At 70.5% G+C, this 42,375-nt stretch carries 39 protein-coding genes and 1 pseudogene (1 of these 40 running past the window's edge); 13 read left to right on the top strand and 27 right to left on the bottom strand.

The window, feature by feature from the left end; genetic code table 11:
* Positions 1 to 134 precede the first annotated feature (134 nt).
* From ACZ6TI_RS45960 to ACZ6TI_RS45945, 4 genes are read right to left on the bottom strand one after another with little or no spacing between them, the layout of a single operon-like run.
* Positions 135 to 1,130 (bottom strand): substrate-binding domain-containing protein, encoded by a 996-nt coding sequence (locus ACZ6TI_RS45960; RefSeq protein ID WP_465351626.1) that lies wholly within the window; start codon positions 1,128 to 1,130, stop codon positions 135 to 137.
* A gap of 27 nt (positions 1,131 to 1,157) precedes the next feature.
* Complete coding sequence (locus tag ACZ6TI_RS45955; RefSeq protein ID WP_465351625.1) at positions 1,158 to 2,231, bottom strand: ABC transporter permease; 1,074 nt, start codon at positions 2,229 to 2,231, stop codon at positions 1,158 to 1,160.
* A complete protein-coding gene (locus tag ACZ6TI_RS45950; RefSeq protein WP_465351624.1) occupies positions 2,231 to 3,751 on the bottom strand; it encodes a sugar ABC transporter ATP-binding protein in 1,521 nt (506 codons plus the stop codon). The genes ACZ6TI_RS45955 and ACZ6TI_RS45950 overlap by 1 nt, the downstream gene beginning before the upstream one ends.
* Positions 3,748 to 4,410 (bottom strand): DUF2291 family protein, encoded by a 663-nt coding sequence (locus ACZ6TI_RS45945; RefSeq protein ID WP_465351623.1) that lies wholly within the window; start codon positions 4,408 to 4,410, stop codon positions 3,748 to 3,750. Before ACZ6TI_RS45945 ends, ACZ6TI_RS45950 begins: the two co-directional genes overlap by 4 nt.
* A gap of 175 nt (positions 4,411 to 4,585) precedes the next feature.
* Between ACZ6TI_RS45945 and ACZ6TI_RS45940 the strand changes: the two genes are divergently transcribed.
* Together ACZ6TI_RS45940 and ACZ6TI_RS45935 are read left to right on the top strand one after the other, a co-directional pair.
* Positions 4,586 to 5,569, top strand: a complete 984-nt coding sequence (locus ACZ6TI_RS45940) for a sugar-binding transcriptional regulator (RefSeq protein WP_465351622.1) — start codon at positions 4,586 to 4,588, stop codon at positions 5,567 to 5,569.
* Positions 5,570 to 5,575: 6 nt separating this feature from the next.
* On the top strand, positions 5,576 to 6,790 hold the full coding sequence (locus ACZ6TI_RS45935; protein ID WP_465351621.1) for an MFS transporter: 1,215 nt from the start codon (positions 5,576 to 5,578) through the stop codon (positions 6,788 to 6,790).
* A gap of 62 nt (positions 6,791 to 6,852) precedes the next feature.
* Here the strand turns inward: ACZ6TI_RS45935 and ACZ6TI_RS45930 are convergent, their stop codons facing one another.
* Entirely contained in the window at positions 6,853 to 7,776 is a 924-nt protein-coding gene (locus tag ACZ6TI_RS45930; RefSeq protein ID WP_465351620.1) for a diacylglycerol/lipid kinase family protein, read from the bottom strand.
* A 169-nt stretch (positions 7,777 to 7,945) separates the two neighbouring features.
* Between ACZ6TI_RS45930 and ACZ6TI_RS45925 the strand changes: the two genes are divergently transcribed.
* Positions 7,946 to 9,190: an MFS transporter gene (locus ACZ6TI_RS45925; protein WP_465351619.1), complete on the top strand. Its 1,245-nt coding sequence runs from the start codon at positions 7,946 to 7,948 to the stop codon at positions 9,188 to 9,190.
* Here ACZ6TI_RS45925 and ACZ6TI_RS45920 read toward each other — a convergent pair.
* The 4 genes from ACZ6TI_RS45920 to ACZ6TI_RS45905 all read right to left on the bottom strand — a co-directional run bounded on the left by ACZ6TI_RS45920 (position 9,167) and on the right by ACZ6TI_RS45905 (position 14,058).
* Positions 9,167 to 10,024 (bottom strand): carbohydrate ABC transporter permease, encoded by an 858-nt coding sequence (locus tag ACZ6TI_RS45920; protein WP_465351618.1) that lies wholly within the window; start codon positions 10,022 to 10,024, stop codon positions 9,167 to 9,169. The genes ACZ6TI_RS45925 and ACZ6TI_RS45920 overlap by 24 nt on opposite strands.
* 2 nt (positions 10,025 to 10,026) lie before the next feature.
* Entirely contained in the window at positions 10,027 to 11,034 is a 1,008-nt protein-coding gene (locus tag ACZ6TI_RS45915) for a carbohydrate ABC transporter permease (protein WP_465351617.1), read from the bottom strand.
* Between the two features lie 12 nt (positions 11,035 to 11,046).
* Entirely contained in the window at positions 11,047 to 12,336 is a 1,290-nt protein-coding gene (locus ACZ6TI_RS45910) for an ABC transporter substrate-binding protein (RefSeq protein WP_465351616.1), read from the bottom strand.
* Between the two features lie 294 nt (positions 12,337 to 12,630).
* Entirely contained in the window at positions 12,631 to 14,058 is a 1,428-nt protein-coding gene (locus tag ACZ6TI_RS45905) for an endo-1,4-beta-xylanase (RefSeq protein WP_465351615.1), read from the bottom strand.
* Positions 14,059 to 14,922: 864 nt separating this feature from the next.
* Between ACZ6TI_RS45905 and ACZ6TI_RS45900 the strand changes: the two genes are divergently transcribed.
* From ACZ6TI_RS45900 to ACZ6TI_RS45890, 3 genes are read left to right on the top strand one after another with little or no spacing between them, the layout of a single operon-like run.
* Positions 14,923 to 16,077, top strand: a complete 1,155-nt coding sequence (locus ACZ6TI_RS45900) for a mandelate racemase/muconate lactonizing enzyme family protein (RefSeq protein ID WP_465351614.1) — start codon at positions 14,923 to 14,925, stop codon at positions 16,075 to 16,077.
* Positions 16,074 to 16,901, top strand: coding sequence for an amidohydrolase family protein (locus tag ACZ6TI_RS45895; protein WP_465351613.1), 828 nt, complete (start codon positions 16,074 to 16,076; stop codon positions 16,899 to 16,901). Before ACZ6TI_RS45900 ends, ACZ6TI_RS45895 begins: the two co-directional genes overlap by 4 nt.
* Positions 16,898 to 17,899, top strand: coding sequence for an aldo/keto reductase (locus ACZ6TI_RS45890; RefSeq protein WP_465351612.1), 1,002 nt, complete (start codon positions 16,898 to 16,900; stop codon positions 17,897 to 17,899). The genes ACZ6TI_RS45895 and ACZ6TI_RS45890 overlap by 4 nt, the downstream gene beginning before the upstream one ends.
* Here ACZ6TI_RS45890 and ACZ6TI_RS45885 read toward each other — a convergent pair.
* Entirely contained in the window at positions 17,896 to 18,648 is a 753-nt protein-coding gene (locus ACZ6TI_RS45885; RefSeq protein ID WP_465351611.1) for a FadR/GntR family transcriptional regulator, read from the bottom strand. The genes ACZ6TI_RS45890 and ACZ6TI_RS45885 overlap by 4 nt on opposite strands.
* 278 nt (positions 18,649 to 18,926) lie before the next feature.
* Between ACZ6TI_RS45885 and ACZ6TI_RS45880 the strand changes: the two genes are divergently transcribed.
* The 3 genes from ACZ6TI_RS45880 to ACZ6TI_RS45870 are packed head-to-tail and all read left to right on the top strand — an operon-like array spanning position 18,927 to position 22,538.
* Entirely contained in the window at positions 18,927 to 19,991 is a 1,065-nt protein-coding gene (locus tag ACZ6TI_RS45880) for a sugar ABC transporter substrate-binding protein (protein WP_465351610.1), read from the top strand.
* Positions 19,988 to 21,511, top strand: coding sequence for a sugar ABC transporter ATP-binding protein (locus ACZ6TI_RS45875; RefSeq protein ID WP_465351609.1), 1,524 nt, complete (start codon positions 19,988 to 19,990; stop codon positions 21,509 to 21,511). Before ACZ6TI_RS45880 ends, ACZ6TI_RS45875 begins: the two co-directional genes overlap by 4 nt.
* Positions 21,504 to 22,538, top strand: a complete 1,035-nt coding sequence (locus tag ACZ6TI_RS45870) for an ABC transporter permease (protein WP_465351608.1) — start codon at positions 21,504 to 21,506, stop codon at positions 22,536 to 22,538. The genes ACZ6TI_RS45875 and ACZ6TI_RS45870 overlap by 8 nt, the downstream gene beginning before the upstream one ends.
* A 13-nt stretch (positions 22,539 to 22,551) precedes the next feature.
* Here ACZ6TI_RS45870 and ACZ6TI_RS45865 read toward each other — a convergent pair whose 3' ends face one another.
* The gene (locus ACZ6TI_RS45865) at positions 22,552 to 23,241 is read right to left on the bottom strand and encodes a FadR/GntR family transcriptional regulator (RefSeq protein ID WP_465351607.1); all 690 of its coding nucleotides are present in this window, start codon (positions 23,239 to 23,241) and stop codon (positions 22,552 to 22,554) included.
* Between the two features lie 105 nt (positions 23,242 to 23,346).
* Here ACZ6TI_RS45865 and ACZ6TI_RS45860 point away from each other — a divergent pair.
* Positions 23,347 to 23,541, top strand: a pseudogene (locus tag ACZ6TI_RS45860) (helix-turn-helix domain-containing protein); the annotation flags it as partial.
* Between the two features lie 88 nt (positions 23,542 to 23,629).
* Complete coding sequence (locus tag ACZ6TI_RS45855; RefSeq protein WP_465351627.1) at positions 23,630 to 24,127, top strand: FCD domain-containing protein; 498 nt, start codon at positions 23,630 to 23,632, stop codon at positions 24,125 to 24,127.
* 63 nt (positions 24,128 to 24,190) lie between these two features.
* Here the strand turns inward: ACZ6TI_RS45855 and ACZ6TI_RS45850 are convergent, their stop codons facing one another.
* From ACZ6TI_RS45850 to pcaH, 11 genes are all read right to left on the bottom strand, one after another.
* The gene (locus ACZ6TI_RS45850; RefSeq protein ID WP_465351606.1) at positions 24,191 to 25,894 is read right to left on the bottom strand and encodes a ThuA domain-containing protein; all 1,704 of its coding nucleotides are present in this window, start codon (positions 25,892 to 25,894) and stop codon (positions 24,191 to 24,193) included.
* Between the two features lie 30 nt (positions 25,895 to 25,924).
* A complete protein-coding gene (locus ACZ6TI_RS45845) occupies positions 25,925 to 28,759 on the bottom strand; it encodes a PQQ-dependent sugar dehydrogenase (RefSeq protein ID WP_465351605.1) in 2,835 nt (944 codons plus the stop codon).
* Between the two features lie 234 nt (positions 28,760 to 28,993).
* The gene (locus ACZ6TI_RS45840) at positions 28,994 to 29,572 is read right to left on the bottom strand and encodes a TIGR03086 family metal-binding protein (RefSeq protein WP_465351604.1); all 579 of its coding nucleotides are present in this window, start codon (positions 29,570 to 29,572) and stop codon (positions 28,994 to 28,996) included.
* A complete protein-coding gene (locus tag ACZ6TI_RS45835) occupies positions 29,559 to 30,041 on the bottom strand; it encodes an SRPBCC domain-containing protein (protein ID WP_465351603.1) in 483 nt (160 codons plus the stop codon). The genes ACZ6TI_RS45840 and ACZ6TI_RS45835 overlap by 14 nt, the downstream gene beginning before the upstream one ends.
* A complete protein-coding gene (locus tag ACZ6TI_RS45830; protein ID WP_465351602.1) occupies positions 29,974 to 30,369 on the bottom strand; it encodes an ArsR/SmtB family transcription factor in 396 nt (131 codons plus the stop codon). Before ACZ6TI_RS45830 ends, ACZ6TI_RS45835 begins: the two co-directional genes overlap by 68 nt.
* Before the next feature lie 36 nt (positions 30,370 to 30,405).
* Complete coding sequence (locus ACZ6TI_RS45825) at positions 30,406 to 31,059, bottom strand: 3-oxoacid CoA-transferase subunit B (protein ID WP_465351601.1); 654 nt, start codon at positions 31,057 to 31,059, stop codon at positions 30,406 to 30,408.
* A complete protein-coding gene (locus tag ACZ6TI_RS45820; RefSeq protein WP_465351600.1) occupies positions 31,056 to 31,715 on the bottom strand; it encodes a 3-oxoacid CoA-transferase subunit A in 660 nt (219 codons plus the stop codon). Before ACZ6TI_RS45820 ends, ACZ6TI_RS45825 begins: the two co-directional genes overlap by 4 nt.
* A gap of 2 nt (positions 31,716 to 31,717) precedes the next feature.
* Positions 31,718 to 32,833 carry a bifunctional 3-oxoadipate enol-lactonase/4-carboxymuconolactone decarboxylase PcaDC gene (gene pcaDC, locus ACZ6TI_RS45815; protein ID WP_465351599.1) on the bottom strand — a complete coding sequence of 372 codons (1,116 nt, stop codon included), beginning with the start codon at positions 32,831 to 32,833 and terminating at the stop codon, positions 31,718 to 31,720.
* Positions 32,830 to 33,972: a lyase family protein gene (locus ACZ6TI_RS45810; protein WP_465351598.1), complete on the bottom strand. Its 1,143-nt coding sequence runs from the start codon at positions 33,970 to 33,972 to the stop codon at positions 32,830 to 32,832. The genes pcaDC and ACZ6TI_RS45810 overlap by 4 nt, the downstream gene beginning before the upstream one ends.
* Positions 33,965 to 34,513, bottom strand: coding sequence for a protocatechuate 3,4-dioxygenase subunit alpha (pcaG, locus tag ACZ6TI_RS45805; RefSeq protein WP_465351597.1), 549 nt, complete (start codon positions 34,511 to 34,513; stop codon positions 33,965 to 33,967). The genes ACZ6TI_RS45810 and pcaG overlap by 8 nt, the downstream gene beginning before the upstream one ends.
* The gene (pcaH, locus tag ACZ6TI_RS45800) at positions 34,510 to 35,256 is read right to left on the bottom strand and encodes a protocatechuate 3,4-dioxygenase subunit beta (protein ID WP_465351596.1); all 747 of its coding nucleotides are present in this window, start codon (positions 35,254 to 35,256) and stop codon (positions 34,510 to 34,512) included. Before pcaH ends, pcaG begins: the two co-directional genes overlap by 4 nt.
* Positions 35,257 to 35,324: 68 nt before the next feature.
* Between pcaH and ACZ6TI_RS45795 the strand changes: the two genes are divergently transcribed.
* Positions 35,325 to 36,074 (top strand): IclR family transcriptional regulator, encoded by a 750-nt coding sequence (locus ACZ6TI_RS45795; RefSeq protein ID WP_465351595.1) that lies wholly within the window; start codon positions 35,325 to 35,327, stop codon positions 36,072 to 36,074.
* Positions 36,075 to 36,135: 61 nt separating this feature from the next.
* Positions 36,136 to 37,287 carry a 4-hydroxybenzoate 3-monooxygenase gene (locus ACZ6TI_RS45790; protein WP_465351594.1) on the top strand — a complete coding sequence of 384 codons (1,152 nt, stop codon included), beginning with the start codon at positions 36,136 to 36,138 and terminating at the stop codon, positions 37,285 to 37,287.
* Here ACZ6TI_RS45790 and ACZ6TI_RS45785 read toward each other — a convergent pair.
* The 5 genes in view from ACZ6TI_RS45785 to ACZ6TI_RS45765 are tightly spaced (at most 58 nt apart) and all read right to left on the bottom strand, a layout consistent with a single transcriptional unit that may run on beyond the window.
* Positions 37,198 to 38,511: a sensor histidine kinase gene (locus ACZ6TI_RS45785; protein WP_465351593.1), complete on the bottom strand. Its 1,314-nt coding sequence runs from the start codon at positions 38,509 to 38,511 to the stop codon at positions 37,198 to 37,200. The genes ACZ6TI_RS45790 and ACZ6TI_RS45785 overlap by 90 nt on opposite strands.
* Positions 38,508 to 39,179 carry a response regulator transcription factor gene (locus ACZ6TI_RS45780; protein WP_465351592.1) on the bottom strand — a complete coding sequence of 224 codons (672 nt, stop codon included), beginning with the start codon at positions 39,177 to 39,179 and terminating at the stop codon, positions 38,508 to 38,510. Before ACZ6TI_RS45780 ends, ACZ6TI_RS45785 begins: the two co-directional genes overlap by 4 nt.
* Positions 39,180 to 39,237: 58 nt before the next feature.
* Entirely contained in the window at positions 39,238 to 40,500 is a 1,263-nt protein-coding gene (locus ACZ6TI_RS45775; protein WP_465351591.1) for a cation:proton antiporter, read from the bottom strand.
* Positions 40,497 to 41,795 carry a cytochrome P450 gene (locus ACZ6TI_RS45770; RefSeq protein WP_465351590.1) on the bottom strand — a complete coding sequence of 433 codons (1,299 nt, stop codon included), beginning with the start codon at positions 41,793 to 41,795 and terminating at the stop codon, positions 40,497 to 40,499. Before ACZ6TI_RS45770 ends, ACZ6TI_RS45775 begins: the two co-directional genes overlap by 4 nt.
* Before the next feature lie 29 nt (positions 41,796 to 41,824).
* Positions 41,825 to 42,375: the 3' portion of an alpha-hydroxy acid oxidase gene (locus tag ACZ6TI_RS45765; RefSeq protein WP_465351589.1), read on the bottom strand. 469 nt of this gene lie beyond the right edge of the window; the window shows 551 of its 1,020 coding nt (coding positions 470–1,020); the start codon falls outside the window, past its right edge; it ends in the stop codon at positions 41,825 to 41,827.

Raw genomic sequence — 42,375 nt, 5'->3', positions numbered from 1 at the left:
GGGTCTGGGTGGGCGTCCTTGGTGAGCTCGGGGGGAACTTGCGGCGAGGGTGGGGGGGGGGGGGGGTTGGGGACGAGGGGGGGTTTCTTTTGGGGGGGGGGGGGGGGGCGCCCCCCCGCCCCCCCCACCGGGGATCAGGAGCCGCTGACGGCGAAGTTGGTGACCGTCTTGGCGTTGTCGGCGTTCACCAGCACGCAGTCCACCGACTGCTTCTCCGGCTGGCTGGTCTTGCCGCCCGCCTTGATGTACGCGTCCGCCTGGTCGACCGCCATCTGCGAGATCTGGCTGGCCGGCTGCAGCACGGTGGCCTTGATGCCGTCCTTGAGGATCGAGCTGACCACGTCCGGGCTGCCGTCGAAGCCGGTGACGATGATGTCCTTGTTCTTCGACGCCTGCACCGCGGCATAGGCGCCCAGGGCCATCGTGTCGTTGCCGGCGATGATGCCCTTGATGTTCGGGTGCGCCTGCAGGATCGTCTGGGTCTTCTGCAGCGCCTCGGCCTGGTCCCAGTTGGCGCTCTGCTGCGCGACCATCTTCATGTCCGGGTACTGGTCCAGGATCCCGTGGTAGCCCTGCGAGCGGACGCCCGCGTTGGTGTCGGTGGCCTTGCCGGTGAGCTCGGCGTACTCGCCCTTGTTGCCCATCAGCTTGGCGAACTCCTGGCCGCCGAGGCCGGCGCCCTGCGAGTTGTTCGAGACGATCTGGGCCACCGCCACCCCGGTCTTGTTGATCTCACGGTCGATCAGGAAGGTCGGGATGCTCGCGTCCTTGGCGCGCTGGATGGCCGCCTCGGAGGAGTCGGCGCCGGCGTTGTCCAGGATGATCGCCGCGGCCTTGCGGGAGATCGCGGTGTCGATCTCCTGGCTCTGCTTGGTCGGGTCGTCGTCGTGGCTGAGCACCAGCGTCTCGTAGCCCAGCTTCTTCGCCTGCGCGTCCGCGGCCTCCTGCTCGGCCTTGAAGAACACGTTGTCCGGCGACGGGGTGATGATCACGATGAGCTTGCTCGCGGCGGGCGCCGCGGACTCTCCACCACCGGAGGCTGCGGTGTCGTCCCCGCCACCGCAGGCGGCGGTCAGGGCAAGCAGTGCCGCAGTGCCTACCGGCAGCACGAACCTACGGAAAACCTTCATGGGTATGCCTTTCTCGGACGGGGTTCGTTACGCAGTTCGTTTGTTGAGGCCGGTCTGCAGGCGTTGCTGGGCCTGCTCGGTGATGACCGCGAAGATGATCACGGCGCCCTTGACCACCGACTGCCAGAAGGTGGAGACGCCGACGAGGACCAGGCCGTCGCTGAGAAAGCCGATGACGAAGGCGCCCATGACGGTGCCGATGATGGTGCCGCGGCCGCCGCTGAGCGCGGTGCCGCCGAGGACCGCCGCGGCGATCGCGTTGAGCTCGTAGGTGGTGGCCGTGTCCGGGTAGGCGGCGCCGAGCTCGGAGGTGAGCAGCAGGCCGGCCAGGGCGGCGCAGCAGCCGGAGATCACGTACACGGCGATCTTGACCCGGTTGACCCGGATGCCGGAGAGCACCGCCGCGCGCTCGTTGCCGCCGACCGCGAAGACCCGGCGGCCGAACGGGGTGCGGGTGGTCACGATGATCGCCGCGGCCGCGACCACCACCATGATCCAGACCGCCACCGGGATGCCCAGGATGCTGTCCACGCCGATGAATCCGAAGCCCTCGTTGCCGCGCGCCGGCGTGCCGGACAGGTCCGGGAAAGTGCCGCCGTTGCTGAGCAGCTGGGCCGCGCCGCGGGCGACATAGAGCATGCCCAGCGTGGCGATGAACGGCGCCACCTTGAAGCGGGTGATCAGCACGCCGTTGAGCCCGCCGACCACCGCTCCGACCAGGATGCCGATCACGATCACCACGGCCACCGAGAAGAAGATCTGGCCGGCGCCCACGTCCAGCCCGCTGAACAGCAGGCCGCCGGCGATCATGCTGGCCAGGCCGGCGATCGAGCCGACGGACAGGTCGATGCCGCCGGTCAGGATGACGAAGGTGACCCCGATGGCGAGGATCGCGTTGATCGCCACGTGCTTGGTCATCAGGATCAGGTTGCTCTGCGTCAGATACTCCGACGAGATCGCGCTGAAGAAGATCACCAGGATCACGAGCACGATCAGCGTGCGGCCGCGGAGCAGCAGCAGCGCGGCCTTGGCGCTTCTTGAAGGTGGCGCGGAAGGCGGCGCTTCGGCCTGAGCCTGCTTCGCGACGTCGGTGCCGGTCATCAGGAGGCCTCCAGGACGTGGTCGGAAGCGGAGGCGCTGACGAGGGCCTCCTCGGTGACGGTCGCCGCGGTGAACTCGGCGGTGATGCGGCCCCGGGCCATCACCAGCACCCGGTCAGCCATGGCGATCACCTCGGCCAGCTCGGACGAGATGAACAGCACGCCGTAGCCCTGCGCGGCCAGGTCGGCCATCAGGGCGGCGATCTGCGCCTTGGCGCCGACGTCGATGCCGCGGGTCGGCTCGTCCAGCAGCAGCACGACCGGCTCGGTGAGTAGCGCCCGGGCCAGCACCACCTTCTGCTGGTTGCCGCCGCTCAGCGAGGTGACCGCGGCGGCCAGACCGGGGATCTTGATGGCCAGCTCGGCGACCTTGTCCTTGGCGGTCTGCTGCTCGCGGCCGCCGCGCAGCAGCCCGCCGCGGGTGAACCTGTCGATCGTGGCGATCAGGATGTTGTCCCGCACCGACATGGTCTGGACCAGGCCGTCGCGCTGCCGGTCCTCGGGCACCAGGGCCAGCCCAGCCTGCATCCTTTTTTGGACCGTGGCATTTTTCGCTACCTTGCCTCGGATCGCGACCTCCCCGGCGTCCGCCTTCCGGGCGCCCATCAGGCACTCGACCAGCTCGGTGCGGCCGGCGCCCATCAGGCCGTAGATGCCGACCACCTCGCCGGCCCGGACGGTGAGCGAGACGTCGTCGACCAACGGCCGGGTGGGCCCGAGCGCGGTCAGGTTGGTGACCTCGAGCAGCACGTCGCCGGTGGGGGAGGTGTTGCGGACGTACAGCGAGTCGGGGTCGCGGCCGACCATCTGCCGCACGATCCACGCGGTGTCGGTCCTGCTCATCTGTTCGTGCGCGACCAGCGCGCCGTCCCGGAACACCGTGACGAAGTCGCCGATCCGGCGGAACTCGTCCAGCTTGTGCGAGATGTAGATGACCGTGACGTCCTGGGCGCGCAGGTCACCCATCACCTCGAAGAGCACGTCCACCTCGTGGTTGGACAGCGCCGAGGTGGGCTCGTCCATGATCAGCACACGGACGTCCTCGAGCAGCACCCGGCCGATCTCGACCAGCTGCTGCTGACCGATCGGCAGGTCGCCGACCAGGACGTCCGGGTTGAGGTCCTGGCCCAGCCGGCCGAGCACCTCGCGGGTGCGGCGGCGCTGCTCGGCGTCGTTGACGAAGCGGCCGGCTTTTCGTAATTCGCGGCCGGCGAACATGTTCTGGGCGATCGTCATGTTCGGGAACAGGCTCAGTTCCTGGTGGATGATCCCGATGCCGAGGGCCTGCGCGTCCCGGGGCGTGCCCAGCTGCACCGGCTCGCCGTCCAGCAGGATCTCGCCGCTGGTCGGCGTCTCCGAGCCGGACAGGATCTTCATCAGCGTGGACTTGCCGGCGCCGTTCTCGCCGACCAGCACGTTGACCTTGCCGCGGTAGGCGGTGAAGGTGACGTCCTTGAGCGCGCGCACGCCGTCGTAGGACTTGCTCACGCCCCGGGCGATGAGCACTTGATCGTTGTTCATCCCGCGGCCTGCAGTTCGGTGGGGATCACGAAGATCGAGCCCGGGGCCAGGGCGGAGAAGGCGCCGTAGAAGGTGATCTTCTTGCCGACCAGGTTCTGGACGTCGGCCTTGGCGATCACGTCGGTCTTCACCCGGGCGTTGATCTGGGTGGCCGCGTTCGCGTAGTCGATCTGGTTGGTGAAGTCGCCGAACGAGATGAAGCCGACCCCGTCGCGCAGGGCCGTTCCGGGGATGACCGGGCCGGTGGCGATCGAGACGGTGACCGCCTTGCCGCCCGCGTCGGCCGGAACCTGCACGGTCAGCGGTCCGGTCGGCGCGTCGGTGTCGATCTTGGTGACCGTGCCCTCGCCCCTGACCATGAACGCGTACGGGCTGCCGGTGCCGGACCGCTTGCCGTACCGCTCGCCGGCCGCGTCCGGGTCCTCGGCGATGGCCGCGGCCACGGTGGTCACGTCCGTCGCCTGGTCATGCACGGTCGGCACGATCTTGGACGCCCAGATGCCCTCCACGTACGTCGTCGGGTCGAAAGCGGCGGCTCCGCCCTGGGGCGTGCCGGCCTTCTCGTACACGTAGATCCCCGGGACCTTGCTGCAGCCGGCAAGCACCGCGAGGAGCAGCAGGCCGAGCAGCAGTGCCGGAGGGCGACGCCGAAGAATCATGTGAATATCCATTCACTTGCGACTGGACATGCTCATACTGTGAACTCGTGATGTCGCCGTTGTCAACGGTCCGCGACGGATCGGGTCCGTACCGGCTGTTTGGCGGATCCCGGTCCACCGTCCGGGTGGCGGCGCGGCATGGTTACGCTTCGGCGACGGAACAGGGGAGGCGCAGGTGAGCCCAGGGGTCGACCCGCACATCGGGGTGCCGTCGGAGCACATCCGGCTGCTCACGAAGGTCGCGCGGATGTACCACGAGCGCGGCATGCGGCAGCCGCAGATCGCCGCGCACCTGCACATCTCCCAGCCACGCGTCTCCCGGCTCCTCAAGCAGGCGGTGGCGACCGGCATCGTGCGTACCGCGGTGGTCACCCCGCGCGGCGTGCACGCCGAGCTGGAGGAGGCGGTCGAGCAGAAGTACGGCCTGAGCGAGGTCGTGGTGGCCGACACCGACGGGCTGACCGACGAGCTCGCGGTGACCCAGGCGATCTCCGCCGCGGCGGCCGTCTATCTGGAGACCACGCTCTCCCGGGACGACCGGATCGGCATCTCCTCGTGGAGCGCCACCCTGCTGTCCACCGTGGACGCCATGCATCCGGCGCCCAGCCTGGCCGCCGAGCGGGTGGTGCAGATCCTGGGTGGAGTCGGCACCAGCGCCGCGCAGAGCCTGGCCACCCGGCTCACCGGCGGGCTGGCCCGGAACACCCGCGCGGAGGCGGTCTATCTGGTCGCGCCCGGCCTGGTGGCGCGGCCCGAGATGCGCGACGCGCTGGTCCAGGAGCCGTCCATCGCCGAGGTGATCAAGGCCTGGGACGACCTGACCGTGGCGCTGGTCGGCGTGGGCAGCCTGGAGCCGTCCACCCTGCTGCGGCAGAGCGGCAACGCGATCGCCGACTCCGAGGAGCACCGGCTGCGCGACCAGGGCGCGATCGGCGACGTGTGCATGCGCTTCTTCGACGAGACCGGCCGGCACATCCCGTCCGATCTGGACGACCGGGTGCTGGGTATCGGGGTGGACACACTGAAACGGGTGTCTCGGCGGGTCGGCGTGGCCGGTGGCGAGCGCAAGTGGAACGCCATCCGGGCGGCGCTGCTGGGCGGCTGGCTGAGCGTGCTGATCACCGACCAGGCCACCGCGGACCACCTGCTGCGCGCCTGAGCCACGTTGTCCTATCGAGAGGTTCTGCGGGACCGGCGCCTGGCCACGCTGATCGGCGGCGACGCCGTCTCCAAGATCGGCGACGGGATGGGTTTCGTCGCGCTGCCGCTGCTCGCCCTGCAGCTGCGCGGCGGACTGGAACCGGCGGTCGCGATCTCGGCGGCGACCGCGGCGCCGTTCGTGCTCTCCATCGCGGTAACGCTGTTCTTCGGGGTGAGCCGGCGCCGCTACCACCCGCGGGCCGTGGTCGCCGCGGACGGCGTGACCCGGGCGATCGCGTTCGGCGGGGTGGCCGTGCTCGCCGCCCTCGGCCGGCTGTCACTGCTGTCCTTGATCGTGGTGCTCTTCGCCGGCTCGGCGCTGCGGCTGCTGTCGGCCGGCGGGCGGCGCCTGCTGGCCACCGGCATGGGCGGCGCGGACCTGCGGCTCTCGGTGAACGGCCTGCTCGGCGTCTCGGACAGCCTCGCCCTCTATGTCGCCGGCCCGGCCGTCGGCGGCCTGGTGTCGGCGGCGTTCGGACCGGAGGTCGCGCTCGGGGTGGCCGGCTGCTGCTACGCGACGCTGGTGCTCGCCGCGGCCGCCGCGCGCACCTCCGCGGCGCCGCCCGCGGAGGAGACCAGGTCGGGCTGGCGCATCCTGCGACACCACCCGCTGGCGCTTCGCCTGCTCGTCGTGGTCTTCCTGTTCGACCTGCTCTACGGCCCGGTGGAGGTGGCGCTGCCACTGCTCGTCACCGACGATCTCGACGGCGACGCGCGCGCCCTGGGCATCCTCTGGACCTGTCTGGGCGTGGGCGCGCTGATCGGCGCGCTGCTGACCAACCAGCTGCGCCGGCTGCGCCCGCAGACCGCCACGGTCGCCGTCATCGCCGGCTGGGCGGCGGCGCTGGCCGTGCTCGCGGTCGCGCCGACCATCCCGATCGCGGCCGCCGCCCTCTTCGCCGGCGGCGCCATCTACGGGCCGTTCGTCGCGATCGCCTTCACCTTTCTGCAGGCCAACCTGGCGGAACACGAGCAGCAGCCGGTGGTCACGCTCTACTCCGCGGGCATCACCATCGCCGCGCCGGTCGGCCTCGGCGTGGCCGGCCCGCTGATCGTCGCCCTCGACGCCCGCGGCGGCCTGCTGGCCTCGGCGCTGCTCACCGCCGCCCTGGCCCCGGCCGTGCGCTGGTGGATCCGCCCGGCCGGTCCCAGCGGTTCGGTGTCCCCGGCGGCGCCGTGATCCGCCTGGCCGGTCTCAGCGGTCGGGGGTGTCCGGCGGCGCCGTGATCCGCCCGGCCGGTCTCAACGGTCGGGAGTTCCCGGCGGCGCCATGATCCGCAGCGCGTTCGGGTCGAGGCCGATTCGCAGCGGGGTCTCGCCGCGCAGCTCGCCGTCCACCTCGACGCGCACCGGGCGGTCGGTCTCCAGGGTCAGTTCGCCGACCGCGAGGAACGGGTCCTGCCGCAGCGTCCGGCGATGCCCGGTGGCCGCATTTCGCGCCGTCTCGCGCAGCAGCTCATGCCGGGCCGCGCCGCCCACCGCATAGGCCACCAACAGCCGGTCGTCGGCGTCCGCGTCCGCGGTGATCGGGCGACCGGCGTGGAATCCGCCGTTCGCCACATAGAGCTGGTGGGTCTCGAAGACGTGCTCGCGCCCGCCGGCGCGGACCACGGCCCGGATCGGCCGGTGCCGGGTGAGCAGGGCCAAGGCCGTCATCGGGTACGCGAGCCGCCCGGAAACCCGCTTCAACAGATGCGGCGACCGCAGCATCACATCGGCGGACAGCCCGACCCCGACGTGGTTCGTGAACGGCACGTCGCCGGCCAGCCCCAGGTCGACGTCGACCACCGTGCCCCCGGTCAGCGTCGCCACCGCGTCGTCCAGCCCGAGCGGCACCCGGGCGGTCCGGGCGAAGTTGTTGGTGGTGCCCAGCGGCAACACCCCCAGCGCCAGGTCCAGGTGGGCGAGCATCCGCCCGGCGGTGCTGATCGTGCCGTCGCCGCCGCCGGCGATCAGCAGGTCGGGGCCGGCGTCGATGGCCGCGGTCAGCGCCGTCTCGAGGTCACCCTCGACCGACTTGTCGGCGATCAGCTCGACCCCGGCCGCGAGCAGGCGCGCCCGCACGTCCGCATAGAGCCGGCGGCCCCGCCGCGACCGGGTGTTGACGACGAGGGCGGCCCGCCGGTCCCGCCGGATCGCCTCGCTGAGCTCCTGCTTCGTGCGCACCGGCGAAGGCTACCGGCCCCGCTCGCCATGGCCGCACACAGTGGTAGTCGAGCCGTCCATCCGAGGCGCGGATGCACGGCTGGGCTACCACTTGCTTCGCTCTCACCCGGCTTCCACTGGGTGGAATGTAGCGATGTCGGATGCGGTCCGGGGTTCTTAACGTGACGTGATGGCTGTGACAACCGATCGGCGCGCCGGGCTGATGGCCGTGCTGCTGTGCTGGACCGCGGTGCTGCTGGACGGCTATGACCTGGTGGTGCTGGGCACCGTGATCCCGGTGCTGCTGCGCGACCACGTCTGGGACATCACGCCGGCCGGGGCGACCGCGATCGCCACCGCCGGACTCGTCGGCATGACGATCGGCGCGATGGTGATCGGCACGCTGACCGACTATCTGGGGCGCCGCCGCGTACTCATCGTGTCGGTCCTGTTGTTCTCGATCTTCATGATCGCGTGCGCGTTCGCGACGTCGATCGGGATGCTCGGCACCTTCCGGTTCTTCGCGGGCCTGGGCCTGGGCGGCTGCCTGCCGACCGCGATCACGCTGGCCACCGAGTTCGCCCGACGCGGCAAGGCGGCCGGCGCGACGACGCTGGTGATGACCGGCTACCACGTCGGCGCGATCCTGACCGCGGTGCTCGGCCTGCTGGTGATGGGCCGCGGCGGCCACGGGTGGGGCTGGATGTTCGCGATCGGCGGCGTGCCCGGCCTGATCGTCGCCCCGCTGATGTGGCGCTACCTGCCCGAGTCGGCGTCCTTCCGCCGCACCGCGGGCAATCCGGTCCGGTCCCTCTTCGCGGGTGGCATGCTCCGCCCGACGATCGCCTTCTGGTGCACGTCCTTCTTCGGCCTGATTCTCGTGTACGGCCTGAACACCTGGCTGCCGAACCTGATGATCACCGCCGGGTATCCGTTGGAGCAGGGTCTCGGCCTGCTCCTGACCCTGAACCTGGGCGCGATCGCGGGCCTGCTGACGGCCGGCCGCATCGCCAACGGCGCCGGCATCCGGCCGACGACGCTGTCGTGGTTCGCCCTCGCGGCGGTGTTCCTGGCCCTGCTGAGCATCAAGATGCCGGTGCTGCCGCTCTATGCCGCGGTGTTCGTGACCGGGGCGTTCGTGTTCAGCGCGCAGGCTCTGGTCTATGCGTACGTCGGGTTGATGTATGACGCGCCGAACCGGGCCACCGGGTTGGGCTGGACGGCCGGGGTGGGGCGGATCGGCGCGATCGTCGGGCCGATCATCATCGGGGCGCTGCTGTCGGCGGACAGCGGATATCCCTGGGGGTTCTACGTGTTTGCGCTGGTGGCGGCGTTGGGGGCGGCGGCCGTGGGGTTCGTGGGGCGCCCGCGGACGCTCACCGAGACGGAGTCCCGAGCGGAGTCTGGTGGCTCAGCCTTTGACCGCGCCGGTTAGCCCGCCGACGATGCGGCGTTCGAACAGGCTGAAGAACACCAGCGCCGGGATCATCGACAGCGAGGTGAACGCGAGCACCTTCGCGGTGTCGACCGAGTACTGCGACGAGAAGGCCTGCACCCCGAGCGGCAGCGTGAAGCTGTCCTGGTCGTTGAGGATGAACAGCGGCAGCAGATAGCTGTTCCAGCTGCCGATGAACGCGAGGATCCCGACGGTGACCAGTCCCGGCACCGACAGCGGAAGCACCATCCGCCGGAAGAAGCCGAGACGGCTGCAGCCGTCGATGGCCGCGGCCTCCTCGATGTCCTTCGGGATCGCCTGGAGGAACGGAACCAGGATGATGATCGTCGTCGGCAGCGCGAAGGCGATCTGCGGAAGGATGACGCCGGGCAGGGTGTTCACCAGCCCGAGAGACTTGTCCAGGATGTACAGCGGAGTGATGGCGACCGTCGCCGGGAACATGAGGCCGGAGGCGAACAGGGCGTACATCGCTCCGCGCCCCCGGAATCGGTAGCGGGCCAGCACGTAGCTGGCCATCACGCCCAGCGCGACGACCCCGATGGTGGTGGCGAGGGCCACGATCGTCGAGTTGCCGGCCTGACGCCAGAAGACTCCGCCGGTCAGGATGTCGGTGTAGTTGCCGATCTCCCACGGGTGCGGAAGCCCCGCCGGGTCGACGGTGATCTGCGAGTTGGTCCGGAAGCCGCCGATGATGATGTAGATCACCGGTCCGAGCATGATGCCGATCAGCAACAGTGCCGCGAGGTAGACGATCGGGTTGCCCCAGCCGTTCCCCGTCCTCGGCTCGAGCCGGGAATCCACGGTCGTGGCCATTCCTACCGTCCTCCGGTGAGCGCGCCCTCGGTGTCCCGGCGCAGCACGAAACGTTGGTACAGAAGAGCGATCACCAGGGAGATGACGAAGAGCACGACGGCCACCGCGCTGCCGTAGCCGTAGTTGCCGGCGTTGCGGCCCTCGGTGACCATGTACGTCGCCATGGTGGAGGTGCCGGCCGTCGACGAGACGTACTGGCCCCAGATGATGTAGACCAGGTCGAACAGCTGCAGGGCACCGATGATCGACAGAAATCCCCAGATCCGGATGGTCGGCATGAGCAGTGGCAGGGTGATCCGCCGTTGGGTCTGCCAGAACGACGCGCCGTCCACCGCCGCCGCCTCGGACAGCTCCTCCGGGATGTTCTGCATCCCGGCCAGGAACAGGATCACCGCGAACCCGACATACTTCCAGGTCAGGATGATTCCCAGGGTCCAGATGGCGAGGTCCGGGTTGGACAGCCAGTCCTGCTCGAGAGAGCCGAGACCGATCGACGTCAGGACGTCGTTGACGGCGCCGTTGGTCTGGAGCAGGAGGCTCCAGGCCGTCCCCACGATGACCTCGGCGATCACGTAGGGGACGAAGATGAGGATCCGGATGAGCGACTGCCCGCGCATCTTCTGGTTGAGCAGCAGCGCGAAGCCGACCGCGATCGGCCCTTGGAGAACGAGCGACAGCACGACGATCAGGGCGTTGTGCCACAGCGCGGCGCGGAACGGGCCGTCCTGCAGGATGGTAACGTAGTTGTCGAGGCCGACGAAGTCGGTGGGGACCCCGAAACCCTTCCACCGGTAGAAGCCCACGTAGGCGGCCAGCGCCACCGGCACGATCACGAAGGCCACGAACGTCACGATCGCCGGACCGGACAGCGCCGCGATCTCCAGCCGCTGGGCCCAGCCGATTCCGCGCCGGCGGGCACGCAGCGGAGGCGACGTCGGCGCGCCGCCTCCGCTGTGTCCGGGCGCCTCCTCAGTGACCGTTGCCGTCTCGCCACCGAAGTCGCTGCTCATCGTCGGGCTACCTCAGCCCTTCTTGGCAGCGTCGTTCACGCCCTTGATGATCCCGGCGACGTCACCCTTGCCGGCGAGCATGTTGACCACGCCGATGTTCAGCGCGTTGCCCACGTTCTGGCCGTACACCGTGTCGAGCCACTGTGAGACGTACGGCGCCTTGTTGTAGGCGTCGAGCACCGCCTGGAGGTACGGCTCGGTGATCGCCTTCTGCGCCTCCCGGTTGACCGGCAGCGAGTTGAAGGCCTTGTAGTAGGCCTCCTGCACATCCTTGGTGACCAGGTAGTTGAGGAATGCCGGGCACTCCTTCGCCGCGTCGGCCGAGCACGAGTAGCCGTCCGCGCCGCCCATGATCGCGGCTGGGTCACCCTGGCCGCCCGGAACCGCCGGGAACGGGAAGAAGCCGAGGTCGGGCAGCGGCTTCTTGTCCTTCGTCAGGCCGGCGATCACACCGGGATCCCAGGCACCCATGAGTTCCATGCTCGCCTGGTGATTGGCGATCAGGCCGGCCGAGCTTCCGGCGCCCTGCTGCGCCGAAGTGGTCAGGAAGCCGTCGTTGAACGGCTTCGTGTCGGCGAACGCCTTGAGGTCGTTGCCGGCCTTGGTCCAGCACGGGTCGGTGAAGGTCTTGCTCTTGGCCGTGGCGTCGAGCGTGGCCCGGCTGCAGGCCCGCAGCGCGAACCAGTAGTACCAGTGCGCGGCCGGCCAGGCATCCTTGCCGCCGAGGCCGATCGGCGTGCCCTTCGCCTTGAGCTTGGTCACCGCCGCGTTGAGGTCGTCCAGGGTGGCCGGCGCCGCCTCGACTCCGGCCGCCTTGAAGAGGTCCTGGCTGTACCAGAGACCGCCGGGCAGGATCGATGTCGGAATGGCATACGTCTTGCCGTCGAGTGACCCGGCCCCGAGGACGGCGTCGCCCACCGCCGCCTTGGTCTCGGCGCTGACGGCGTCGGTGATGTCCTTGAGCTGGCCCGCCTCGACCATCGCGGCCATCTTGCCGCCGCCGCGCTGGAGGAAGATGTCGGGGGCGGAGCCGGAGTTCAGCGCGGTCTGCAGCTTGCCGTCCAGATCCTCGTTCTGGACCGTCTGAATCTTGATCGTCACCGTCGGGTTCGCGGTGTGGTAATCAGCGGCGACCTTGTCCCAGAACGCCTTGCCCGGGCCGGTCGTGGCGTTCTCCCACAGCTGCATCGTGACGTTGCCGCCGGAGTCGGAGCCGTCGTCGTCGCCGCCCCCGCAGGCGGCCGCGCTCACGGCGCTGAACGCGACCACGGCAACGACGGCGAGTTTCCTCTTGAGTGCCACTCAGCGCACCTCCGTACCGAAAGTTCCGGTGGATTTTCACATGTTACGACCACGCTAAGAAGAGGCGCATCGGCATGTCAAGATGTCGGTCCGGACGAAGTGGACACCGCGCGTAACGATTGTGTGCCAAGGAAACCCCGCTGAATGCAGGTTCGCGGACGCGCCTGAAGATCCGCCGCGGCTGTCGACTGTGAAGCACCGGAAGTTACGGCGAATCCATCCCGCTGCGGGCGCATGGCGACGACCACGGTGTGACGGGGATGGCGCCGTCACACCGTGGTCATCGGATCGGGATCAGCTGAGGCTGAACCGCTGGTTGGCCTGTCCGTGGCAGTCGTAGAGCTGAACCTGTTGGCCGTTGCCGGTGCCCCAGACGTCGAGGCAGCGCCTGGACTGGACACCGGTGATGGTGCCGTTGCTGTTGACGTTCCACTGCTGGTTGCTCTGCCCGTTGCAGCTGTAGATCTGCACGGCCGAGCCGTTGCCGGATCCGGCGGCGTCCAGGCAGGCGCTGCCGTACACGGTCAGTTGCCTGCTCGAGGAGAGAGTCCATTGCTGGTTGGACTGACTGTGGCAGTCGTAGAGCTGGACCCGGGTGCCGTTGGTCCGGGACGCGTTCGGCACGTCGACGCACCGGCCCGACTGGGCGCCGACGATCCTGTTGCCGGTGCCCTGCGACGGTGGCACGGAGGTGCTGTCGCTCGGGTCCGGAGCGGGGCCGACGGAGTTGAGCACGTTGAGCACCGAGTCGTACGCGGGCTTCTTGGCGCCGCTGTTGTTGAACAGCAGCGGGCTCTCGCCGGAGCGCCAGGAGTCGCTGTCGCGTACGCCCCACACGGTGATGCCGATGCAGCGGGGCACGTTGACGCAGGCCTGTGTCAAACCGGCATATTGGCTGGTCGAGGCGTTCGTGACGTCGACCTCGGTCAGGGCCACGTCCACCCCGAGGGCGGCGAAGCTGGACAGCGTCGTCTGGAAGTTGCCGGGCAGCGAGCTGCCACCGGTGAAGTGGGTCTGCAGGCCCACGCAGTCGATCGGCACACCCCGCGACTTGAAGTCCCGGATCATGTTGTAGACGCCCTGCGTCTTGCCGTAGGACCAGTTCTCGATGTTGTAGTCGTTGTAGCAGAGCTTGACCGACGGGTCGGCGCTGCGGGCGGTCCGGAAGGCCACCTCGATCCAGTCGTTGCCGGTGCCCTGCAGGTTGGAGGAACGGCGGCTGCCGTCCTCGTTGAAGGCCTCGTTCACGACGTCCCAGGCGGCGAGCTTGCCCTGGTAGTGACCCATCACGCCGTTGATGTGATTGATCATCGCCGAGCGCAGGGTGCTGCCGCTGAGACCCTGCATCCAGCCCGGCTGCTGCGCGTGCCAGGCGAGCGTGTGGCCGCGAACCCGCAACCCGCGCTGGGTGGCCCAGTTGTAGATCTGGTCGCCGGCGCTGAAGTTGAACTGACCCCGATTCGGCTCCGTCGCGTCCGGCTTCATCTCGTTCTCGGCCGTGATCATGTTGAACTCACGCCCGGCGATGGTCGTGTACGTCGAGTCACCGAGCCGGCTGCCGGCGATGGCCGTGCCGAAATATCGGCCCGACTGCGCGGCCGCCGCGCCGAGCGTGCTCGCTGCGGCGTCCGCGCTCGGCGTCACCATGACCACACTTGTCGCGACGACGGCGGCGATGGCTCCGCCGATCAGCAGTCCGGATCGCAACGATCTGGCTTTCACGATCGCTTCCCTTCTCGGTCCGATCCCGGCCACCGGGCACTGCACGCCGGCGGGGGGCCCAGCCGCCGGCGTGCAGTGGGGGATCGGTGGATCCGCCGCGAACCATAGAACGATGCATTTCGATGTGCCGTCATGCTGACATGCGCAGCAACACGGAAACAATAGCTTCCGGAAAACTTCCGGAAGCCATGCGGGAAGTCCGAACGATCAGAATTCGCATTATCTGTTTGTGGCCAGGGATTCTGTTACCTCGACGGCTCTGCCATGGTCGCAAGACGAGGGGCTCGGATGGGTTTCGGCGATGCTTAGCCTCCGAAACTTGCGGAGATTGATGACGCACTCAGCGCTCGTGGCACACCTGCTGACGGGCCATGCCGGGGAAAGATTGCCGCCCTGGCGGGCGGCTCCAGCACGGTGATCGCCAACCAGTACCTGTCGAGCTTGCGTCGCTCGGGAGGATCGTGACGACCGAGAACCCCGGCGTCGCCGATGCCGGCACAGGCCCGCCGCTCTGCGAGACGTCAATCTGCTCGCTGAACTACCGCAATAGGCGACCGCGATCTGCAGCTCGCCCGGACCGGGCGGCTGGGCCTCCAGGACCGACGTCGTGTCCAGCCGGCCGTGGCCGAGGTGAAACCGCACCCCTCATCCGGGGCTCTCTTCTCTCGGCCTTCTCTCGGCGCGCACGCACCTTGCAAACATCATACGTATGCTCTTATATTTCCTGGCGATGATTTCCCCGTCAACTCAGCTGATCCGGGACCTGCTCGCCGCGGCGCGGATTTAGCCCAGCGTTTCCTGGTCGCCGGCATGACGGCGGCGGCACGAAGGAGTGAGTCGGATACCTGCCGCCAAGGAGAAACAGTGAAAGTCACCGGATACCGCAGCCTCACGACCGAGCAGGACTGGGGGCGGCAGATCGGCGACGTCAACGGAGTGATGTCCGGCCCTCGCACCGACGTGCACGTGCTGATCCTCGAGACCGACGCGGGCATCGAGGGGGTGGGCGTCGGCCCGCACAGCGACGTCGAACGGGTCTTCGACGCGGTCGAGGGTCAGGATCCGAGGGGTGTGTCGGCGCTCTACGACCGCATGCTGGCCCAGATTTTCAAGACCGGGCACGCGGGGTCGGCGTTCGGCGCGATCGGAGCGATCGACACGGCCTTGTGGGACATCAAGGCCAAAGCCCGGGAAGAACCCCTCTGGCGTACGCTCGGCGCGCTCGACCGGTTCGTGCCGGGATACGCGTCCGGCCTCGACATCGCGCTCGACGACGACGCCCTTTCCCGGCTGTACGAGGAGTTCGCCGGTCACGGGTTCAGCTCCGGCAAGCTCAAAGGTGGCCGCGACCTCGACCACGACCTTCGCCGGCTGGGTATCCTGCGCGACGTGCTGGGTCGCAACTCGACGAGTCCCGCGCTCATGTTCGACGCCAACGAGGCCTGGAACCGCTCGCAGGCCGTCCGCTATGTGGCGGCCCTCGAGCGCTCGTTCGATCTCGCCTGGATCGAGGAGCCGGTGCGCCGCTGGGACGCGGCCGGGCTCGCCGCGGTCCGCCGGGGCGTCCGCGCCGGCGTCGCCACCGGCGAGAACCTCACCGGCCTCGAACAGTATCGGCCTCTGCTGGACGCCGACGCGGTCGACATCGTGCAGGTGGGCAACGTCTGGGGGATCACCCATTTCCTCCGGGTGGCCGCCGTCGCGCACGGCCGTGACCTTCCGGTGAGCCCCGTCGCTTACCACGCCAACCCGTTGGCGCACGCGGCGGCGGCCGTGCCGAATCATCTCGCGTTCGAGGTTCAGGGCCTCACCGCGCCGATCGGCCTGCTGGTGGACCAGGAGTACGACGACGGCGGCATCATCCTCGGGAACGAACCGGGGATCGGCGTCCGGGTCGACGAGGACCGCATCGCGGCCGCCCGCACCGCCGATGCGCTCGCGGTGGACGTCGGCCCGCACGTTCGTCCCGGCCGCGCCGGGCTGCGCCTGGTCCCCGACTCGCCGCGTGACCTGCCGTGACGCCGGCCCTGGACTGCCACGTCCACCACTGGGACCGGTCCATCGATCCGCAACCGTGGATCGACCCGGCGACGATGCCGGCCATCGACCGCGATTTCCACCCCGCCGAGCTGGAACGCATGCTGGACTCGACCGCCGCGGACACGGCTGTTGTGGTGCAGTCCAGCAATAGCATGGCCGAGACCCGGCGCCTGCTGGGGCACCGGACAGCGCGCATCGCCGGGGTGGTCGGCTGGATCGACCTCGCCGGCGACGCGGCCGGGCAGCTCGGCGAACTCGACGCCGTGGCGCCCGGCCTGCTCGTCGGAATCCGCCATCTGGTGCATCTCGACCCGAACCCGGAGTGGCTGGTCCGGACCGCGGTCGGAGCCGGTCTGGCCCGGCTGGGCGAGCGCGGCCTGAGCTTCGACCTGGTCCTGCGATCGTGGCAGTTGCCGCTCGCCACGAAAGTGGCCGGAGCCCACCCGGACGTCCGGTTCGTCGCCGATCACCTCGGCGGCATCGCCGACACCGACGACTTCGACGGGTGGGCCGCGCACCTGCGGGAACTGTCCCGCCACCCCAACACCTGGGCGAAGCTGTCCGGGCTGGCCGGTCTCGTGTCCGCTGACCCGGACGCCGTCCGGCGCGCATTCGACGTCGCCCTGGAGGCGTTCGGCCCGTCCCGGCTCATGTACGGCTCCGACTGGCCGGTTGCCCAACTGGGCGCGGGCGCCTCCCACTGGCGGATCACGGTGGACACGCTCATCGCCGAACTGAGCCCGCCCGAGCGTGCGGCCATCCTGTCCGGCACCGGGACCGACTTCTACCGGATCGGAAAATGAGCGGGCAGGCCGCGCGGATGCTCGACCGTGTCCGTACCCGCCGTGGTGTTCTCGGTTTCGGCGGCGCACCCTTGGGCAACTTCACCGAGCCGATGGACGACGACGAGGCCGAGCGGACCATGGAACGGGCGTGGGACGCGGGCATCCGTTACTACGACACCGCGCCGCATTACGGTCTCGGCCTCTCCGAACGCCGCATCGGGCGCGGGCTGCGCATGCGTCCGCGCGCCGAGTTCGTGGTCTCGACCAAGGTCGGCCGCCTGCTCGTGCCCCACCGGCGACCGGCCGCCCGTGACACGGAAGGTTTCGCCGTCCGCGGCGACCTGGTGCGGCGATGGGACTTCTCCCCGGCCGGGGTGGAGCGCTCGATCGAGCAGAGCCTGACCCGGCTGGCCCTCGACACGATCGACATCGCCTACGTGCACGATCCCGACCAGGCCTGGGACGGCGCCGCCCGAGAGGGTCTCGCCTCCCTGGCGCCGTGGAAAGCCGCCGGCGTGGTCAAGGCCGTCGGCATCGGGACCAACTCCACCGCCGGCCTCGGCCGCATCATCTCCGAGGGCCTCGTCGATGTGGTGATGCTGGCGAACCGCTATTCACTGCTCGAGCACCGGGCCCTGGAGACGGTGCTCGGCCCGGCCGCGCGCGCCGGCGTCCCGATCGTCGCCGCCGCCGTTTTCGGCACCGGTCTGCTCGCCACCAGCCGGCCGGGGCCCGGCGCCACCTACGAATACCGGGCCGCCGAACCGGCGGTGATCGAACGAGCCCGGCACATCGGCTCGATCTGTGCGCGACACGATGTCGAACTGCCCGCCGCCGCGCTGGCCTTTCCGCTTCTGCACCCGGCCGTCGCCGCGGTTGCCGTCGGAATGCGCACCCCGCTGGAGGTCGACGAGGATCGGCGAAGATTCGACACCGACATCCCCGAGCAGCTGTGGCGCGATCTGATCGCGGCCGGCCTGATCCCGGCGGGAAGTGTGTTCGCCGCGGCGCCTTAGGCCTTCGGGTCCCGCTGTGCGGGCTCGAATCGGCGTCGTTGCCAGGATCCGATGATGTGGTCGCGCATCGCTTGTTCCGCCGCGGCGACGTCCTGGCGGACGATCGCGTCGACGACCATCGCGTGCTGGTCGAGAGTGGAGCCGAACGCTCCTTCGTACTGCATCCCCTGATATCTCTTGCTTTCGAGGGCGCGACGGTACAGGCGTTTGGTGATGTTCTCGGCCAGGCGGTTGCGCGACAACTCCATCACGGTGAAGTGGAAGACGACGTCCGCCTCACGGAACGAATCGCTCTCGTGCAGCATCTCCCGCATCGCCCGCAGTGCGTGCTCGATGCGGGTCAGTTCCTCCGGCGTGCGGCGGGCGGCCACCGTGCCGGCCATCGCGGACTCGAGGTTTCCCCGTATCACGGTCAGTTCGTCCAGGACCCCTAGCGACTCGTCATTGTCGATGAGGGCGGAGAGCACCACCGGGTCGAGCATGTTCCACGACCCGGACCGCGCCACCTGAGTCCCGCGGCCCTGGCTCACGATGAGCAGGCCCTTCTCCTCGAGCCGTTTGGCCGACTCACGGATCACCGTGCGGCTCACGCCGAAGTGCTCGCTCAGCGGTCCCTCGGGCGGCAACACCTGTCCCTCGACCAACTGCCCGGTGACGATCAGCTCGACCAGCTCGGTCACGACGGCGACGCTCAGCCGCTCGGCGCGCCGCCGGGGCGGGAGCTTGAACGCGTCGGATGGGCCCGTCATGGTCCGTACCCTACCGACAGCCCTTCCGGACACTCCGGGAGAAGGCCATCCCGGCCGATAGATCTTATTAATAGGCGGGACAAACGCCGTTCTGGGCCTGATTCAGGCCGTTGACCGCCCGGTGATCTCACCTTAACATCTGATGTCTAGCGATCCGTGATGGCGTCAACCCTTGACATCCCGTCGGCCCCGTGCCGGCTTTCGACGTGCCCTTCCGCGCCGACGAGCCAGGAGCGACGCGCCGCTGCCAACTCCCCGAACGCTCGGGAAGGAACCGCATGAACCGCAACGCATCGCTCACCCTGGCAATCGTGGCCGCGTTGGCCGCCACGGCGTCAACCTCGGCGTGCAACCGCGATTCCGCGGAAAGCTCCGGGGGACCGGCCCCCGCACTCATCGGGGTGGACTATCCGAGGTCCGACACCGACTTCTGGAACTCATACATCAAGTACGTGCCTCAGTCGGCCACCGAGCTCGGGGTGCAGCTCAAGTCGACGAGCTCGCAGAACGACGTCGCCAATCTGATCTCCAACACACAGACGCTGGTCAGTCAGGGAGCCAAGGCAGTGGTGATGGCCCCGCAGGACACCGCCGCCATCGCGCCGACGCTGCAACAGTTGTCGGAGAAGAAGATTCCGGTCGTCACGATCGACACCCGGCCGGACACCGGCAACGTCTTCATGGTCGTACGCGCCGACAACCGGGCCTACGGCACCAAGGCCTGCCAATTCCTCGGCGCCAAGCTCGGCGGCAAGGGCAAGGTCGTCATGCTCCAGGGCGGCCTGGATTCGATCAACGGCCGCGACCGGACCGAGGCGTTCAACGACTGCATGAAGACGAATTTCCCCGGGATCACCGTCTTCGGCGAGGCAACCGACTGGAAAGGCGATGTCGCGGCTTCGAAGCTGCAGACCCGGCTCGCCTCCGACCCGGACATCAGGGGCGTCTACATGGAGTCGTCCTTCGCGCTGGCGGGCACCCTGCAGGTCCTCAAACAGAAGGGCCTCCAGGTGCCCCCGTCGGACCCGAAGCACGTCTTCATCGTGTCCAACGACGGCATCCCGGAAGAGCTCAAGGACATCAAGGAGGGGCTGATCGACGCGACCGTCAGTCAACCCGCCGACCTGTACGCCGAGTACGGGCTCTTCTACGCCAAAGCCGCCATCGACGGCAGGACCTTCCAGCCGGGTCCGACCGATCACGACAGCACCATCATCAAGGTCCGCGACGGGGTGCTCGAGGATCAGCTCAGCGCGCCGCTGGTGACCGTGGACGGAGCCGAGATCGGCGGCGAGAAGACGGTGAAGTTCGACGACAAAACCCTGTGGGGCAACAACGCATGACAGCACTCGAGGAGACCGGCGCGCCGCCGATGGTCGAAGCGGTGGGCATCACCAAACGCTTCGGCTCGACGCTGGCACTGGACGACGCCGGGATCGTGGTGCGCCGGGGTGAGACGCACGCGCTCGTCGGGCGCAACGGCGCCGGCAAGTCGACCCTGGTCAGCATTCTGACCGGGTTGCACGAACCGGACGGCGGACGCGTCCTGTTCGGCGGGCGCCCGGCGCCGGATGTCGCCGACCGGGGCGCGTGGCGCCGCAATGTCGCCTGCGTCTACCAGAAGTCCACCATCATCCCGGCGCTGACGGTCGCGGAGAACCTCTTCCTCAACCGGCACGACCGTGGTCCGGGCCGGCTGATTCGATGGCGCGCACTGCGCGACGCCGCCCAGGACCTGATGGCCGCCTGGTCGGTCGACGTCGACGTGCGACTGCCGGCCTCGGCGTTGACGGTGGAGCAGCGGCAGTTCGTCGAAATCGCCCGGGCCCTGTCGTTCGGCGCCCGCTTCATCATCCTGGACGAGCCCACCGCGCAGCTGGACGCACCGGGCATCAGCCGATTGTTCGACCGGATCCGCACCCTGAGCGGCAACGGCGTGACGTTCCTGTTCATCAGTCACCACCTGCAGGAGATCTACGACATCTGCGACCAGGTGACGGTTCTGCGCGACGCACGGCACATCCTCACCCGCTCGGTCGCTGGGCTGGATTCCGCGGCGCTGGTCACGGCGATGACGGGGGAGGACGTCAGCCTGCCCGAGGCGGCGCGGAGCACCACCACGGCGCGGCATGCGCCGGTCCTGCTGTCGGTGGAGGAGTTGGCGACCACGTCCGGCGCCGAGGCGTCGTTTCAGGCCCGGGCCGGCGAGGTCGTCGGGGTGGCGGGCGGCAGCAGCAGCGGCAAGGTGGAGGTCGCCGAGGTCCTGGTCGGGCTGGCGGCTCCGGCCGCGGGCCGGGTGATCGTCGACGGGCGCACGCTGCGACCGGGCAGCGTGCCGGATGCCCTCGCCGCCGGGGTCGGCCTGGTGCCTCAGGATCGGCACCGCCAGGGACTCGTGCCGATGCTGTCCATCGCGGAGAACTCCACCATGACCGTGCCCGGCCGGATCACCCGCCGCGGCCTGATCTCGCCGGCCCGGCGCGACGACCTGGCCCGGGCGAGCATCGAAGCGCTCGCCATCAAGGCCGCCGGCCCGGAGGTGCCGGTCTCCGATCTGTCCGGGGGAAACCAGCAGAAGGTGGTGATGGCCCGTGCCCTGGCCGGTGACCCGAAGCTGCTGGTGCTCATCACGCCGACGGCCGGCGTGGACGTCCGATCGAAGCAGACGTTGCTCGGCGTGGTCGAGCAGGTCCGCCGGCGCGGGAGCGCGGTCCTCGTCGTTTCGGACGAGCTGGACGACCTGCGCATCTGCGATCGCGTACTCGTCATGTTCCAGGGCCGGATCGTGCACGACATGCCGTCCGGCTGGCGTGACAACGACCTGGTCGCCGCCATGGAAGGGGTCGATCTAGACCATGCCTGACACCGTGTCGACCGCCGCGCCCGCCGCGAGCGCCGCGCCGCCGTCCGGTGCGCGGCGGACGTTGAGGCTCGCCCGCCTGCGTGACCTGGCGCTGGTGCCGGCCATCCTCGCCGTCGCGGTCGTCGGCTTCATCGTGAGTCCGGTCTTCCTCCAGCCGGACAACATCATCAACGTGCTGCAGAGCATGTCGGAGATCTCCATCGTCGTCCTCGCCGAGACCCTGATCCTGATCACCGGCAAGATGGATCTCTCGCTGGAGTCGACGTTCGGCCTCGCGCCCGGCATCGCGGCGTGGCTCGTCGTCGACCCGTTGGTCACCCACGGGCTCGGGCTGCACGCCCTGCCCAGCGGCTGGGCGCCCTTCGTGGTCCTGTTCGTCGGCGCTCTCATCGGCGCCTTCAACGGCCTGCTGATCGTCCGGTTCGGCCTCAACGGCTTCATCGTCACCCTCGGCATGCTCATCGTGCTGCGGGGACTGCTCACCGGCATCTCCGGTGGCAAGACCTTCTTCGCGCTGCCCGAGTCGATGACCTATCTCGGGTCGACCTCGTGGCTGGGTGTGCCGGCCTCGATCTGGATCTCGCTCGTCCTGTTCGCGGTGGCGATCGTGGTCCTCGGCTTCACGCGAGCCGGCCGGTCGCTGTACGCCATCGGCGGCAACGTCGACGCGGCCCGTGCGGCCGGCATCCGCACCGACCGCGTCTTGTGGCTCACCCTCGTGGTGGCCGGCACCCTTGCTGCTCTGGCCGGGCTGCTGATCAGCGGACGCCTGGCATCGGTGCCGGCCGCACAGGGCAACGGCGCGATCTTCCAGGTCTTCGCCGCTGCTGTCATCGGGGGCGTGAGCCTCAACGGCGGCAAGGGAACCGTCTTCGGCGCCTTCACCGGCGTCCTGCTGCTCTTCATGATCATCAATGTGCTGACGCTGGCCGGCGTCCCAGCACAGTGGACCAACTTCCTCAACGGGGCCGTCATCCTGGTCGCGCTGGTCGTGTCACGGATCACCGGCGGCAAGGCGCAGACCTGACGGGAACGGAGTCTCAGTCTTCGGACTCGGCGAGCACTGTCCGCAGCCACGCCTCAGAGGTGTTGACATGCACCAGGGCGCTGGCCTGAGCCAGCAGCGGATCACGCCGGCTCAGGGCGCGGAAAATCGCCTCGTGCTCGCTGAGCGTGATGTGCGAGGAGCCGCCGTCGATCAGGCCGCGCCACACGCGGGCCCGGAGAGTCCGTCCCGACAGGCCCTCCAGCAGCGACGTCAGCGTCTCGTTGCCGGTCGCCGCGGTGACCCTGCGGTGGAAGGCCGCGTCGTAGGAGATGAGCAACTCGGCGTCGTCGGCCGCGCCCCGCATGTCCTCCAGGATCGTGGCCAGCTCGGCCAGGTCGGCGTCGGAGATGCGCAGCGCGGCGATGCCGGTCGCGACCGGTTCGAGCATGCGACGGACCTCCATGACCTCCAGCAAGGTGTCGTCGCGGAGGAGTTCGACGGCCAGACCGACGCCTTCCAGCAGGAGCTGCGGGGCCAAACTGGTCACGTACGTGCCGTCACCGCGCCGCACGTCCAGGACGCGCGCCGCCTCCAGGACCTTGACGGCCTCGCGCACCCCGCTGCGGGACAGAGCCATCTGGGTCGCCAGTTGTGGCTCCGGGGGGAGTCGCTCACCGGGGCGCAGCTCGCCCGACTGGATCAGGCTGCGGATCTTGGTGATCGCGTCATCCGTCAGTGCCACACGACCTCCCGGCATGTCAGGCGATCATCATATCTCTGTGGGATCGGGTGCTCGCCGCGACACGGCCGGCCGAGTCATTGAGCCGTGCGGACCGGCAAACAACAGATGTCTGCCCGGTGTGCTCGTCAGGACGCGACGGATGTGCGGGCACTCCACGGGACCGTCCGGGTATCCGTACTGCCAGCGGGATTCCGGGAAGCGGAGATGACGGTGATCGCGAAGGTGGCGGCCATTCTCGACGCCTTCACCGCGGACGATCGCGGCGTGGGGTTCGCGGAGTTGCAGCGGCGCACCGGCCTGCCGAAGGCGACGCTGCACCGGCTGACCGCCGAGCTGGTCGTGGCCGGGCTGCTCGACCGGGTGAACGGGCGGTTCCACCTCAGCGGGCATCTGTTCACGCTGGGCATGCGCGCCTCGGTCGAGCGCGGCCTGCTCGAGGTGGCGACGCCTTCCTCGAGGACCTCTACGAACGCACCCACGAGACGGTCCATCTGGGTCTGCGGGAGGGCACCGAGGTGGTCTACTGCGCGAGGCGCGCGAGGATGCGCGCCGCTACCTGGACGTCAACCTGCGCTTCCACACCGCGGTGGCCCGCGCCGCGCGCGTGCCGGTCCTGGCCGGCATGTACGAGTCGATAGTCACGCTGGTCCGCGGAACGCTCGTCCGGGCGGAGTTCTCGGGCTCGGGCGCGGCCACGGTCATCGATGAGAACATCCTCGTCCACGTTCGCATCGCCCGCGCCATCCGCGAACGCGACCAGCCGGCACTCGCCGCGGCCCTCGTCGACCACCGTTCCGATCTCGTCCGCCTGCCCGACTCGTCCTGCTCGCCGGGCCGGCCGGCGAAGAACCCGGACACCGCGGGGCCGTACGGTTCGGCCGACTGAGCGAGCTCATGACTCCGGCAAGCTGCCGCGCGCCCGGGAGCGCGCAGCAGCCTGCCGCAATGCTCAGCTGCCGAAGACCTCGAAGTTGTAGAGCGAATAACCCCACGGCGTGCCTCGCGTGGTGCCGTTGATCCGCACATAGCGGGCCTGTGCGCTCAACCCGGTGTTGTCGTCCTCGCCGCCGTTGCCGGCGGTCACCGATCGCGCCGTGGTCCAGGCCGTGCCGTTGGTCGAGGTCTGGATCTGGTACGCCGACCCGTACGCCGCCTCCCACAACAACCGCACCCGAGAAACCGTGTACGTCGCACCCAGATCCACCTGAATCCACTGTGGATCGCTGAACTGGCTGGACCAGCGAGTCGTCGTCGACGCGTCCACCGCCGCCGACGCCGGATAGCTCGCGTTCTCCACGCTGGACGCGGAGGCCGCCTTGTTCAGCGCCAGGTTCGTCGCCGGTGGCTGCCCGGTCAGCTCCTTGACCCGGATGTTGCGGAACGCGGCCTGGTCGCCGGCGCCGTGGTTCTGGATGCCGATGTAGCCGTCCAGGTTGCGGGCCGGATCGGTGTTGGTGAAGTCGTTGACCAGCCGGCCGTTCAGGTACACACGGATCCGCTGACCCTCGACCAGCAACTCGTACGCGTTCCACTCGCCGGGCGGGTTCAGCGCGGCGTCGCGGGCGGCGATGTCGGCCGACTTGAACGTGTAGATGGCGCCGGTCGTGCGGTCGGCCGCGTCGGTGGCGTCGATCTGCACCTCGTAGCCCTGGTTGACCGCCACCCACGGGTCGTTGCCGGGATTGGGGAAGCCGACGAAGATGCCGGTGTTGCTGTCGCCGGTCAGCCGCCAGTCGGCCTTCAGCGAATATGACGTGAACTGCTTGGCGGAATACCAGTAGAGGCCCATGCCGCCGACCGAGCTGAGCGTCGCGTCGCTGTTGGTGAAGCTGCCCGGCCCGGACTGTGACCAGCCGGTGGTGCTGCCGTTGTAGAGCGCGGTGTACCCGGTCTCGGGCCGGCAGTCGGCCTTGGCGCGGCCGGAGGCGTAGCGCAGGCCGCCGAGCAGGTGGGTGCGGAAGTTCGCCTCCGCGTACGAGGCCTGGGTGTGCCCGAAACCGGTGTACCAGGACCGGCCGCTGTCGACCGTCTTGCACCAGGCGATCGGATGGTCGGCGCCCATGTTGCCGCCGGAGTACGTCGACTCGTCGAGGGTGGCGATCACCCGGGCGCTGCCGCGCGGGTTGCTCTGATAGTTGTAGAGCTCGTCGGTGCGGGTCCACGCCTGCGGCAGGTGGGCGCTGCTGGGGTGCGCCCTGTTTTCGACCCGCGCGGTTACCTGCTGGATCGCCGGGTGCGAGTGGAAGTATGCCCCGACCAGCTGACCGTAGAAGGGCCAGCCGTATTCGGTGTCGGCCGCGGCGTGCACACCGACGTAACCGCCACCACCGCGGACGTACCCCTCGAAGGCGGTTTGCTGCGCGTCGTTGAGCACGTCGCCGGTGGTGTTGAGGAACACGACCGCCTCGTATTGGGCCAGGTTGCCGGTCGTGAAGGCGCCCGCGTCCTCGGTGGCGGTGACCGTGAAGCTGTTGGCGGCGCCCAGATCGCGGATCGTCTGGATGCCCACCGGGATCGCGTCGTGCCGGAACCCGGCCGTCTTGGAGAACACCAGGACGTCGTAGGGGGTGTCGGCCGCGGACGCCGCCGATGCCGTGCACGTGCCGGCCGCCAGGGCGACCAGGGTCGTCGCGGCGGCCAAGAGCTTACGCATGGAACCTCCTGAGCTGGGGGCGAAAGGGGGTCAGCTGCCGTACACCTCGAAGTTGAAGAGCGAGTAACCCCAGGCCGTAGCCCGGGTGGTGCCGTTGATGCGCACATAGCGCGCCTGCGCGCTCAGCCCGGTGTTGTCGTCCTCGCCGCCGTTGCCGCCGGTCACCGACCGCGCGGTGGTCCAGGCGGTGCCATTGGCCGAGGTCTGGATCTGGTACGCGGACCCGTACGCCGCCTCCCACTGCAACCGCACGCGGGACACCGTGTACGTCGCACCGAGGTCAACCTGGATCCACTGCGGATCGGTGAACAGACTCGACCAGCGGGTCGTGGCCGAGGCGTCCACCGCGGCCGACGCCGGATAGGTGGCGTTCTCGACGCTGGAGGCCGTGGCCAGCTTGTTCAGCGAGAGCAGACCCGCCGCCGCCCCGGTCGCGAACGTGAAGCTGTCCACGTCGAACAGGGCGCCCGTGCCGGTGCCGACGAACGTCAGGTACAGCGACGTCGTGCCGGCCGGCGCTCCACTGATCGCGCCGGTGACGTTGGCGAACGTCTCCCACGAGCCGGTCGGCGCCACCGCGGCCGAACCGATGACGGTGCCGGTCGGCGACCCGGTGCGGACCTGAAGCGTGCCGCCGCTGCCACCCGACGAGACCCGCGCCGTGAAGGACGTGGCGTTGTTCAGCCGGTACGGGTCGAACTGGATCCAGTCGCCGTTGTTGATGTCCCCGACCGTCTGCCCGCCCTCGGCTCCCGTCTTACCGATCTTGCTGACGCCCGAGGAGGTCTTGTAGTGCTCGGCCTGCCGTTTGCGGGGCGCGAGAATGTTCTGCGCGTGGGTGGTCAGCCCGCCGTTGTCGGTGTAGGTCGCGTCGAAGATCGGGAAGATGTTCGCGGCATCGTCGTGCTCCCCGTCGGTGGGGATCGTGATCGTGCCGGAGCAGCCGCTCTGTGACGTGATCTGGTGTGCGTGCTGATCGTGGCCGAGCACGTAGGCCATGGTCACCCGCGAGCAGGCGATCGTCCCGTCCTCCGGGTCGGTGACCGTCACGCTCCACGGGACACTGTCGCCGAACGAAACGAGCTGCCCCGAGGCCGGGGAGTTGACGACCACCGTCGGGGCGGTGTTGCCCACGCTGATGCTCACGCTCGACGTGCCGGTCGCGCCCTGCGGGTCCCGCACGGTCAGCGTCGCCGTGTAGGTGCCGTTCGTGGTGTACGTCTTCGTCGGGTTGGCGGCCGTCGACGTGCTGCCGTCGCCGAACGCCCACGCATAGGTGAGCGCGCCGCCCTCCGGATCGCTGCTGCCCGCCGACGAGAAGTTGACGGTCAGCGGCGAGGCGCCGGAGGTCGGATTGGCGCTCGCCACCGCGGTCGGCGCGCGGTTGCCACCGGCCACGTAGTCGTAGCGGTAGAGCGCCGAGTTGGCGTCGCCGTTGAAGTAGCCGGTGCCGTAGTCGAGGACGTAGAGCGCGCCGTCCGGGCCGAACGCCAGGTCCATGACCTGTTTGCCGTTCCACGGGAACGTGTCGATCGTGCCGGGTGCGCCGTTCGCGCCGACCACGATCGGCTTGATCCAGCCGCGGCCGAACTCGCCGGCGAAGAACTGCCCGTCGAAGATCTGCGGGAACTTCGTCGCCGAGGTGTTGCTCGCGCTGTACCGGTAGACCGGACCGCCCATCGGCGACTCGGATCCGCCGCCGAACTCGGGTGGCGAACCGGCGTCACCGGCGTACCGGATCCAGGCCGGTTTGGCGGCGGGCAGCGTGGTCAGGCCGGTGTTGCGGAAGGAGTTGTTGGTCGGCCCGCCGGTGCAGTTGTACTTGGCGCCGCCGGTCCCCGCCGCGAAGTCCCACTCGTTGTACGTCTCGGCGGTGGTGTTCGTCCCGGTGCAGTACGGCCAGCCGTGGTTGCCCGGCGCGGTGATCCGGTTGAACTCGACCTGTCCGGACGGTCCGCGGGTGGACGACGACGTGCCCGAGTCGGGGCCGTAGTCGCCGACGTAGACCGCGCCGGTGGCCTTGTCGACGCTGATCCGGAACGGGTTGCGGAAGCCCATCGCATAGATCTCGGGCCTGGTGTTCGCGGTGCCGGGCGCGAAGAGATTGCCCGCCGGGATCGCGTACGTGCCGTTGTCGTTCGGCTTGATGCGCAGGATCTTGCCGCGCAGATCGTTCGTGTTGGCCGCGCTGCGCTGCGCGTCGAAGACCGGGTTGCGGTTGGTGCGCTCGTCGATCGGTGAATATCCGGCCGAGTCGAACGGGTTGGAGTCGTCGCCGGTCGAGAGGTAGAGGTTGCCGGCCGCGTCCCAGTCCATGTCGCCGCCGACGTGGCAGCACATGCCCCGGTCGGTCGCGACGTCGAGCACGTTGACCTGGCTCGCCGTGTTGACGGTGAAGTCGGCGTTGAGCGTGAACCGGGACAGCCGGTTCACGCCCGCCCAGGTGGCCCAGGTCGCGGCGGTGCCGGTGGCCGGCGCATCGCCGGCCGGGGTGTTCAGCGGGGGCGCGTAGAACAGGTAGATGCGCCGGTTGGTGGCGAAGCCCGGGTCGACGGCCACGCCCTGCAGGCCCTCTTCGTCGTGCGTGTACACCGGGATCGTCGCGATCACCGCGGTGTTGCCGGCCGCGTCGGTGCGTCGCAGGGTGCCGTTGCGGGCGGTGTGCAGCACCGAGCGGTCGGGCAGCACGGCGAGACTCATCGGCTCACCGGTCTCGGCGACGCCCTTGGCCAGCGTGACCTGTTGGAAGTCGGCCGGATTGATCACCGCGGCGGCCGGCTCGGCGGTGGCGCCGAGGACGGTGGCGATGAGGAGGACGGGGGTGACGAACGCTAACGATCGGCGAACCTCTGAGCGGTGGTCCACGGGATCCCTTCCTGACCGGGGATTGCCAGGCGGGGCGCACGGCGCTGCGCCGCAGCCGGGGGTTGCTGTGGCACAGGAATGCCCCGGGCAGGACCCTTGGGGGGAAGGGTGGGGATACCTGCTCGAAACATTCCTGTCAGTGGCTCACGTTAGGAACTTGACGTCAGTCCTGTCCAGACTTTCGCATCGACCGCCATATCTTTCGCAGCATGAGTCGAAAGCCGCGCCGGCCGGTCAGCCGACTCGGTGCGGCCAGGACGGGTTCCGGCCGATGAAGCCGAGCATCCGGGTCTGGGCGTCCGCGTCCGCGGGCACGTCGAAGCGCGCTCCGTATTGGCCGGAGGAGCGCATCGCGTCCTCCATCTGCTCCATCCCGTCGAGGAGCTCGGCGCAGAACTCCGGGTCCAGGCGGTCGTCCTGGCCGGTGGCCCGGGCCAGATCCCAGGTGTGCATGAAGACGTCGGCGGTGTAGAAGCGGTCGATCGCCGTGGCCAGCGGCAGGCTGCCCGTGTGCGGGTCGGTCAGCTGCCGGTGCGCGGTCTCCGGGTCGTCCAGCACCGCCTGCACGGCGTCGCTGTGCACCTGCCAGGCGGCGACCGGGTCCTTGTCCACGGACGGCCCGCGGGGCAGGTCGATGCCGGCGCCGCCGGCCAGGAAGCCGGGGAACCAGTCGGTCAGGTGCCGCACGACGTCGCGCGCCGTCCACTCCGCGACCGGGGCCGGCGTGTCCCAGAACTCGGTGCCGCGGACCCGCTGCGAGAACGTCCCGGCGATCTGCCGGTGCCGCTCGGCGGGCTGGTCAGACAACGTCATCGTCGACCATCCTCTGCAGTTTGGCGTAGCCCTGGTCGATGCCGGTCCGCATGCCGGAGCGGAGCCACGCGTCGCGGGTCTCGAAGCTGTCCACCAAGGACTGCGCGCGCAGCCGGGTGCGGCCGCCGCCCAGGTCGTCGAACCACAGCGTGTCCAGCGCGACCGCGTCGGCGTCGCCCTCATAGGTGAAGGTCTGCACGATGCGGTCCGGTCGCACGTCGTGGAAGCAACCGCGGAAGGCGAACTCGGTGTCGCCGCGGACCGCGACGTAGCGCCAGCTGCCGCCGGTGCTCGCGTCCCAGTGGTCGATCCGGGTCTCCATGCCGTCCGGGCCGACCCACTGGGCGAACAACGCGGGATCGGTGTGCGCCCGGAAGAGCTGCGCGGGTGTCGCCGCGAAGTCACGAGTCATCCGGATCACCGGCAGCCTCGGGTCGGCCTCGATCACCGTCTCGGTGATCCTGTCCATCGTCGTCTCCCTCCATCGCCGCCAGCACGGCGTCGAGGCGCTGGTGGCGCCGCTCGGCGCGGGCCCGGTAGCGCTCGATCCAGGTGTCCATCAGGTCGAAGACCTCGGCCTCCAGGCGCACCGGCCGGGGCTGCGGACCGGGCGGCCGGCTGACCAGCCCGGCGTCCTCGAGCACCCGCAGATGCTTGTAGACGGCCTGCAGCGAGATCCGGTAGGGCCCGGCCAGTTCGTTGACGGTCGCGTCGCGCTCGGCGAGCCGGGCCACCATGTCGAGCCGGGTGGGGTCCGCGAGGGCGGCGAAGACCCGCGGCAGCACGTCGGTCGCCATCACCCCTACCTTTCAACCCATTGGTTGAAAGCGACCCTAGCAGACGATCGGGAGCGAAGGGTCGAGCCGCCGCACGAGGTCGTCGCGGGAGATGCCGAAGGTCTCCGCGATGTGCACCCCGGAAGCGGTCAGATGGAAGGTCGCGTATTCCGTGTAGACCCGGCTCACGCAGGCCAGGCCGGTCAGCGGATAGGTGCACGAGGGCACCAGCTTGGGGCTGCCGTCCTTGGCGAACAGGCTCATCATCACGAACACGTCGCGCGCCCCGGTGGCCAGGTCCATCGCGCCGCCGACGGCCGGGATCGCGTCCGGGGCGCCGGTGTGCCAGTTGGCCAGGTCGCCGCCCGCCGACACCTGGAACGCGCCCATGATGCAGATGTCCAGGTGCCCGCCGCGCATCATCGCGAACGAGTCGGCGTGGTGGAAATAGGAGGCGCCGGCGAGTTCGGTCACCGGCTGCTTGCCCGCGTTCGTCAGGTCCGGGTCGACGTCGTCCCCGGTGGCGAGCGGGCCCATGCCGAGCATCCCGTTCTCGGTGTGCAGCACCACGCCGCCGTCCAGATCCAGGTAGTCCGCGACCTTGGTGGGCTGCCCGATGCCGAGATTCACATAGGACCCGGCGGGAATGTCCCGGGCCACGATCCGGGCCATCTCATCGCGCGAAAGAGGCGCGGAGAGTGGGGAGCTCATGCCTCCACCAGCGTGTCCACATAGATTCCCGGGGTCACGACGGCCTCCGGGTCCAGCTCGCCGACCTCGACCACCCGCGACACCTGGGCCACCGTGACGGTCGCCGCGGCGGCCATCACCGGACCGAAGTTGCGGGCCGTCTTGCGGTAGACCAGGTTGCCGAGCCGGTCGCCGAGATGCGCGCCGATCAGCGCCACGTCCCCCTTGATCGGATATTCCAGCAGGTAGTCCTTGCCGTCGATGGTCCGCGTCTCCTTACCCTCGGCGAGCGTCGTGCCTACCCCGGTGCGGCAGTAGAACGCGCCGATGCCGGCCCCGGCGGCCCGCATCCGCTCGGCCAGATTGCCCTGCGGGACCACCTCGAGCTCGATCTTGCCGGCCCGGTAGAGCCCGTCGAACACCCAGGAATCGGTCTGCCGGGGGAAAGAGCAGACGACCTTGCGTACGCGGCCGGCGGCGAGCAAAGCGGCCAGGCCGGTGTCCCCGTTGCCGGCGTTGTTGCTGACGATGGTCAGGTCGCCGGCGCCGTGCTCGATCAGCGCGTCGATCAGCCGCACCGGCATGCCGGCCATGCCGAACCCGCCGACCAGCACGGTCGCGCCGTCGGTCACGGCCGTGACGGCCTCCGCCGCGGTCAGGACCCGGGTGCGCCCCACGCCTACTCCCGCCCGTCGATCTCGGACAGCACCCGCTGGGCGATCCGGAAGGCGGTGTTCGCGGCCGGCACCCCGCAGTAGATCGCGGTCTGCAACAGCACCTCCTCGATCTCGGCGTTGGTCAGCCCGTTGCGGCGCGCGGCCCGGACGTGCATGGCGAGCTCCTCGTGATGCCCGAGCGCGATCAGCGCGGTCAGCGTGACCAGCGATCGGGCCCGCCGGTCCAGGCCGGGCCGCGCCCAGATCTCGCCCCAGGCATAGCGCGTGATCAGGTCCTGGAAGCCGGCCGTGAACGGGGTGGTGGCCGCGATCGCCCGATCCACGTGCCCGTCGCCCAGCACCGTGCGCCGGACCGCCTGGCCGGGTCGTTCGAGGTGCTCGATCAGCAGGTCGGCGACGACGGCCGGTTGTTCGGCGGGCGGCAGGTGCGCGGTGTGGTCCAGGGTCACCAGGCGGCCGTAGCGGACGCCGCCGGCGATCTCGGCCAGCGTCGCCGGGGTGGTCACGCCGTCGTGCGCCCCGGCCACCGCCAGCACCGGCGCGGTGATCTCGGCCAGCCGGTCGCGCACGTCGAAGCCGGCCAGCATCTCGCAGACCAGCGAATAGCCCTCGGCGTCCGCGTCGCGCAGGGCGTGCAGCAGCGCCGATCCGGCGTCCGGCGCGCGCTCGAGGAAGCCGGGCGCGAACCAGCGCTGCGCCGAGCCGTCGATCATCGCCGCGGTGCCCGAGGCGCGGACCACGCCGGCCCGCTCGTGCCACCCGTCCGGCACCCCGATCCGGGCGCCGGTGGCCAGCAGCACCGCGGCCTCCACCTGCCGCGGGGCGTCGAGCAGCAGTTGCAGACCGGCCGCCCCGGCGGCGCTCACCCCGGCGTACCGGAAAGGGGTGTCTCCGACCAGGTCCAGGATCGCGCGGGCGAGGTCGGCGACGGAGAACGAGCCGGACGGTGCGGGCGACCGGCCGTGGCCGGGCAGGTCCCAGCCGATCACGTGGAACCGGCCGCCGAGCCGATCCACGCAGCGCCCCCAGAGGGATTCGACGGAGGTGCCGAGCGACGGGCCGACCACGAGCAGGGGTCGGCCGGGCGCGTCGGCGAGGACGGTGGCGGCGAGCTTCATGAGGCCTCGAATTCGCGGGCGCGGGCGAGCGTGGCCTCGATGATGTCCGGGATGGCGCCGAGATAGGAACCCTCGGCGCCGAGTTTCTGCTGCTCCGCATCGATTCCCGGGCGCGCGGCGGCCAGATTGGCACGCATCCGGTCGGCGTCCACCCGCAGGCCGGCGAGCAGGTCGGCGGTCTGCGAACCGGCCACCACCGTGCGGCGGGCCAGCGTGCGCAGCGTGTCCCACTCGAGGTGCCAGGCGCCGTCCGCGCGGTCGTCGCGCTGGTCGGCGGCGGCGGTGTGCAGCGTGGCGGCCAGCGGGGGAGCGGCCAGCGCGGCCCGCCGGATCAGCACGGACAGCACCGGGTTCCGCTTGTTCGGCATGGCGGACGAACCGCCGCCCTGCCCCTCGGACAGCTCACCGATCTCCGGGCGCGAGCCGGTGAGCACGTCGTTCGCGAGGTGCCCCCAGGCGTCGGTGCAGGCGGTGAACGCGTCGCCGAGCCGGGTCAGCGGCGCCCGCCGGGTGTGCCAGGGCGTCGCGCGCGGCAGGCCGAGCGCGTCGGCCAGGCCGCCGATCGCGGCCGCGGAGACCGCGGAAGGCCCGGCCAGGCTGCCTGCCGCACCTCCGATCTGCATGGGTACGTCCGCAGCGGCGTCCAGCAGGTCGGCCGCGTCGAGCACCCCGCCGAGCCAGTTCGCCACGGTCAGCCCGAAGGTGATGGGCACCGCGTGCTGGGTCAGCGTCCGCCCGGCCCGGGGCGTGTCCCGGTGCTCCTCCGCCAGCCGGGCCAGCGCACCGACCTGCGAGGCGAGATCGGCGCGCACCCGGGCGGCCGCCGCGCGCAGGCCCAGCACCAGCGCGGTGTCGAGGGTGTCCTGGCTGGTCAGCCCGCGATGCAGCCAGTGCGCCGCCGGGTTGTCGCCGAGCCGCTCGCGCAGCAGCGCCAGCAGCGGGATGACCGGGTTGCCGCTGGCCTCCGACTCGCGCGCCACCCGGTCGGCGTCGCCCGGCTCGAGCAGCTTCTCCAGGTCGTACGGCACGTCCAGCGCGGTCAGCCAGGCGCTCTCCACGCGGACCATGGCGGCCAGCACGGCGTCGTCGGACAGCAGTCCGGCGCACCGGGACGAGCCGGGCCAGAGCAGGTCACTCATGACCGGGGAAGCTCAGGAACACCGTCTCATTGTCGCCCTGCAGGTGGATGTCGAAGACCAGACCGTGCGGATCGGGCGCGGTGACCAGGGTGTCCCGCCGTTCCGGGGCCAGCCCGGACAGCAGCGGGTCGGCCGCGATCCCGGCCGCGTCCACCGGCAGATAGGCGCGGGTGAACAGCCGGTGGGTCAGCCCACGGGCGAGCAGGGCGATCGCGAAGAACGGCGGCCGGCCGCTGTCGGTCGCCCCCGGCCGCAGCGTGGAGAACGTGTAGTGACCGGTGGCGTCGGTCGGCGCCCGCCCCCAGCCGGTGAACGTCCAGCCGTCCCGGCGCAGCGAGCCGCCGGCCCGGGGCACGCGACCGTCCGGGCCGGCCTGCCACACCTCCAGCAGCGCGTCCGGCACCGGGTCGCCCTGGCCGTCGTACACGTGGCCGTGCAGCCGGATGGCGTCCGCGCGGCCCGGCGGCACCAGGTCGGGTCCGCCCTCGTAGGGCAGCGCGTAGTGGAAGAACGGCCCGACGGTCTGTCCCGGCGTGGTCACGAGCTCTCCTCCTCGACCGGGGTGCGGTGCCCGCCGGTCAGCACGATGTCCCAGCGGTATCCGGTCGCCCACTCCGGCGAGGTCAGATCGTGGTCGTAGGTGGCGATCAGCCGATCCCGGGCGGCCCGGTCGGTGACCGACTGGAAGATCGGGTCCAGTGGGAAGAGCGGGTCGCCCGGGAAGTACATCTGGGTGACCAGCCGCTGGGTGAAGTCGGTGCCGAACAGCGAGAAGTGGATGTGCGCCGGCCGCCAGGCGTTGAGATGGTTCCGCCACGGGTACGGGCCCGGCTTGATGGTCTGGAAGCGGTAGTTGCCATCCGCGTCGGTCAGGCAGCGGCCCGTCCCGGTGAAGTTCGGGTCCAGCGGCGCCGGGTGCTGGTCGCGCTTGTGGATGTAACGCCCGCCGGCGTTCGCCTGCCAGATCTCCACCAGCTGGTGCGCCACCGGGCGGCCGTCGCCGTCGGTGATCCGGCCGGCCACCACCATGCGCTCGCCCAGCGGCTCCCCGGCGTGCTGGATGGTCAGGTCGGCCTCCGGCGCGCCCACGTCCTGGTGCCCGAAGCAGGGCGCCCACAGCTCGATGGTCTCCGGGTCGGCGTGCACCATGCTCTTCGTCGGATGCCGCAGCAGGCTGCTGCGATAGGGCGGGTAGTCACGCCGCGGCTGCGCGACGCCGGTGCCCTCGTCGGCCGCGGCGATCTTGGCGATCTCCGCGCTGATCTCGGCCTGGGTCTCGGTCACCCTCGAACGCTAGGCAGCCCGGCCGGAGATGAGCGAGACTTGCCTTCCACTCAGCGAAAGGCGGGTCCGTGGCAGGCAACAGCGCGCGCGCTCAGGTGACGGTCACGTCGCGGGTGCTCGACCTGCTCGCGGCCTTCGACGACGAGCATCGCAGCCTCAACCTGACCGAGCTCGCCCACCGCGCCGGCATGCCGCTGGCCACCGCCCACCGCCTGATCGGCGAGCTGGTCCGGGGCGAGGCGCTGGTCCGCCGCGACGACGGGTCATACGTGGTCGGCCGGCGGATGTGGGACCTCGGGCTGCTCGCCCCGGTGGAGGCCGGGCTGCGGCACGCCGCCTCGCCGTTCCTGCAGGACCTCTACGGCGCCACGCTGGCCACCGTGCACCTGGCGGTGCGGGACGGGGCGTCGGTGCTTTACGTGGACCGGGTGTCCGGGCACGCCTCGGTGCCGGTGGTCAGCCAGGTCGGCTCGCGGCTGCCGATGCACGCCACCGGGGTGGGCAAGGTGCTTCTCGCGTACGCGCCCGAGGAGGTGCGCACCGAGGTGCTGGCCAATCTGACCCGGGTCACGCCGTACACGGTGACGCAGCCCGGCCGCCTGCTCGACCAGATCCGCCGGGTGCACAGCGACGGCTACGCGACCACCAGCGAGGAGATGAGCCTGGGCGCGTGCTCGGTGGCGGTGCCGGTGCGCGACCGGTCCGGTGAGGTGACCGCCGCGCTGGGCATCGTGGTGGCCGGCTTCCAGCGCGACAAGGCCCGGCTGGTGTCCGCGCTGCAGGTGGCGGCGCGGGGCATCGGGCGCACCCTGATCTGACCTTCTGCCCAGCGGAAGTCGCGGCTTGCCGCAGGGGGCCGCGCGGCCGTTGGCTGGCGGCATGCGCACCGAGGTCGCGATCATCGGCGCGGGCCCGGCCGGCCTGCTGCTCGCCCACCTGCTGACTCGCGAGGGCGTCGACGTGGTGGTGCTGGAGACCCGCTCGCAGGAATATGTCGCCTCCCGCATCCGGGCCGGCATCCTGGAGTCCTCGTCGGTCGAGGTGCTGGAGGCGGCCGGGCTGGGCGAGCGGCTGCGCCGGGAGGGCGACGAGCACCGTGGCATCCACCTGCAGTGGCCGGGAGAGCGGCACCACCTCGACTTCGTCGATCTGACCGGGCGCAGCGTCTGGGTCTACGGCCAGACCGAGGTGCAGAAGGATCTGGTGGCCGCGGCGACGGCCGAGGTGATCTACGAGATCGGCGACACGGCACTGCACGACGTCACCGGCCACCCGCACGTCACCTACACCGACCGCGACGGCCGCGAGCAGCGGCTGGACGCGGCCGTCGTCGTCGGCTGCGACGGCTCGTTCGGGCCCAGCCGCGGCGCGGTCCCGGGGCAGACCTGGGAGCGCACCTACCCCTACTCCTGGCTGGGGATCCTCGCCGACGTGGCGCCGTCCACCGACGAGCTGATCTATGCCTGGCATCCGAACGGGTTCGCGCTGCACTCGATGCGCTCGGCCACGGTCAGCCGGCTCTATCTGCAGGTGCCCAACGGCACCGACGTCGCCGACTGGTCCGACCAGCGGATCTGGGACGAGCTGGCGACCCGGCTCGGGCACGGCCAGGACGGCTGGAAGCTGCACCCCGGGCCGGTCACCGAGAAGAGCGTGCTGCCGATGCGCAGCTTCGTGCAGACCCCGATGCGGCACGGCAACCTCTTCCTGGCCGGGGACGCCGCGCACATCGTGCCGCCGACCGGCGCCAAGGGTCTCAACCTGGCCATCGCCGACGTCACGCTGCTGGCCCCCGCGCTGGTCGCCAAGCTGCGCCGGCATGACGACACGCTCGCCGACGGTTACAGCGACACCGCCGCCCGCCGGGTCTGGCGGTGCACCCACTTCTCCTGGTGGATGACCACCATGCTGCACATCGGCGAGGACCCGTTCGACGCCCAGCTACAGCTCTCCCAGCTGCGCTGGGTCACCGGCAGCGAGGCGGGATCGACCGGTCTCGCGGAGAACTACGCCGGGCTGCCGATCGGCTGACCGGGCGGCGCGGTCGACCGGCAGCCGCACGGTGAACGTCGCCCCGGCGCCCGGCCGGCCGTCCGCGGTGATCGTGCCCCGATGCCCGGTGACCACCTCGCGCAGCAGCGCCAGCCCGAGCCCGAACCGCCGCTCGTCGCTGCTGCCCCGGTGGAAGCGGTCGAACAGCCGCTCCGCGCCGGCCGGGTCGAAGCCGTCGCCGGTGTCGGTCACCACCAGCTCGGCGGTGCCGTTCGCGGCCCGCACGGCGACCTCGATGCGCCCGCCGGCCGGGGTGTGCCGGAGCGCGTTGGTGATCAGCTCGGCCGCCACCCGGCGCAGCGCCGACTCGATGCCGATCACCGGCACCGCCGCGTCCGGCCGGTCCAGGGTCAGCGTGACGTCGCGTTCCGCGGCCCGGTCCAGGTCGGTGCCGACCGCCGCCGACGCCACCGCGGCCAGGTCGACCGGCTGCCCGGGCGGCGCCTCCGCGAGCCGGGCGGAGAGCAACAGCTCGTCGACGATCTCGCCGAGCCGCCGGGTGGCGCCGACCAGCAACGCCAGCTCCGCCTTCTGGTCGGCGTGGGTCATCGCGGCCGGCCGGGACATCCGCCGGGCGAGCAGCTGGGCTCGGGTGTGCACCTGGGCGATCGGCGTGCGCAGCTCGTGGCTGGCGTCCGAGACGAACCGCCGCTGCCGGGTCAGCGCCTCGGCCAGCGGCCGCACCGCCTGCCGGCCGACCAGCAGGCCGGTGAGCACCGACGCGATCACCCCGACCACCGCCGCCAGCGCCAGGGCCAGCAGCAGGTGCCGCCGGTCGGCCAGCTGGTAACGCGAGTCGAAGACGACCTGCACGACCTCGTCGCCGCGCGGCTGGGTGCGTACGTGATAGACCGTGTCGCCGGCCCGCACCGAGGTCACCTGGACGCGCTGGCTCCGGAACACCTGGTCCATCGCCGGGCGCAGCGGGAAGCCCTCCGGCGCGGCCGCCTTGCCGGTGGTCACCGTGCCGTTGCTCAGCACGAAGAGCCAGGTGCAGTTCGGCGGGCCGGACGGGTCGGCCTCGGCGGCGGAGCCGGCCATCTCGCGCTGGATCAGCGAGTCCTGCGCGCGGACCAGCGCGTAGTAGGCGATCGCGCCGGCCACCCCGATCAGCAGGCAGACGGCGAGCCCGACGGTGGCGCCGATCCGCACCCGCGCCTTGCGGACCATCGCCCGCTCGGCCGGCTCCAGCGAGCGTTTCACAGCGACCCCAGCCGGTAGCCGAGGCCGTGCACCGTTTTCACCACCGCGCGGCCGAGCTTGCGCCGCAGGTAGTAGACGTAGGTGTCCACGATGGACGCGGCCGCGGCCTCGTCGAAGACCCGGCGGCGCAGGTCGTCGCGGGAGTGCACCGCGTTGGGCCGCACCGCGAGCACCCGCAGCAGCTCGAACTCGCGGGCCGAGAGGCTCACCCGGGCGCCGTCGGCCAGCTGGACGTCGCGCAGGGACAGGTCGAGCAGCGCGCCGCCGATCCGCAGCGCGTCCGCCGAGTCGGACACCCGCCGGCACAGCGCGCGCACCCGGGCGCTCAGCTCGTCGAGGTCGAACGGCTTGGTCAGGTAGTCGTCGGCGCCGCCGTCCAGCCCGGCGATCCGGTCGCCGACCGTGCCCAGCGCGGTGAGCACCAGGGCGCGGGCCGTGCAGGCCCGCGCCCGGAGCCGGCAGATCAGGTCGAGGCCGTCCAGCGCGGGCAGCATGCGGTCCACGACGAGCACGTCATAGGGCCTGGTCAGACCCAGATGCAGGCCGCGCTGACCGTCCGGCGCGTTGTCGACGAGATAGCCCTCGTCCACGAACGTCGCGGTGAGCATTTCTCTCAGCTCGGCGTCGTCCTCGACCAGCAGGAGCCGATGCGACTTCACGGCGGACACGGCACGACCTTTGCATATGGACGGACATCCATGTCTGTGACCGTTGTCTCTTAAACCTTTATTTCTCAGCCAGCGCGACAAGGGGCACCGGTTGGGTGGCTCTGCTCTCCCGGCGTTCGATCCAGCTCAGCAACGGCGTGGTCATCAGCGTGGTGACCAGGGCAACCAGCACCAGCACGGTGAACAGCGACGAGTTCACGATGCCCGCCTCCAGGCCCACGTTCAGCGCGATCAGCTGCATCAGCCCGCGCGCGTTCATCAGCGCGCCGACCCGCAACGCGACGCCCTTGGGCTCGGACCGCCAGCGCGCGGCGAGGTAGCAGGCGCCGAACTTGCCGACGATGGCCAGCGCCACGCAGGCCACCGCGAAGAGCAGCACCGCCGGGTCGCCGAGCAGCGCGAACTCGGTGCGCAGCCCGGAATAGGTGAAGAACAGCGGCAGGAACACGGTGGCCGCCACCGGGGTCAGCGTGTTCACCACCTTTTCGGTGCGCTCGACCCGGGGCATCACGACGCCGACCGCGAACGCGCCGAACACCGCATAGAGCCCGATCTCGTCGGTGTACCAGGCGACCAGGAAGAGCAGCGCGACCGTCCCCAGCAGACGGCCGTGGTCGTTGAGCCGGTCCGAACCCATCAGCGGCCCGGTCAGCCGCCGCCCGCCGAAGATGAGCGCCAGCGCGAACAGCACCGCGCCGCCCACGGTGATCGCGGCCGGACCGGACTCGCCGGACGCCACCGCCAGCACGATGGCCAGCAGCACCCAGGCCACCAGGTCGTCGATCGCGCCGCTGGCCAGCGCGAGCGTGCCGTGCCGGGTGCCGGCCTGGCCGCGCTCGGTGATGATCCGGGCCAGCATCGGAAAGGCGGTGATGGCCAGCGCCACCCCGACGAACGCGGCCAGCACGCCGACCGAGACGCCGTCCGGGCGGATCGGCACGACCGCGTCGGTGGCCAGCACCAGCCCGATGCCGAGCAGCAGCGGCACGGTGACACCGGCCAGCGAGACCGTGCCCGCCGTGCTGCCCAGGCCGGTGACCCGGTGGGCGGTGAACGCGTACCCGGCCTGGAACATGAACAGCACCAGGCCGACCTGGCCGACCACGTAGAGCACCGGATAGAGCTGCTGCGGGAACAGCGCGGCCTGCACGTCCGGCAGCAGCAGGCCGAGCAGCGACGGGCCGAGCAGCACGCCGGCCAGCATCTCGCTGACCACCGGTGGCTGGCCGGCCTTGCCGAGCAGCCAGGAGACCAGCTTGCAGAAGACCAGGATCACCGCCACCGCGATGAAGAACCGTGGCGCCAGATCGGTCGGTTTCACGTGTGGGCCTCCTCGAAGTGTCGCGCGCACAGGCGTTGCCGCCGGGCGTCGATGACCATCCAGCTGTTCAGGACGAGTTGGAGCGCGCTGCGCCCGGTGTCCGCCCACCGGTCCCGCTGCCGCATCGCGGCGAGCCGGGCGCGGCCGGGACCGTCGATCCCGGCGGGTGTCAGATAGGCCGGTCCGCGCGACGGCAGCGAGCGGGTGTGCGACACCGACGACGCCAGGGCGAAGCGCCGCAGCACCTCGCGGGTCGCCGCGCGCAGCATCACCGGCGCCGACCCGCGCGCCGGGCAGGCCCGGTTCGCGGTGATGCCGAACGGGATGAAGTGCGCCGTGCCGCGCGGCAGGGTCCGCCACCGGTCCGGGTCGAAGCGGTCGTCCGCGGCCGGCCCGGTGCGCTGGAACGCCAGGTAGTTGAAGAGCAGCACCGACCCGGCCGGCAGCACGACGCCGGAGGTCAGTGCGATGTCCGCCGAGGTGATCCGGTGCGCCACCCCGAAGAGCGGGTGCACCCGCAGGGTCTCGTCGATCACGCGGTCCAGCGCGTCGTCGTCATCGACCTCGGGCCGGATCTCCGGATGGCCGGCGATGGCCAGCAGGATGTGCGCCATCGCCTCGGACATCTGCACCACCGCGGTGTTGAAGAAGGCGCCCTGCAGATACCAGGCGGTCTCCTCGGTGGTGAACTCCGGGGGCAGCGTCACCGGGCAGGTGCCGTCCTCGAGACGCCCGCGCAGATAGCGGGTGAGCCGGTCGCGCCGGTCCAGATGCCGCAGCCGGGTGCCCTTGAGGGCGCTCACCACGTCGTCCGCGTTCGCCACGATCAGCTCTCGCGCCGCCGCCGGGCACGGCTGGCCGAACACCAGCTCGTAGTAGACCTCGGCCCAGACCGGCATCATCAGATCGCGCAACCGCACGTGACTGGTTCGCGCGGCGGGCAGGTCGCGGACGGCTCGGCGGGTGGCCATCGTCGCCAGCTCGGCCGAGCGTGTGTGCGGCACGGCGAGCACCCGGCGGGTGGTCCGGGCCACCGCCTGGTAGCGCTCGCCCGGCTCGAGATGCTCCTGGTGCATCTGTGGCCCCGGCGCCAGCCAGTACCAGAACAGGTCGGACAGCCCCGCGCCGCGACTGCGCCCGTCCGCCGCCGGGTCGGCATAGACCCGCTCGAAGTCCTCCGCGCCGACCAGCGGTCCGGGCACCGGGATGCCCTCCGCGCCGTTCACCCGCACGAAGATCCACTCACGCACCGCGACCACGGCCGGCGGCAGCCACCTCGGCAGGGTCCAGATCAAGATCAAGATTACGGGTACGCCCAGCGCGATCACGGCGCCACCAGGGACGGTTCGAGGTCACCGATCGAGCCCGCGCCGGCCAGCGTCATCGTGTGCGCGAGATCGTCCCGGATCGAGTCGAGCAACTGCCGCACCCCGGCCTCGCCGCCCGCCGCCAGCCCCCAGATCACCGGCCGCCCGAGCAGCACCGCGCCGGCCCCCAGCGCCAGCGCGACCAGCACGTCGGCGCCCCGCCGCACCCCACCGTCCACCAGCACCGGAATCCGCCCGCCGACCTCCGCGACCACGGCCGGCAGGGCGTCCAGGGTGGCGATCGCGCCGTCGAGCTGGCGGCCGCCGTGGTTGGAGACGATCAGGCCGTCGACGCCGTGCTCGACCGCGAGCCGCGCGTCCGCCGGGTGCAGCACGCCCTTGAGCAGGATCGGCAGCCCGGTGACGCCACGCAGCCACCCGACCGTGTCCCAGCCCAGCCCGGCGTCCATCGCGATGTCCCGCACCCGCCCGGCGGCGTCGCGCATGTTCTCGCAGACGAGCCCGTCCGGCAGGTCGTGGAAGCCGTGCCGCCGGTCGCGCTCGCGCC

This window comes from Actinoplanes sp. NPDC051388, assembly GCF_055586225.1.
The sequence above is the reverse complement of the archived record's forward strand: the minus strand, read 5'-3'. Positions and strand labels throughout refer to the sequence as shown.

What these genes read in the sequence shown, in the direction of transcription:
- ACZ6TI_RS45960 (WP_465351626.1), bottom strand. Translation starts at nt 1,130, where the DNA reads ATGAAGGTTTTCCGTAGGTTCGTGCTGCCGGTAGGCACTGCGGCACTG.
- ACZ6TI_RS45955 (WP_465351625.1), bottom strand. Translation starts at nt 2,231, where the DNA reads ATGACCGGCACCGACGTCGCGAAGCAGGCTCAGGCCGAAGCGCCGCCT.
- ACZ6TI_RS45950 (WP_465351624.1), bottom strand. Translation starts at nt 3,751, where the DNA reads ATGAACAACGATCAAGTGCTCATCGCCCGGGGCGTGAGCAAGTCCTAC.
- ACZ6TI_RS45945 (WP_465351623.1), bottom strand. Translation starts at nt 4,410, where the DNA reads ATGATTCTTCGGCGTCGCCCTCCGGCACTGCTGCTCGGCCTGCTGCTC.
- ACZ6TI_RS45925 (WP_465351619.1), top strand. Translation starts at nt 7,946, where the DNA reads ATGGCTGTGACAACCGATCGGCGCGCCGGGCTGATGGCCGTGCTGCTG.
- ACZ6TI_RS45920 (WP_465351618.1), bottom strand. Translation starts at nt 10,024, where the DNA reads ATGGCCACGACCGTGGATTCCCGGCTCGAGCCGAGGACGGGGAACGGC.
- ACZ6TI_RS45915 (WP_465351617.1), bottom strand. Translation starts at nt 11,034, where the DNA reads ATGAGCAGCGACTTCGGTGGCGAGACGGCAACGGTCACTGAGGAGGCG.
- ACZ6TI_RS45890 (WP_465351612.1), top strand. Translation starts at nt 16,898, where the DNA reads ATGAGCGGGCAGGCCGCGCGGATGCTCGACCGTGTCCGTACCCGCCGT.
- ACZ6TI_RS45885 (WP_465351611.1), bottom strand. Translation starts at nt 18,648, where the DNA reads ATGACGGGCCCATCCGACGCGTTCAAGCTCCCGCCCCGGCGGCGCGCC.
- ACZ6TI_RS45880 (WP_465351610.1), top strand. Translation starts at nt 18,927, where the DNA reads ATGAACCGCAACGCATCGCTCACCCTGGCAATCGTGGCCGCGTTGGCC.
- ACZ6TI_RS45875 (WP_465351609.1), top strand. Translation starts at nt 19,988, where the DNA reads ATGACAGCACTCGAGGAGACCGGCGCGCCGCCGATGGTCGAAGCGGTG.
- ACZ6TI_RS45870 (WP_465351608.1), top strand. Translation starts at nt 21,504, where the DNA reads ATGCCTGACACCGTGTCGACCGCCGCGCCCGCCGCGAGCGCCGCGCCG.
- ACZ6TI_RS45850 (WP_465351606.1), bottom strand. Translation starts at nt 25,894, where the DNA reads ATGCGTAAGCTCTTGGCCGCCGCGACGACCCTGGTCGCCCTGGCGGCC.
- ACZ6TI_RS45840 (WP_465351604.1), bottom strand. Translation starts at nt 29,572, where the DNA reads ATGACGTTGTCTGACCAGCCCGCCGAGCGGCACCGGCAGATCGCCGGG.
- ACZ6TI_RS45835 (WP_465351603.1), bottom strand. Translation starts at nt 30,041, where the DNA reads ATGGACAGGATCACCGAGACGGTGATCGAGGCCGACCCGAGGCTGCCG.
- ACZ6TI_RS45830 (WP_465351602.1), bottom strand. Translation starts at nt 30,369, where the DNA reads ATGGCGACCGACGTGCTGCCGCGGGTCTTCGCCGCCCTCGCGGACCCC.
- ACZ6TI_RS45825 (WP_465351601.1), bottom strand. Translation starts at nt 31,059, where the DNA reads ATGAGCTCCCCACTCTCCGCGCCTCTTTCGCGCGATGAGATGGCCCGG.
- pcaDC (WP_465351599.1), bottom strand. Translation starts at nt 32,833, where the DNA reads ATGAAGCTCGCCGCCACCGTCCTCGCCGACGCGCCCGGCCGACCCCTG.
- ACZ6TI_RS45810 (WP_465351598.1), bottom strand. Translation starts at nt 33,972, where the DNA reads ATGAGTGACCTGCTCTGGCCCGGCTCGTCCCGGTGCGCCGGACTGCTG.
- ACZ6TI_RS45790 (WP_465351594.1), top strand. Translation starts at nt 36,136, where the DNA reads ATGCGCACCGAGGTCGCGATCATCGGCGCGGGCCCGGCCGGCCTGCTG.